Source organism: Streptomyces apricus (assembly GCF_008369065.1).
GTDB classification, from domain to species: domain Bacteria; phylum Actinomycetota; class Actinomycetes; order Streptomycetales; family Streptomycetaceae; genus Streptomyces; species Streptomyces apricus.
Genome location: NZ_VDFC01000003.1, coordinates 1 through 56,309, shown reverse-complemented (window position 1 = coordinate 56,309; position 56,309 = coordinate 1). Strand labels below are relative to the sequence as shown.

The window sequence follows — 56,309 nt, the reverse complement described above, 5'->3', positions numbered from 1 at the left end:
GCGTGCCACGGGGGGAGTGGGCGAACAAAGCCCCTACCGAGGACTGTCGGCGTTCACCGCACAGGACACGGAGTGGTTCTTCGGCAGGGAACGGACGAGCGCGGCCCTGCTGGACCGCGTCTTCGAACGCGTCGACCTCGGGCCGCTCATGCTGGTCGCACCCTCGGGCTCCGGGAAGTCCTCGCTCCTCAACGCCGGCTTGGTGCCCTTACTGCGCGGCGGATCCCTGCCCATGGCCGGTTCCGCCCAGTGGGCGGTGGTCGTGCTGACGCCCACCGCCCACCCGCTGCAGGAACTGCTGGACTGCGTGTCCAAAGTCCTCGGTACCGATCTCGGCATCACCACCGACGACCTGGCCCGCGATCCGCACCTCCTGTTCCGAGCCGTGGACTCGCTCACCGACGGGCCGCCGGCGGCGGACGGCGACCGGGGGCCGCGCAACCGCCTGGTCCTGCTGGTGGACCAGTTCGAAGAGGTCTTCACCCTGTGCGCCGACGAGTCGGAGCGGCGCACGTTCATCCGCGTGCTGTCCCTGTCAGCGGCCGCCGGCACGATCGGACGGCGCTCCACCGAGCAGGAGCCGCCGCCCGCGGCCGTCGTGGTCCTGGGCGTACGAGCCGACTTCTGCGGCCGGTGCCTCGAACATCCGGAGCTGGCCGCGGCCTTCGGTGACGGACTGTTCGTCCTGGGCCCGATGACGGTGGGGGAGTTGCGCACCGCGATCACGCGCCCGGCGGAGCGCGCCGGCCTCACGATGGAGAACGGCCTGGTCCAGCTCATCCTGCGCGACCTGGGCCCGTTGACCGAACCTGGCACCGGCCCGGCCGACTCCTCGCCGGCCCCGCGCGGCGCGCTCCCCCTCCTCTCCCACGCTCTGCTCGCCACCTGGCAGCAGCGTGAGGGCCGGACCCTCACGCTTGCCGGCTACGAGCGCACCGGCGGCATCCGCGGAGCCGTCGCCCGGACCGCGGAGGACGTGTTCGCGCGGCTCTATCCGGGCGAACAGAAGATGATCCGCCGCATGCTGGTGCGGCTGGTGCATGTCGACGAGAACGGCGGACAGACGAGGCGGCGGGTGGACCGCTCGGCGCTGCTGGAGCAGTCGGCCGAGGGGGAGGACGCCGCCAGGGCACTGGACGCGTTCGTTCGCGCGCGGCTGATCACCCTGGACAGCGACTCCGTCGAGATCACGCACGAGGCGCTGTTGCACGCCTGGCCGCGGCTGCGGCAATGGATCGAGACGGGCCGCGCCGGGATGCTGGTCCAGCAGCAGATCGCCGAAGCCGCCGCGGAATGGGAGCGCGAGGACCGGGACCCCTCGGTCCTCTACCGCGGCGGCCGGCTCGCCACCGTACGGCTGTGGGCGGCCGAGGACGTGGACGGCGCGGCGGGACTCAGCCCGCAGGAGACCCGGTTCCTCGCGGCGAGCGAGGCCGAGGAGCGGCGCGGGCTGGAGCAGGCCAGGCGGCACGGTCGTCAGCAGCGGAGGCTGCTCGCGATGCTGACCGGACTACTGGCACTGGCCCTGACCGCCGGTGTACTGGCCGTGCAGCAACGGTCCCTGGCCGTGCAGCAGCGGTCCGGCGCGGTGGACCAGGGGCGCATCGCCCGCTCGCAGGCTCTCGCCGTGGCCTCCACCTCCCTTGCGGCCGGACAGCCGGAGGAGTCCATGCTCATGGCCGCCCGGGCCTACCGCACGTCGCCTACCACCGAGGCCCGCGGCGCGCTGCTCAGCACGCAGGCCCAGTACTTCGCCGGCCGGCTCACCGGTCAGCGCGGACCGGTCAACGACGTGGCCTTCGACCCCGCGGGCAAGCGGCTGGCGACGGCCAGTTCGGACGGCACCGTCGCGGTGTGGCGGACCGCGGACCGACGCCGGACCGCGACCGTCACCGGGGCCGGCAAGGTACGGGCGGTCGCCTTCGGAGCCGATGGGCACCTGCTGGCGGCGGGCCGCACGGACGGCACGGTGCAGTTGTGGGACACGGTGCGCCGCCGGACCGTCGCGACAGTGCGGGCGCACCGCGGGCGGCTGGGAGACGTCGTGTTCGCGCCGCACGGCAAGCGCTGGGCGTCGGCGGGCGCCGATGGCCGGATCCGGCTGTGGGAGGGCCTGTCGAGCCGGCCGGTCGACACCCTTACCGGTCACAGCGGAGACATCGACGCGCTCTCCTGGTCCCCCGACGGCCGCACCCTGGCCTCCGCGGGCGCCGACGGCACCGTACGACTGTGGGACCTGACCGGACGCCGTAAGCCGGTCGTCCTCTCCGGACACACCGACGGAGTGCTGGGTGCCGCGTTCAGTCCCGACAGCCGCACCCTGGCCACCGGCGGCGCCGACCGCACCGTACGCCTGTGGGACGTGAACCGGCACAAACCGCTCGCCACGCTCACCGGTCACGGTGACGATGTGAACGCCGTGGCGTTCACGTCCGACGGCACCACCGTGGTCAGCGCCTGCGGCGACGGAGCCGTACGCCTGTGGGACGTGGACAGCCGCCGGCTGACGACAACGCTGTCCGGACACACGGACTACGTCATGGGCGTGGCGGTCAGCCCGTCCGGTTCCCTGCTGGCCACCGCCGGGTTCGACCAGTCCACCGTGGTCTGGGACCTGGACCGCTCGGTGCTGACCGCACGGCCCTTCACCGAGGTGTGGAAGGCGGCCTACCGTCCCGACGGGACCCTGCTGGCCACCGCCCACGCGGACCACACCGTTCGGTTGTGGGACGTGGCCCGGCACAGACAGGTGGCGGTGCTCCCAGGGCACCGGGGCTCGGTCTTCGCCGTCGCGTTCAGCCCGGACGGCCGCACTCTCGCCTCGGCCGACTCCGATGCCATCGTCCGTCTGTGGGATGTGGCGGAACGCAGACAACTGGCCGTCCTGCGAGGACATACCGGGTCCGTGTTCGCGGTGACGTTCTCCCCGGACGGCCGCACCCTGGCCTCGGCCGGCTCCGACCACACCGTCCGGCTGTGGGACACCCGGAGCCACCGTGAGCTGGACACGCTGCGGGGCCACACAGACTTTGCCAACGATGTCGCGTTCAGTGCGGACGGCCGGACGCTGGCCAGCGCCGGGGACGATCTGACGGTACGGCTGTGGGACGTGGCGCGACGACGCCCGCTGGGAGTACTGAAGGGGCACTCCGGCGCGGTGCGGGGCGTCGCGTTCAGCCCGGACGGCCGTACGCTGGCCAGCAGCGGCAACGACGGCACGGTGAGGCTGTGGCGCACCGCCGACCGGCGGCTCCTGAAGACTCTGACCGGGCACACCGGATCGGTGCGGGGCGTCGCGTTCAGCCCGGACGGCCGCATCCTGGCCAGCAGCGGCAACGACCGCTCCGTCCGGTTGTGGGACGTGCCCGGACGTCGGCTGTTCGCCGCGCTCACGGGCCACACCAACGCGGTCTGGGGTGTCGGATTCGCTCCCGACGGCCGGACGTTGGCCAGCGCCAGCAACGACGGCACGGTACGGCTGTGGGACTTCGACCTCGACGCCAGACTCGCGGCCGTGTGCCGGCTCGGCGGTGCAGCCGACTGGAAACGCGGACGAGAGGCGACCGTTCGACCCGATGCCGCCACGTCCTGCGACGGCTGAAGCTGTCATGCCACGTGTCGGCGGCGGCCGGGGTTTCCTCGGGGGTTTCCCGTTTCCCACCCGCACGGTCTACCTCGTGTGTCTGGACACGGCCGCCACGGCCGAACCAGCCTTGCGGCGAAGGCATCGCCACCGGACTGGCAGGACACCGGACGACGAGCCCCGACCACCGACCGACGGGGGAGACCACATGCGTACGCGCATCCGCGGCACACTGATCACCGTCCTCACCCTCTTCATGGCACTGCCGGCCATGGTCCTGCTCGGCCCTTCGAGCGGGACCGCAGCGGCGGCCGCGAAGACAGCGGCGTCTGCCGCGCAACCGGCCACGGCTGCCGACGACACCTGCGGCGTGCTCGCGCCGGGCGCCTCCGACGCCGCGGCCAGAGCGGTGGCGGCCGCCTGCAGCCAGGTCGCCGCCGGCACCTGGTACAGCTGGGGCGGCGGCCACGGAGCCCAACCCGGCGCCACCTACGGCCAGATCGACCCCACCGATCCCGCGAGCGAACACGACCCCGAGCGCAAAGGCTTCGACTGCTCCGGCCTGGTCCGCTACGCATACGCGCAGGCGGCCGGCTCCGACATCCTCAACGGCAGCGCGGAGACCCAGTACTACAGCGTCCGCGCCGCCGCACGCTTCACCGCCGGCCAGGGCCAGGCACCGCTGCTCCCCGGCGACCTGCTGGCCTACGGCCCTCCCGACCGGATCCATCACATCGCCATCTACCTCGGCGCGGGCAAGATGGTCGAGGCCCGGCAGTCCGGCACCCGCATCATGGTCAGTGATGTCCGCCTGGGCGGCGACTACTTGGGCGCGCTGCGGGTCAACACCGGGGCTGTGACCGGCCATGTCCACCGCACGTGGGGCACCGGGGTGTGGACCCATGCCGATGCTGCCCTCGGCAGCCGGCGTGTCTACGCCTTCCCCGACGCGACCACGATCCGCGTCGAGTGCCAGAAGCACGCCGAAACCGTCACCGCCGAGGGCTACACCAACGACGTCTGGTCCTACCTCCCCGACTACAAGGCGTGGGTCACCAACATCTACATCCAGGGCCCGGCCTGGCTGGAAGATGTACCCGCCTGCACCTGAACGCCTGGTGAGCAGCACGAAGCCCGGTACGGGTCCGGCACTTCCTGTGCCGGACCCGTACCGATGCACGTACCGGTGACGCCAGGGTGAGGACGGCCTTGCGCCTCTTCCGCAACCATCGGACACCGGGTCCCTGCGCCGCGTGCCCACGCGGCGCAGGGGTCAGCTGTCTCGTCTCGACGCCCGCTGATGCCACGGGCAGGTGTACGCGAGCCACTGGGCGGGTGCACGCGAGGCACCGGGTGAAGGCACGTGAAGGGCTACGACGCCACGCCCTGCGGCAGCCCATCGGTCTCTCGGGCCGGCTCGTCGTCACCGCCTGGCCGACGGCCTTTACCGGAGGCCGACGTACACACACGCCACGCTCGTCGCTCCCTGCGCGTCGGTCACCGCATGGCGCCGCCCGTCGGCCAACTCGACGTACCGCAAACGGTCCGCCCCCTCGTCGAATTGCGACACCTCTCCCGCGACTATCCGAACGTTTCTCGCAGCGAGCCGCGAGCCGCGGGCGTGCGGTGTCGTCGGACCGGCACCTCACGGTGTCGGGGCGCTGCTCGTCGAACTGTCGCTGATATGGGCCGGAACACGGTTGCCGGTACTGCGGTAGGTGACGGGCAGGCCGGCCATCTGCCCCGGCTGGAGGCAGTTCTTGCCATCGACGATCACCGCCGGGCCTGCGAGTTCCGTGGCCAGGCCGCCCCAGTCGGCTTCGATGATCTGTGGCCATTCGGTGAGTACAACGACTGCCCGGGCACCCCGCAGGGCGCTACGCATATCCGGGCATGCACGTACACCGGGGAAGAGCTGTTCAAGGCGGCCGCTGTCCATGGCCGGTTCCCAGACCCGCACGGCGGCCGTCTCGGTGACAAGCTCCGGGATGACGCTGAGGCTGGGAGCGGCACGCATGTCATCGCTCCACGGCTCGTAGCGCGCGCCGAGGACCGCGACCTCCGCCTGCGCCAGCTCGTCCCCGAGTTCCTCGCGCAGAGCCTCCAGGACGCGGCGGGGCTGGGCGCGATTGACGGCGATCACGGCATCGAGCACGGGAGTGGCGATGTCGCGGGCAGCGGCCCACCGCTGCAGCGCCGCGGTGTCCTTGGGCAGACAGGAATCGCCGAAGCCGAGACCCGGCTGCAAAAAGGCGCTGCCGATCCTCGGGTCGGCTCCGGCGGCGCACAGTACGTCGTCGATGTTCACCTCCGGCGTCGTGCACAGCCGGGCCACCTCGTTGGAGAAGCTGATCTTCACAGCGAGGAAGGTGTTGCTGACGTACTTCGCCATCTCCGCGGACGTGGGCGTGGTGACCACCCACGGGCAGGCCACGAGCCCGTACAGCTCGCGCAGCATGCCGATGACCGGTTCACTGCACACCCCGGCCACGATGCGGGAGGGGGCGGCCCAGTCGTCCAGGGCGCTGCCCTGGTTGAGGAACTCCGGGTTGTAGGCGTAGCGCGGACGCATCGTCGGGTGTTCGGCGAGCAGCATCTCGCTGGTGCCCGGCGGCACGGTCGACTTCAGCACCACATACAGCGCAGGCAGAAGGGTGGCGACTTCGCTGAGCACCGTGCGGACCTGGGACAGGTCAGCGGAGCCGTCCTCCTGCGGGGGTGTCCCGACAGCGATCACCACCACGTCGAACGGCTGTCGTGCGTGGGCGCAGGCCAGACTCTCGGTGAAGCGCAGCCGTCCGGTCTCCACAGCCAGGGCGAGCTCCTGCTGCAGCCCCGGTTCCTCCACCGGAGCCCGGCCGAGGGCCAGCGGGCGGAGCCTGTCCGCATCCTGCTCGATCCCGCACACCTGGTGGCCCTGCCGGGCAAAGGAGACCGCCCCGGTCACCCCCACGTACCCCTGTCCGACGACCGCCACGCGCATGAATGCTCTCCTCAGGTAGCGCACTGAGCGCAACCACCGCGCCTCCGGTCAGCCTGCTGCAGAGCGCGTCGTGGGGCGAGCCGAGGCATGCATACGGATGACAGGAGAAGCGAACACCGTCCAGGGTCTGGGGGCGGTGGTGGTTGCTCGTGCGGCGCTGTCAGGGCGGGATCAAGGTCCCGCTGGTCAGCCGTTGACGTACGGGCGCCCCTTGGCCCTGGTCGAGAAGATCACCTTCGGCCACTGACCGGCCGGCCGGGCCGTCCTGGGCACGAGGACGGCCCGGCACCCGCCGCCCTTCCTTAAATCTGCCGTGCCCGGGCCGGGGATCCGAGGGGGTGTCACCGGTCCGGAGGGCGGGGGATGCGCAGGGCCAGCAGCGCGATGTCGTCGTCCGCGTCGGCTCCGGCGACGGTGTCGGCGAGGGTGGTGAGCAGTTCGGGCAGCGGGGCGTGGCGGTGGGCGGCCAGTACGCGGCCGGTGGCGTCGATGTTCGTGTCGATGGTGCTCCCGCGCCGTTCGACCAGGCCGTCGGTGTAGAGGAGCAGCAGGCTGCCCGGCGACAGGTGCCGTTGGTGTTCCGTGCGCGCGGGTGCGCCCAGGCCGGGATGGAAGATGGCGTCGTGCTCGTGCAGACGCTCGGTCGCCGTGCCGGTGGGCCCGACGAGCAGCGGGGGAGGGTGGCCCGCGTTGGTCCACGTGAGCTCCCACCCCTCGCGGGCGGAAGTGCCCGGCCGCAGATGCGCGTGGACGAGACTGCCGCTGGCCTCTATGCCAAGGTGCGCGTTGGCCTGTTCGAAGGCGGACACGGCGCAGGCGGGGCCCCGGCCGAGATGGTCGAGGCCGGCCTGCCGGAGCATGCTGCGGGCCTGTCCCATCAAAGTGGCGGCCTGCATGTCGTGACCGGTGACGTCCCCGACCGACAGCACCGCGGTGCCGGCCGGGCACGTATCCGGCCTGCCCGAGGCGGCGGCCTTGGGCTTGCCTGCTTCGGCCGGGGTGGTGGCCGGCAGGAGGTAGGCGTCGTACCAGTCCCCGCCGACCAGGTCGCCCGCGGCCGCCGGCCGGTAGAGCGCGGCCAGTTCCAGGCCCGGCACGGTGGGCAGGTCGGTGAGGAGGGCCTCCTGCATCTGGCGGGCCGTGTTGATGCGGTTGTCGACGAACAGGGCCCGTTCCACGGCCCGGGCGGTGTATCCGGCCAGGGATGTCAGAATCGCCTGTTCCATGATGTCGATCTCGTGCGGGCGGTCCCACCCCAGCACGAGGGTGCCCAGCGGGATCACCGTGCCCGGCAGCGGAACGCACACCGCGCTGGACAGTCCCAGGCTGGTGAATGCCTCCACCGCCTCGGGGGCGTAGTCGCGTTCGAGCTGGGCCGGGCTGTCGACGGTGATGGTCCGGTTCTCCCTGGCTGCGCGTGCGGTGGGCCAGGCGTCGTCGAGTCCGTACCGCTCGTAGCTCTTTTCCATGGGTGCCGTGCCGGCGGTGTCGATCAGTCGGCGCATCCGGCCGCGCTCTTCGGCCAGGACCAGTCCTACGTAGGTGGGTTTGAGGTCGCCGGTGATGACGTTCCTGATCTGCTGCCGGACCTCGGCCAGGCCGGTGGTGTCGGCCAGGGCGTCCGCGGAGCGCAGCAGCAGCTGCGAGCGCTCCAGCGCCGTCTCCAGGCGGCGCGACAGTTCGGCGGCCCGCTCCCGGGCCTGTTCACGCTGCAGGGAGGCCACCCGCAGCTGAAGGTCCGCGGAGCACGCGGCCGCCAGGTCCTCCAGTACGCGCAATTCGCGCGCGCTCCACTGCCGCGGCCGGTTGTCGATCGCGCACAGCGACCCCAGGACGTGTCCGTCGGTGTCGGTCAGCGGCATCCCCGCATAGCCGATCACGTTCAGTTCCGGGATCGCCAGGCTTTCACGGGTGCGGGTGTCGGCCCGCGCGTCGCTGACGACCAGCGGTGCGCTGTCGGCGACCACGTGCCGGCACAGCGAGTGCGTCAGCGGGGTCTGCCGGGCCGACGCCCACGGGTCGTCCAGGCCGACCATGCCGGGGAAGAACTGCTCGCCGGAGTCGACCAGCGACACCAGCGCCACCGGAACGTCCAGCAGCTCCGCCACCAGCCGGGCGAACCGGTCCATTCCCGCGTCCGCCCGCGCCGACAGGCCGGTGTCCCGCAGCGCGGCGATCCGCGCAGGGTCCGTCACCGCCCCGCCGTCGGCTCCTGCCGGAACCGGTCCGGACTCATCCGGCGCTGCCACAATCCACTCCCGATCAGGACTTCCGCACACGCCAGAAAAATTGCCGCCCGGCAACAATAGCCGACCGTCGTGCGCGCCAGGTGGATCGTTCTGTGACACTACGGACATTTTGGTCAGCGCGGCAGCAGCGAAACCGTCCTGGCCCCCGTCCGTCCCCGGTCCGGTCCCACCGGCTGGAACAACGGCACTCCAGGGTTGCCTGCCCACGCGGCCGTTCCGCTCGCGGCGGCATCCACTCCCTGTCCAAGTCCCGCGGGTCGCCGTCGTACGGACCGGGGTCGAAAACGCTGTCCGGTGACGCACATCGGCGCCGACGCAGACGCGGGCGGAGGAACCTGTCTCCTTCCGTGCCCGGCCCGGGCTGCTGCGCCCAACGATCAAGCCGGCTTTCCGAGTGAGGGAGAAGCCGTACGGGCGCGTGAAGTGTGCAGTTCTGTACATGAGTGACACTGGGCCGATCGCCGAGGCCCGGGCGAAGTTCGGATCACTGGTCCGCCGCACCTCTCACGAGGTGCCCTGAGTGTTCTGCGCTACCGTCAGTACGATCTTGCCCCGGATGTGGCCGTGGGACGCCCGCTCGTGTGCCTCTCGGGCCTGAGCGAGCGGGAACGTGCTGTCGATCGCGACGCGGACCGTTCCCGCTTCGAGCAGGCGTCCCAGCTCGGCCAGTTGCGTGCCGTTCGAGCGGACCTGGGCGCTCGACACCGTGACGCCCAGCCGTGCGGTCTCCTCCGGGTCGAACTCGCCGGGGAGTACCAAGAATTGGGCGCCACCCCGCTTGAGCGTACGCAGGAAGCGGCGGCTGCCGGGTCCGCCGACGGCGTCGAGGACGAGGTCGGCGTCGTGCACGAGTTCCTCGGGGCGGCTCTTCGTGTAGTCGATGAACCGGTCGGCGCCGAGATTGCGCAGGAACGCCTCGTGGGCGCCCGACGCCACCGCGACGACATGCGCCCCCTGCCACTTCGCCAGCTGCAGGGCGAAGTGCCCCACGCCGCCCGCGGCGCCGTTGACCAGCACCGTCTTTCCGGGGCCGAGTGCCGTCGGCCGGTGCGGGTGCGGCTGGAAGGGTGACGGGTGGTCGTGCCCGGGATCGATCAGGAACTGCCACGCCGTCAGCCCCGCCATGGGCGCCCCGGCGGCGTGCACGTGGTCCAGGCCGGCCGGTTTACGCGCGAGGTGCGAGGCGGGCGCGGCCACGTACTCGGCGTACGCGCTGCCGCGGAAGCTGGGAAAGCGCAGGAGGCCGAAGACCTCGTCGCCGACGGCAAGGCCGTTCGCGTCCGGGGAGACCCCAGAGGGGACCTCCGGGCCCAGGGCCACCACGACGCCCGACACGTCCGTTCCCGGGATCACCGGCAGGCTGACGTCCGGCTCCGTCTCGCCGGGCATGGTCGTCAGTCCGCCGCGCAGGTACCAGTCGGGGGGATTGACGCCGACCGCGTGCACGCGGACGAGTACCTCGCCCGGTCCCGGCTCGGGGACGGGCACCTCGTCGAGACGCAGGACCTCGGGGCCGCCGTGCTCGTGCACGCGGACCGCCCTCATGGTGAGAGTCGACACTGTTCTCTCCTGATCGCGCCTGGTCGCGCCGCCGTGTAGCGTATTCGGATCAGCGGTCCACATAAATGGACCACTGATCCGAATATATGGACCACTGATCCGGATAGTCAAGGGGGACAGATGCGCGCCGACGCCAGGAAGAACCGCGACCACCTGCTCGCAGTGGCGGGCGCCGCCCTCACCGAGGAGGGCGTCGACGTGTCGCTGCGCGACATCGCGCGCAGGGCCGACGTCGGGCTCGCGACGCTGCTGCGTCACTTCCCGACGCGCGAGGCGCTGCTGGACGCCCTGCTCCGTACGAGCTTCGACGAGCTGACGGCGCGGGCGGCCGAGCTGGAGACGTCGGGCTCGCCCGAGGAGGCCCTCCTCGTGTGGCTGCGCGACTGCGTCGCCTGGACGACCGAGTACCGGGGCGTGACGGTCCTGATGGCGGCGGCGATCGAGGACACCGACTCCGCCCTCCACGCGTCGTGCGTCACCCTGCGGGCGGCGGGCGCGCGGCTCCTCGCCCGCGCCCAGGCCGCGGGTGCGGCGCGCGGCGACATCGACGGCACCGACCTGTTCGCGCTGATCGCGGCGCTGGCGTGGCTCGGCGACCAGCCCTCGCTGGCCCCGCGCGCCGATCACCTCTTCGACGTCGTCGCGAGCGCGGTCGTGTCGGGGGCGCGTACCGAGTGAGCGCAGGCCGTCTCAGGACCGTCTCAGGTGTGTCATCGGGTGACTGGGAGCGTGGGCGCGGTCCGTGTGGTGGGTGACGGACCGCGCAGGAGCCGCGGTCCCAGGACTCGAAAGGCCGTGACTGCCATGAACAGCAAGCGTTTTGGAATGATCGTCGTGTCCGCCGTCACCGGTGCGTTGCTGCTGACCGCCTGCAACGGCGAGGACGCGGCGACCGGCACCGGCACCGGCCCGGGCGCGAGTGCCGGTGGCGGCAGCCCGGCCGCCGGCGGGCACGCGTCGTCCGGCGCGGACCGCGCCGCGGAGGGTGCCGCCGCCGACGGCGCCGGCCGGTGGGACAAGAACAGGACGGGCGCCGCCTTCTTCGGATCGGTCCTCAGCGGCGCCGACGAGGTGCCGGTCGAGGGCGGACCGGCGGTGGGCGACGAGGACGGGCGCGCGCTCGCCCTGATGCGGATCCAGGGGGACCAGGTCTCCTACGCGTTCACCTTCACCGGAGTGGGGACGCCGACCCTGGCCCACCTCCACAAGGGCGTCAAGGGGGTCAACGGCGACGTGAAGATCCCGTTCTTCACGAAGAAACTGCCGGACGGCGAGAAGTTCGCCTACGGCACGGTCACCGTCAAGGACCGGGAGCTGCTGGAGGGCATCAAGGCCAATCCGCAGAACTGGTACTTCAACCTCCACACCGCCGAGTTCCCCGGCGGCGCCGTCCGCGGCCAGGCCTACAAGCTCCCCTCGGGCGTCGAGGTCCCCGACACGATGGACGAGGACACGCTCACCGCCGTCATCAAGGACGTCGAGTAGTCCGCCCTGCTCCGCCCCACTTCACACCCCGCGGCGGGCCTTCCGGCGCGACGCGGTTCGGATCATGGACGTTGCTCTCTGGTGGTCGGCCGTTCCACCGTGTAGCGTCATCCCCAGATGTCGTGGTTCGCAGTACCTGCCCGCGCTCCGGCGCGGGCATATTGCTGTGCAGTGCAGGACCAGGGCGATCACCTCCGGGCTCGCGCGGTGCGGGTCCGATATCGACTGGAAAGGCACCAGCATGGCCAAGGGAACTGTGAAGTGGTTCAACGCCGAGAAGGGCTTCGGCTTCATCGAGCAGGAGGGTGGCGGCCCCGACGTCTTCGCCCACTACTCGAACATCAACGCCTCCGGCTTCCGTGAGCTGCAGGAGGGCCAGGTCGTGAACTTCGACGTCACGCAGGGCCAGAAGGGCCCGCAGGCCGAGAACATCACGCCCGCCTGATCCCAGGATCGGACACCGCAAGGGCGCCGGAACGACTGTTCCGGCGCCCTTGCGCGTCTCACATCCCGTGCGCCTCAGGCCGTCCTGAGGCCCCTGAGGCCCCTGAGGTTCATCCCCGCCGTGCCTACGACGCGGAAGCCGACGCCGCCGCGGACGCCGACGGCACCCGGGACGCGGCCGGCTCCAGCCGGACTACGATCGCCTTCGACGTCGGCTGGTTGCTCTTGTCGGCCACGCTGTCCAGCGGCACCAGCACATTGGTCTCCGGGTAGTACGCGGCGGCGCAGCCCCGGGTGGTGGGGTAGGGCACCACGCGGAAGTCCTCTGCGCGGCGCTCGCTGCCGTCGGTCCACACGCTGACCAGGTCGACGTGCTGACCGTCGGTCAGGCCCAGTTCCGTCACGTCCTCCGGGTTGACGAGCACCACCCGGCGGCTGCCGTGGATGCCCCGGTAGCGGTCGTTGGACGTGTAGGGAACGGTGTTCCACTGGTCGTGGGAGCGCAGGGTCTGCAGCAGCAGGTACCCCTCCGGGGCCCGCAGCATCTCGAAGTCGTTGGCGGTGAACAGCGCCTTGCCGACGTCGGTGTGGTAGACGCCCTCGTTGACCGGGTTCGGCAGCTGGATGCCACCGGGCCGCGTCACGCGCCGGTTGAAGTCGTGCAGCCCCGGGACGATACGGGAGATGCTGTCGCGGATCGTGCCGTAGTCCTCCTCGAACTCCGCCCACGGGATGTTCGCCGCGTCCTGGTCCAGGGTGTGCCGGGCGAGCCGGCACAGGATGGAGATCTCGCTGAGCAGCAGCGGCGAGGACGGCTGCAGGCGCCCGCGCGAGGTGTGCACCTCGCTCATGGAGTTCTCGACGGTGACGAACTGCTCCCCGTCGGCCTGGAAGTCCCGTTCCGTGCGGCCGAGGGTCGGCAGGATGAGCGCCGTCTCGCCGCACACGGTGTGGGAGCGGTTGAGCTTGGTCGAGATGTGCGCCGTGAGACGGCAGTTGCGCATGGCCTCCTCGGTGATCTCGCTGTCCGGGGCGGCCCGCACGAAGTTGCCGGCCAGACCGAGGAAGAACTTGATGCGGCCCTCGCGCATCGCCCGGATCGCGTTCACCGAGTCCAGCCCGTGGGCGCGCGGCGGGTCGAAGCCGAACTCCTCCTGGAGCGCGTCCAGGAAATGGTCCGGCATCTGCTCCCAGATGCCCATCGTGCGGTCGCCCTGCACGTTGCTGTGCCCACGGACCGGGCAGGCGCCGGTGCCGGCCCGGCCCACGTTCCCGCGCAGCAGCAGGAAGTTCACGATCTCCCGGATGGTCGGGACGGCGTGCTTGTGCTGGGTGATGCCCATCGCCCAGCAGACGATGACGCGCTGGCTGCGCAGCACCTCGTCCCGTACCTGCTCGATCTCCTCGCGGGCCAGGCCGGTCGCGGCGAGGATGTCGTCCCAGCCGATGGTGCGGACGTGCGCGGCGAACTCCTCGAAGCCCTTGGTGTCGCTCTCGATGAAGTCGCGGGCGAGCACCTTGCCCGGCCGGGCGTCCTCCGCCTCAAGCAGCAGGCGGTTGAGGCCCTGGAACAGGGCCAGGTCGCCGCCGTTGCGGATGTGCAGGAACCGGTCCGCGATCTCGGTGCCCTGCCCGATCACCCCGCGGGGCTTCTGCGGGTTCTTGAACCGCAGCAGGCCGGCCTCCGGCAGCGGGTTCACCGCGATGATGCGGGCCCCGTTGCGTTTGGCCTCCTCCAGCGCGGACAGCTGGCGCGGGTGGTTGGTGCCGGGGTTCTGCCCCACCACGAAGATCAGGTCGGCGTGGTGCAGGTCGTCGAGGCTGACCGTGCCCTTGCCCGTGCCCAGCGTCTCGTGCAGGGCGAAGCCGCTGGACTCGTGGCACAGGTTGCTGCAGTCGGGCAGGTTGTTGGTGCCGAAGGCCCTGGCGAACAGCTGCAGGGTGAAGGCGGCCTCGTTGCTGGCCCGGCCCGAGGTGTAGAAGACGGCCTCGTCGGGGGAGTCGAGCGACTTCAGCTCCGACGCCAGCAGTTCGAAGGCGTCGTTCCAGCTGATCGGCTCGTAGGAGTCGGAGCCCGGCCGCTTGACCATCGGCTCGGTGAGCCGTCCGCGCTGGTTCAGCCACTTGTCGGACCGTTGGGCCAGGTCGGAGACGGTGTGCTCACGGAAGAAGTCGGCGCCGATGCGCCGCAGCGTCGCCTCGTCGTTGATGTGCTTGGCGCCGTTCTCGCAGTACTCGTTGCGGTGCCGGTGCCCCGGCGCCGGGTCCGCCCACGCGCATCCGGGGCAGTCGATGCCGCCCACCTGGTTCATGGTCAGCAGCGTCTCCCCGGTGCGCCGTGGAGAGGTCTCCTCCAGGGAGTACTCCAGGGCGTGCACCACCGCGGGCACGCCCGCGGCCCACTTCTTCGGCGGGGTCACGGTCAGAGCCTCGTTCGGCTCGTCGCCGGGCGCCTTCTTCATCGGGTTGCCTCTCGCTCACGCTGCTGCCGTTTGTGCTGCTGTCGTCCCGGGATCAGCCGACGGGCCACTGGGCCACCCGGCTCCTGTGCGGCCGCTCCTCCTGGGGCCGTACGCGTCCGCCGCGGATGACGCCGCGCCAGGCGCCGCTCTCGGCGCCGAGCCCCTCGACGTACGCCTTGAAGTGCGTCAGCTCCCGCTGCACGACCCGGCTCACCATGTGGGGCAGGCGGCCGAGGACACCGGCGGCGCCCCGGGAGTCGACCTCGATCCGGACGGTGACGGTCGTACCGCCCGTCTCGGCGGGCCGGAACGTCACCTCGCCCTGGTGGACGGCGTGCCGTTCGAGACTGCGCCAGGTCAGGTGGGAGTCGGGTTCCTGCTCCACGATCTCGGCCTGGAACTCGTGGCGCAGGGGGCCGATCCCGAGCGTCCACGTCAGCAGGGCGGGCCTGACCTGGTCGACCTTCTTCACCACCGTCATGAACCGGGGGAAGCTCTTGAACTGGGTCCACTGGTTGTAGGCGGTACGCACCGGAACCGCGACCTCGATCGTTTCCTCAACGGTAAACATGACCCACCCATCGTCAGGCGCCGTTCGCCCCAGTCTCACCGCACGTCCGGCCGGTCGCCACACGGCGGCCGGCCGGCAGCACGGAACAGGTCCCGGCCCTGCCCCGTCCGCTGCCGGGCGGCGAGTACCCATGATCGGGATCCCCTAACGCCCGGCGGGGCGGGGCGGGACGGGCGGACGCGTACGGGAGCGGTCAGCCGGCGACGGTCAGTCGGCGACGGTCAGGACGAGCTTGCCCCGGGTGCGGCCCGTCTCCCCGCGGGCGTGCGCCGTGCCGGCCTCTTCGAGCGGGTAGGTCTCCTCGACCTCCACGGCGACGTGCCCGGCGTCGATCAGACCGGCGACGGCCGTCAGCCCCGCGCCGTCCGGCTCGACCAGGAACGCCGAGGTCCGCACCCCGGCGGCCTCGGCTGCCCGGGCCAGTTCCGGGGAGACGCCGGACGGGACGGCGACCAGCAGGCCGCCCGGACGCAGGACCTCCAGGGAACGGGTGCTGGTCCGGTCGTGATCGTCGCCCACCAGGTCGACGACCACGTCGACGTCGGCGACCGCCTCCTCGAAGGGGGCGGCGGTGTAGTCGATGCTCTCGGCGGCGCCGAGCTCCTTGAGCCAGGCGTGACGGGCGGCGCTCGCGGTCGCGATCACGTGGGCGCCCAGGTGCCGGGCGAACTGGACCGCGAAGTGACCGACCCCGCCCGCCGCGGCGTGCACCAGGACCCGCTGCCCGGCCCGGACGTGCGCGGTGTCGACCAGGACCTGCCAGGCGGTCAGCGCGGCCAGGGGCACGGCGGCGGCCCGCACGTGGTCGAGGGTGGCGGGCTTACGGGCGAACTGGCGGGCCGGAGCGGTCACGTACTCGGCGTAGGCGTTGCCGGCCCGCGGGAACCACGGCATGCCGTACACCTCGTCGCCGGGCCGCAGCGTGGTCACGCCGAAGCCGACCTCCTCCACCACTCCGGACACGTCCCAGCCCACCGTGAAGGGCGGCTCGCCGAGCACGTGGGCCATGCCGGAGCCGGCGCGGGTCTTCCAGTCCACCGGGTTGACCCCGGCCGCGTGCACCCGTACGAGCACTTCCGTGGGCAGCGGGACCGGACGCGGGACCTGCTGGACCCGCAGCACCTCGGGACCGCCGAAAGCGTCCTGGACCACCGCGCGCATCGTGTCTGCGGACATGCTCATCTCCTGGGAAGGGAACGTGGGGAAGGCCGTCGGCAGCCTTCCCACCGACGCCGGTGACGCTAAACCCGGGGACGTGGTTACCATCAAGGACCAGTACTTCCCGTCGGGAAGTGACCTGGTGAGGAGAGCGAGCATGACGACCACCTGTCCCAGCGGCCAGCACGAGCACCACGACGTCTACGCGGCGCAGTGCCCCTGCCGCAGCCTGCTGGACCTGCTGGCCAACAAATGGGCCGCGCTGGCGATCGGCGCTCTCGAGGACGGGCCCCGGCGCTTCGGCGAGCTCCAGCGCAGGCTCCAGGGCGTCAGCCCGAAGGTGCTGACCCAGACGCTGCGCCGCCTGGAGGACCACGGCCTGCTCGACCGCACGGTCTACCCCGCTGTCCCCCTGCACGTCGAGTACGCCCTCACCCCCCTCGGCCGCAGCGCCGCGGTCCCGCTCAACGCGCTGCGCTCGTGGGTCGAGGAGAACGCCGACCAGGCGTTCCGGCCGGAACCGGTCACCTCGTGACGGGCACACCGGCGCGGAACCGCGCCGGCGCACCCGCGTACGGGTGAACGCACGGGCGCGCCGGACGGGCCGCGCCCCGGAATGAGGCGCGGGAGCAGGACGTTGTGGGAACAGCGTTGCGCGACGAGCGGGGCGGGTAGGGAGCGGAAGCGGTATGCACGGCGAATACAAGGTCCCCGGCGGGAAGCTCGTGGTCGTGGACCTCGACGAGAGGGACGGCGTCCTGCGTGACGTCCGGGTCGCGGGGGACTTCTTCCTCGAACCCGACGAGGCGATCCTCGCCATCGACGGCGCCCTCGAAGGACTTCCGGCCACCACGGACGCGGCCGAGCTCGCCGCCCGCGTCCAGGGCGGCCTCCCCGAGGGCACGGTCATGTACGGGGTCACGCCCGAGGGCGTCGCCGTCGCCGTCCGCCGGGCCCTCGCCCAGGCGACGGACTGGACCGACTACGACTGGCAGTTCATCCACGACGAACCCCAGTCGCCCGCACTGCACATGGCGCTCGACGAGGTCCTCACCGCGGAGGTCGCCGCGGGGCGGCGGCCACCGACCCTGCGGGTGTGGGAGTGGGGCGGACCGGCGGTGATCATCGGCAGCTTCCAGTCCCTGCGCAACGAGGTCGACGCGGAGGGCGCCCGCCGTCACGGGACGACCGTCGTACGGCGGATCTCGGGAGGCGGCGCGATGTTCGTGGAGCCCGGGAACACCATCACCTACTCGCTCTCGGTCCCGGCCTCGCTCGTCTCCGGCCTGTCGTTCGCCGACTCCTACGCCTACCTCGACGACTGGGTGCTCGAAGCACTCGGCGACATGGGGATCAAGGCCTGGTACCAGCCCCTCAACGACATCGCCACGGACGTCGGCAAGATCGCCGGAGCCGCGCAGAAGCGCGTCGTCGGCCCCGACGGCGGCCCGGGCGCGATCCTGCACCACGTGACGATGTCGTACGACATCGACGCGGACAAGATGCTCGACGTGCTCCGCATCGGCCGGGAGAAGCTGTCCGACAAGGGCACGGGCAGCGCCAAGAAGCGCGTCGACCCGCTCAGGCGGCAGACCGGCCTGTCCCGCGAAGCCGTCATCGACCGCATGGTCGCGTCCTTCCGCGCGCGCTACGGCCTCAGCGCCGGCGGCGTCACCGAGGAGGAGCGCCGGCGTGCGGAGGAACTGGCCGTGTCGAAGTTCAGCTCCGCCCAGTGGACCGCCCGCGTACCGTGACGGATGGCGGCCCCTGGCCCATGGCGCCGGACGCGTCCGGTGGGAGAATTCACCAGGGGTCCGGGCCGGCGGGAGCACGTGCCCGGCCCGCGCCCCGGAGGGACACGAGGACGGAGCACGAGCAGTGATCGAGTGGACGCGGCTGAGCACAGGAGCCAGGGCCGTTCCCCGGCCCGTCGCCACCCCGTTCGTCTGGCTGGGGGCCTTCACCGGCGCTCTGTTGCTGGTGGCGGTCACCAACCACCTCGGTGGGCACGGACAGCCCAGGGCGGCCCTGATCGCGCTGTCCCTCCTCGCCACCCTGCTCGGCGCCTGCGCCCGCTTCACGGCGGCGCCCGGCACCGCCGTCCTGTGCTGGCTGCTGCTCAACGGCTTCGCCATACCGCCCGCCGGACAGCTCACCTGGGCCGGACACCGCGACACGGTCTGGCTCGCCTGCCTGCTCGCCGCGACCGTCGCCGGAACCGCGTTCGCCCGCATCGTCCACGCCCGCGCCGCCTACCGGCGCGTCAACTGAACGGATCGCTCCTCCCCGCCACGGGGCGGCCGGAGCGGACGGGACCTCCGCGCGGGCCCACGGGCGCGCCGACGTCGTCCCGCACGGTCAGCTCCACCGAGGCGCCCGCGATGCGCAGCTCCAGCAGGGCGGGGCCGGGAGCGTGTTCGCGGGCGCCGGGCACCGGCTCGCCCGCCACCGGCCGCGTGCGGTCCATGGCGCTGGACATGCCCGTGGACGCGTCGGCCGGGCTCCGCTGTCGCCGTCGGCCGGCCGCACTTTTCCGTCCGCCCGCGCGATTGCCCGTCCGTCCCGGGCCCGCCACGGTCCGCACCGTGCGACTCTTGCTCTGCGGGCCCACCGTTCGAGCATGCACCCCGGCGCCCGCGCGTGGCAGACCCGCGGTACGTGCCCGGGTCCGAACCGCACCGGCGAACGCAGTGAGGACACGGTGACCCAGTCGCACCCGGCCCAACCAGGCCCCCTTTCCACCAGCTACACCACCGCCGACGGCGTACGCGTCGTCACCCTGTGCGGAGACCTGGACCATGACGCGCGCAACCGGGTCGGGGACCTGCTGACGCCACCGGTCGGCGACGGGCCGGCCCGGACCGTCGCCGATCTGACCGGTGTGACCTTCATGGACTCCAGCGGCATCAATCTGCTGATCATCGCCTACAAGGCCGCGGCGGCCAGCGAGGGCTGGGTGCGCGTGGCAGGCGCGCAGGCACCCGTACGGCGCGTGATGGACATGGTCGGCCTCGACGCGATCATCCGGTGCTACCCCACGGTGGACCAGGCCCTGGCGGGCTGAGGCCGGCGCCGGTGTCAGGTGCGCTGCGGCACCGTGTCCTCACCGGCCGGCGCGGGGGTTCCTCCCGTGGAGGAGGCGACCGTCTCGGAGCGGGGGCCGCCCCGGTCCATGAGGCCTCCCGTGAAGGCGAGGCCGAGTCCTGCCACCGCGAGCGCCCCACCGACCAGGCTGGGCGCGGCCCAGCCCCAGCCCGCCGAGATGACCAGCCCGCCGAGCCAGGCGCCGCCGGCGTTGGCCAGGTTGAAGGCGGAGTGGTTGGAGGCGGCCGCCATGGTCGGGGCGTTCTTGGCCTTGGCCATCAGGAGCATCTGGACCGGCGTGGTGATGAGGGACCCCATCGCGCCGAGGAAGGCGATCGTGACGAGGGCCGGCACGGTGCTGTGGACGGTGAAGTAGAACGTCACCAGTGCCGCCGCGAGCAGGACGAGCCCGCCGTACAGCGTCGGCCGCAGGGCGCGGTCCGTGAGCGGGCCCGCGAGCAGGGTGCCGGCGGTCATGCCGACGCCGTAGAGCGCGAGCACCAGGGTGGTCGAGGAGTCGGAGATGCCCGTCAGGTGGGTCAGCATGGGCACCAGGTAGCTGTAGACGGCGAAGAACCCGCCGAACCCGACGACCGCCGTGGCCAGGCCGATCGCGACCTGCCTGTTGCCCATCGCCCGCAGCTCGTGCCGGATGCCGGACTGCTGCGCACGCGGCTGGTGTGGGACGAAGACGGCCAGCGCCACGAGGGCCAGGAGGCCGATGGCGGCGACCGCCCAGTAGGCCGAGCGCCAGCCGAGCTGCTGCCCGAGGGCCGTGCTCGCCGGTACGCCGACGATGTTCGCGACGGTCAGCCCGAGGAACATCCGCGACACGGCGCGTGCCGCCCGGTCGGGGGCCACCAGCCGTGAGGCGACGACCGCGCCCACACCGAACAGCGCTCCGTGCGGCAGACCGGCCAGGAAGCGGGCGGCGAAGAGCAGGCCGTAGTCGGGGGCGAGCGCGGACGCGGCGTTGCCGACCACGAACAGCCCGGTCAGGAGCAGCAGCAGCCGCTTGTGGGGTATGCGCGCCCCGACGCCCGTCAGGACGGGGGCGCCGACGACGACGCCGAGCGCGTAGGCCGAGACGAGGTTCCCGGCGTGCGGTACGGACACCCCGACCCCGTCGGCGATCTGGGGCAGCAGCCCCATGGTGGCGAACTCGGTGGTGCCGATGCCGAACGCGACAACGGCCAGGGCCAGCAGGGCCAGCGGCATGGTGCGGGGAGCCTTTCGAAGACAGCGGTCCGGTCGTGGGAGGCGACCGGGTCCGGGGGACTTCCACTCCCCGTGACCCGTCGCGCTGAGCACCATTGCCCGGCGGCCCCAGAACGGACCAAGCCTATAAGGCGCGGCAACGGGGACAGAACGGCCGAACATTTCCGGTACCGGCCCCGGCCGCGTGCGGCTCGTACACCGTGCCGGGAGGACGCCGGCGGCCAGGGGAGGACACACCACGGGAGGCGCCGGATGGCCCGCTGCCGCAGGTACCGCCCGCTGCCGCAGGTACCACGGCCCACGCGGGTGGGGCCCCCCGTAGACGCCCGAGGAAAGTCAGGACCGCAGGAATGAACGACAGCACCACCGCGACCGCCCGCATGTTCAGCAGCGACAACGCCGCCGGCGCCTCGCCGGAGATAGTCGAGGCCGTGGTCCGGGCGGCCGCCGGACAGGCCCCGCCGTACGGGTCGGACGACGTCACGGCCGGCGTCCGCCGCAGGCTCGGCGAGATCTTCGAACGCGACGTCGACGTCCTGATCGTCTCCACCGGCTCCGCCGCGAACGCCCTGGGCCTCGCCGCCCTCACCCCGCCGTGGGGCAGCGTGCTGTGCCACCGCGACAGCCACATCAACAACGACGAGTGCGGGGCACCGGAGTTCTACACCGCGGGCGCCAAGCTGGTCGCGCTCGGCGGCGACGACGCGCGGATCGACCCGGACGAACTCCGCGCGGCCGTACGCCACAAGGCCGGGGACGTGCACAGCGTGGAGCCCTCCGTGGTGAGCGTCACCCAGGCCACCGAGACCGGCGCCGTCTACACCGCGGAGGAACTGCGCGCCCTCGGCTCCACGGTCAAGGAGGCGGGCCTGCGCCTGCACATGGACGGCGCCCGCTTCGCCGGGGCCGTCGCGGCCCTCGACGCCACGCCCGCCGACCTGACCTGGCGCGCCGGCGTCGACCTGCTGTCGTTCGGCGCCACCAAGAACGGCACGATGACGGCCGAGGCGATCGTCGTCTTCGACCGCTCGCTGACCGCCGAACTCTCCTTCCGCGCCAAGCGGGCGGGCCAGCTCGCCTCCAAGATGCGCTTCCACGCCGCCCAGCTGGAGGCCTACCTGACCGACGGCCTGTGGCTGCGCAACGCGGCCCACGCCAACGCGATGGCCGCCCGCCTCCAGGAGGGCCTCAAGGCCGTGCCCGGGGTCGACCTCCTCGGCTCCGCGGAGGCCAACATCCTCTTCTGCCGGCTGCCGCAGCAGGTCACCCAGGGCCTGCTGGCGGACGGGTACGTCTTCTACCACGACCGCTGGGAGCCGGGCGTGGTCCGCTTCGTGGCCTCGTTCGCGACGACGGCCCAGGACATCGACGGCCTGCTCGAAGCCGTCCGCAGGCACACCGCCTGACACCGCGCCGGCTCGCGCGTGCGATCATCTCCCGCCGGCGACGGCTGAATCCCCGGTGACCGGCAAGACGGTACGACGGGCCCGGCCGGGGCCCGGCCACCGGCGGCCGGGCCGGGCCGGACGGACGACACGAGGAGACGGACGCGATGGGTACCGCCGTGCACGTCCCGCAGACGCGGGACATGATCGGGGAGGAGCTCTCCGGCGACGAGGCACTCACCGCGCTGCGGCGCTACGGGGGCCGCCAGCTGCTGGTGGACGCGTTCTCCCGCTTCCGCTACGCCGACGGCTTCAGCCACGCGCGTTCCCTGGCCTTCCAGGTGGTCGTGGGCATGGTCCCCTTCACCATCGTCCTGGTCGGTGTCGCCACGACCGTCCACACCGAGAGCATCGGACGGATCATCGAACTCACCCTCGGCCACATCGTGCCGGGTGCCAGCGCCGACCTGGTCGAGGAGGCGCTGGACAAGACGGAGCGCAGTGCCGGGTCCGGGATCTGGAACGCCCTCGCGATGTGGCTGGGCCTCGGCTTCGCCGTGCTCAACCTGGCCTCGGCGATGGGCCAGGTCGAGCGGGGCGCCAACCGGATCTACGGCATCGAACGCGACCGCCCGTTCCTGACCAAGTACGCCCGCTCGCTGCTCCTCGCCCTCGCCGCGGGCATGCCTTTGGCCCTCGGGTTCCTCGTCCTCGTCGCCGGTGACGCGGTGGGGGAGTCGGTGGTCCAGGCTCTGCGCTGGTCCGAGGGCAGCCTCGACTGGTGGGGGCTGCTGCAGGTGCCGCTGGGCGTCGCGCTGGCCTGGGTGGCCTCCGCGGTGATCTTCCGCTGGGCGCCCCGCCGGGACCAGCCGGGCTACACCTGGCTGGCCTTCGGCTCGGCGGTCCACCTGGTGCTCTGGGTCGTCGCCACCTGGCTGCTGGCGCTCTACGTCGCGAAGAGCGGGTCGTTCGGCGCGGTCTACGGACCGCTCACCGCGTTCGTCGCGCTGCTGCTGTGGGCCAACCTGACCGGCATCGCGCTCTTCCTCGGCGTCGCCTTCGCCGCGCAACTGGAGGCCGCCCGGGCCGGCATCACCGACGCCGTGGAGCCGGATCCGGGCTCCGGCCCCTGAGCGCCGGCGCCCGTGACCCGGGCCCTGCTCACCGCCCGCCGGCCACCGGGTTCTCGGTGCGGTGGTCGTAGTAGGCCCACAGCCCGACCGCCGCGACGGCGACGACCGCGGTCGCCGCCACCCGCGGGACGCCCGAGGTGGACAGGGCGACCCCGGCGGTCGCCGCCGCGCCGCCCAGCATGATCGCGCGGCTCAGCAGGCGCTGGCGGGGCGACTGCGGCTCCTCCCGGTCCTTGAGGTCGTGCAGGGCGTCGTGGCCCGGATGCCGGGAGCCGCGCCGGGAGCGGGCCCGGTACGCCAGTGCGTAACTGATCAGTGCGTACAGGGCGACGGCGCCCAGGGCCCAGAGCCAGTTCTCGGGGTCGCCACCGCTTCCGCGTGCCAGATACATGACAGCTCTCCTCCCGTTCCGGATCCGGATTCCCCTGAAAACCCGGCGCACGCGAAAGATCCGTCACCGGGCGGGCGGTAGGGGAGGCGGAGGGAAAAGAACGACGCAGAACCCTAGGGACCGACTGGACGGTATGTCATTCTACGGGGCAGGACGAGACAGGTGCCGACCATGGCGGGGACCGCGGCCGACAGGTGGCCGCACCGGGACCGCCGCGGGCGCACCCCACGGAGCCGACGCCCCGGGAGAACGCGATGCATCAGGCAGTACGGTCACGGGTCGAGCTCGGCCACCGACCGCCCTCCGCCGCGCGGCCCCGTGCCGTGAAGGCGCGTTCACTGATCGACGCCGACGCCCTGCGGGTCCTGCACCGCTCGGCCCGGGTGCTGCTGAACAACCTCCCGGAGCTGACCGACCGGCTCGTGGCGGTGCTGCGGGAGCGGGAGCCCGCCTACCGGAGCACGCTGGAGAGCGACCCGGTGGCCACCTGGCAGGAGGTGCACCGCTCGCTGCGGCACAGTGTCGCCTCCCTGCTCGACCCGCGCGCCGCACGGGAGGCGGCGCTGCGCTGCTCGGGGAAGATCGGCGCGGCGCGCGCCGAACAGGGCCTGCCGCTCGACGCGCTCCTGCACGCCTTCCGGCTCGGCGGCTCCCTCATCTGGCAGTCGCTCGTCGAGGAGACCTCCCGGACCGCCCCCGAGGACGTCCGCCTGCTCGTCCACGTGGCGGCCGACGTGTGGAACTTCGTCGACGAGCACTGCACCCTCGTGGCCGACGTCTACCGCAAGGTCGAACGGCAGCACGCCTGGCGCCAGGAGCACCGGGTGCGCCTGCTGACCGCCGCCCTGCTCGACGGCACGAGCCGCATCGCCGACGTCGCCGAGACGGCGCAGGCCCTGGACCTGCCGGAGCAGGGCAGCTACGCCGTGGTCGCCGTCGCGGGCGGACGCCGGACGGGCCGCGCCCCCCTGCTCGCCGCGGTCGTCCCGCCCGGCACGCGCGTGTACTGGCACACCGGGGTGGACGTCGACCACGGCATCGTCCTGGCCGGTGACGCGGACCCGGCCGGAGCGCTGCCGGACCTGCGGGCCCCCGCGGGGGCGAGGATCGGGGTCGGGCCCGTCGTGGCGGGACTGGCCGCGGTGGGGGACGCCCGCAGACTGGCGGACCTGGCGCTGAGCCTGTGCGCGGCCGACGGCGACACCGTGCGGCTGACGGAGCACCTGCCCGCGGCTCTGGTGATGTCGTGCCCCGAACTGGGCACGGCGCTGGCCGAGGAGGTCCTGGGACCGCTGCTGCGCCTGGAGCCGTCCGACCGCGACATCCTGCTGGACACCCTGGCGGCGTGGCTGGAGTGCGACGGCAGCGCGCAGCGGGCGGGCGTGCGCCTGTACTGCCACCGCAACACCGTCCTGAACCGGCTGAAGCGGTGCGAGCAGCTGACCGGGCGCTCGCTCACCCGGCCCGCCGACATGGTGGAGCTGAGCCTGGCGCTGACCGCCCGCCGCCTGCTGCGCGCGTGATGCCCCGTTTGTGATCGTTCGAAAGTTACCTCAAGGTATGGCGTGACTTCTCACGGGCCTCCCAGTAGAACCCGTTTCACTCTATGGAGAGTGAGGAGCCGCGCATGAACGACCATTCCCCAGGCGGGGCGCGCCCCGGAGGTGTGTCCCGTAGAAGATTCATGACTGGAACAGGTTCTCTTCTTGGATCGGCGGCACTCGCCGGACAGGCGCTCCCGGCGCGCGCCGCGACCCCGGCCGCGGCCGCGGTGATCGAGCCGGGGGCGCACGTGCCCGCGCTCGTGATCGGCACCGGGTACGGCGGTTCCGTGGCCGCGCTGCGGCTGGCCCAGGCCGGGGTCGACGTCCACATGGTCGAGATGGGCATGGCCTGGGACACCCCCGGGCCCGACGGGAAGATCTTCGCCAACACCACGAGCCCCGACTATCGCTCCTACTGGCTGCGCACCAGGACGAAGCAGCCGCTCAGCAACTTCCTGGGCTTCCCCATCGACCGGGACGTCCCGCGCTACACCGGGGTCCTGGACGCCGAGGAGATGGGCGGCATCATCGTCTACCAGGGCCGCGGCGTCGGCGGCGGCTCGCTGGTCAACGGAGGCATGGCGGTCACGCCCAAGCGGGAGAACTTCGCCGCCGTCCTGCCCTCGGTCGACGCCGGCCCGATGTACTCCGTCTACTACCCGCGCGCCAACGCGGGGCTCGGCGTCGGCACGGTCGACCCGGCGTGGTTCGACACCACCGCCTGCTACCAGTACGCGCGGGTGGGCCGCAAGCACGCGGAGCGTTCGGGCTTCCCGTTCGTCTTCGTGCCCGACGTGTACGACTGGGACTACATGGAGCAGGAGGCCGCCGGGACCGTACCGAAGTCCGCCCTCGCGGGCGAGATCCTCTATGGCAACAACTACGGCAAGAAGTCCCTGCAGAAGACCTATCTGGCGAAGGCGCGGGCGACCGGACGGGTCGCCGTCTCGCCGCTGCACAAGGTCACCTCGGTCGCCCCGGCCACCGGCGGCGGCTACCGGGTCGTCGTCGACCAGCTCGACACCACCGGCGCCACCACGGCCACCAAGGCCGTCACCGCGGACCGCGTCGGCACCAGCAAGCTCCTGGTCGGGCTGAAGGCGACCGGCGCGCTGGCGAACCTCAACGGCGAGGTCGGCAGGGGCTGGGGCGACAACGGCAACGTGATGTGCGGCCGCGCCAACCACCTGTGGGACCCCACCGGCGCCCTGCAATCGTCCATCCCGTGCTCCGGCATCGACAACTGGGCGGCGGGCGGCGCGTTCGCCGAGGTGGCGCCCCTGCCCACCGGCATCGAGACCTACGCCTCGTTCTACCTGTCGATCACCAAAAACCCGCACCGCGCCCGCTTCACCTGGAACGCCTCCACCGGCAAGGTCGACCTCGACTGGCAGACCGCCTGGAAGCAGCCGTCCATCGACATGGCCAAGACGATCTTCGACAAGATCAACGCCAAGGAGGGCACGATCTACCGCACCGACCTCTTCGGCACGTACAAGATCTGGGGCGACCACCTCACGTACCACCCCTTGGGCGGCGCCGTCCTCAACAAGGCGACGGACAACTACGGCCGCTTGTACGGCTACACGGGCCTGTACGTCATCGACGGCGCGCTCGTCCCGGGCAACACCACCGTCAACCCGTTCGTCACCATCACGGCGCTCGCCGAGCGGAACATCGAGGCGATCATCGCCGCGGACCTGTAGCGGCGGCCGTACGGAACCGGGGCCGTACGGAACCGGGGCCGCCCGGACCGGACGGTCCCGGACCTCCGCGGGCCTATCCGTGCCCCGGCAGGACGCACAGGGCGTCGAGCCCCAGGACGCGGTTGAGGCGGCCGAACGCCAGCCAGGAACCGAGGCTCATGGTCAGCTCCACGATCTCGGCCTGGCTGTAGTGCGCGGTCATCCGCTCCCAGAACTCCTCGTCGAGACCGTGGTGGTCCAGGGCGTAGCGCTCCGCGTACTCGGCGGCCAGCCGCGCCCGCCCGTCCAGGGCGTCGGTCGTGCGCCATCGCGCCACCGCGTCGGCGAACCCCTCCTCGACCTTGTGCCCGTCCCGTTCGGTGCGCCAGTCGAGGCAGAAGAGGCACCCGTTGATCTGCGCGATCCGCAGCCGCGCGGCCTCGAACTCCCGCAGGGCGAGCGTCGTGTGGGCGTACACGGCCAGCGAGAAGTCGGCGGCGGCGGGGCCGATGCCGGGGACCATCTCGCCCCACACGTACGCGATCGGGTCCTTGCCGGCGGGGACGTCGACGTTCATCCGCTCCTCCTTCGCCCGCGGGGCGTCACTTCCTGCCGAGCCGTCCGGCCGCCGGCCGCAGCGGCACGTCGAGCGCGTCGTACAGTCCCGGTTCCGCGGCCACCAGCCACTCGACGGCGCCGATCAGCCGGCCGACGGCCGTGGCGTTGCCGCCCGCCGAGCGGTTCTCGCCCTCGTCGTCCGCCTCGACCGTGACGACGATGCGCGGACGGCCCTCGACGATCACGCGGTGCGCCCCGTCGCCGTCGGGCGGCACCGGCCAGTCCGGGGCGCAGGACGGGTGGATCCGGGTGACGTGCTCGATGACGAGGCGCGGTTCGCCCCCGACGAAGCCCTGCACCTCGAAGCGCACCGCGCCCTGGGTGCCGGCCTCGAACACCCCCATCGTCCGGGTCCGCACGGTGGTGTCGAGCGGACGTCGCTCCAGGGTCTCGCGGATCTCGTCGACCTCGGCCTCCAGGGCCCTGGCCAGCAGCCGGATCTGCCCGCCCCACACCATCGTCGGGACCGACGGGGCGAGCATCGGCGGCTCGTACTCCATGGGCTGCCCCATCCCGACCAGGAACCGCACCGACTCCTCCTGGTCGTACGTGGAGTAGTCGAAGACCTCCTGGCAGCGGATGCCGTCGACGACCGTGCCCAGCCCGCTCACCAGCAGCGGCAGCACGTCGTTGGCCCAGCCCGGGTCGACGCCGGAGACGAACAGCGACCCGCCGCCGGCCGCGACGGCGGCGAGCACGGGCTCGCGGAACTCGGGTGGGGCCCCGCGCCGGTCGTAGAGCGGGTACAGCGACGGCGTCACCACCACGGCGCCGCCGCGGACCGCCCTGCCGACGTCGGCCAGGGCCTCGTCGGGCCGCAGGTCGCCCGAGGCCGCGTACACGACGGCCCGGGGGCCGGCGGCCAGTACGGCGTCGACGTCGTCGGTCGCCGCGACGCCCAGGCCCCGGCCCAGACCGGCCAGGTCGCCCGCGTCGCGGCCCACCTTGCCGGGGCTGTGGACGAGCACCGCGGCGAGGTCGAGCGTCGGGTGCGCCTCGACCGCGCGGATCGCCGCGCGGCCCACGTTTCCGGTACCCCAGACCACCGTGGGAATCATGCGCGGAGCGTAACCTGACGAGCCGTCAGTTTCCATAGGCGTGCAGCACCCCCGAGGGCCGTGCGCGGGGGTTACCCGGGGTGTCGTCGTCCCGTTGCCGAACGGGCCCTGCGTGCTAGTCTTGATCCAGTTGCAGTTGTAGTTCCCGCACACTTCAAGTGCCGCAGGCGAATTCGTATTCGTCGGGCACTTTTGTATTTCCGGCATTTCATTCCGGACGGGGTCAATTGCGGCGTCACAGGGGTCCACACGGTGCGGGCCCCGGGTACTGCCCCGAAAGGGATAAAAAAATGGCTACTGGAACCGTCAAGTGGTTCAACTCGGAAAAGGGCTTCGGCTTCATCGAGCAGGACGGCGGCGGCCCGGACGTCTTCGCCCACTACTCGAACATCGCCACCTCGGGCTTCCGCGAGCTGCAGGAGGGCCAGAAGGTGACCTTCGACGTCACGCAGGGCCAGAAGGGCCCGCAGGCGGAGAACATCACTCCTGCCTGATGCCGTAGCGCACACAGCAGCTGGGGTCCCACCTGGAGGTGGGACCCCAGCTTGTTGCGTTCTCCGCGCCCCGGGCCCCGCGGCGGGAATGTCCGCCGCGGCCACGCTGTTGCGACCCGGTGTGCCGTGCCGGCCCGACCGGCCCGGTTCCGATTTTTATTCGGCTCGTTCTTGCAATTCGTCCGGCTTCGCCATCCGCCGGGAATTCCTCGATACGTGCCATATCGAGGAAGGTTCTCCATGAACCGATCAGCTCGCACGAACGACCGTTTCGCAAACAACCGCAAGGACGGATTCGGCTCCGACCGCGGCGGCCGCTCCCGCACGCCGGGACAGGGCCGTCCCGGCACCCGTCCGGGCGGCGGCGCACGGCGTCCCGCCGCCGTGCAGGGTGAGTTCGCGCCGCCCGCCACCGTCACCCCCGCGCTCCCGGCGGTCACCTCCTTCGCGGAGCTGGGCCTGCCCGCCGAGGTGCTGGAGACGCTCACCGGCCTCGGCGTGCGCGAGCCGTTCCCGATCCAGGCGGCCACCCTGCCGAACTCCCTCGCCGGCCGCGACGTGCTCGGCCGGGGCCGCACCGGCTCCGGCAAGACCCTCGCCTTCGGCCTCGCGCTCCTCGCCCGCACGGCCGGGCGGCGCGCCGAGCCGAAGCAGCCGCTGGCCCTGGTGCTCGTCCCCACCCGCGAGCTGGCCCAGCAGGTCACCGACGCGCTCACCCCGTACGCCAAGGCCCTGCGGCTGCGCATGGCCACCGTCGTCGGCGGCATGTCGATCGGCCGGCAGGCCGGCGCGCTGCGCTCCGGCGCCGAGGTCGTCGTCGCCACCCCGGGCCGCCTGGCGGACCTCGTCGAGCGCCGGGACTGCCGCCTCGACCGGGTCGCGATCACCGTCCTGGACGAGGCCGACCAGATGGCCGACATGGGCTTCATGCCCCAGGTCACCGCGCTCCTGGACCTGGTGAGGCCCGACGGGCAGCGCCTGCTGTTCTCCGCGACGCTGGACCGCAACATCGACCTCCTGGTGCGCCGCTACCTCCACGACCCGGTGGTCCACTCCGTCGACCCGTCGGCGGGCGCCGTCACCACGATGGAGCACCACGTGCTGTACGTGCACGGCGCGGACAAGTACGCCACCGCCACGGAGATCGCCGCCCGGGACGGGCGCGTGCTCATGTTCCTGGACACCAAGCACTCCGTCGACCAGTTCACCAAGCACCTGCTCGGCAGCGGGGTGCGGGCCGCGGCCCTGCACGGCGGCAAGTCGCAGCCCCAGCGCAACCGGACGCTCGCGCAGTTCAAGTCCGGCGCGGTCACCGTGCTGGTGGCGACCAACGTGGCGGCCCGTGGCATCCACGTCGACGACCTCGACCTCGTCGTGAACGTCGACCCGCCCGGCGACCACAAGGACTACCTGCACCGCGGCGGCCGCACCGCCCGGGCCGGCGAGTCCGGCAGCGTCGTCACGCTGGTCCTGCCCAACCAGCGCCGCGACATGACCCGCCTGCTGTCCGACGCCCGCATCCGGCCGCAGGTCACCCAGGTCCGCTCCGGCGAGGCCGAGCTGAGCCGCATCACCGGCGCCCAGGCACCGTCCGGCGTCCCCGTCGCCGGCAGCGCCCCGGTCACGGAGCGCCCGCAGCGCGGCGGCGCCCCCTTCCGCGGCATGGGCACCCGCCCGGGCCGCTCCGGCGGCGAGTCCCGCCGTACCGCGGAGGCCCGCCGCACGGCGGAGGCGCGAAAGGCGGCCCGCGTCCGCCGGGGGGCGTAACCCGGGCGGGCTCCGGGGCGCGCGGGAACGCCCGCCCCGGAGCCCGGCGGGACCGGCGGCGCTGCCGGGCGGCGCGGCGGCGGTGGATCCAGCATTCTGGGGACAGATGCGATCACATTGCCCACATCGGGGAAGTCGAGTCCCATGACCGAATCAGAATTTCCGCCCGAAGGCCGGCCCGTCGACCTCTACCTCGACCTGTTGCGGGTGCGGATGACCCCGTCCGACTACGCGCTCCTGCTCCGCATGGTCGAACCCGTGCTCGAAGCCATGCAGGAGCAACGGGCCGGACCGATCGAGCTCGATCTGGAGGGCGCGGACGGCGCCGGTGTCTCCCAGGAGATCCGCGACGAGGCGTCCCTCGTCGTGGCCGTCGCCGTCACGGGCCGCATGGACAACCAGATCGTCGAGATCGAGACGGAGGAGGGCGGCTCCGTCCGGGTCGTCACCGACTCCGGCACCGCGGCCGACCCCGCCCGCTGCCAGGAGATCGCCGAGTTCATCGGGGAGCGCCACCGTCAGGACGAGGAACTGCGGGGCATCGCCGAGGTCAGCGGGCTGCCCACCGACGTCTGACGGCCGCCGCCCTCTCCCGAAACCGCTGCCGGATGCGTCACACGGCGCGGGATCCCGCCCTGTCCGGGGCGCGGCCCTGCGATGCTGGCGCCCGTGCCGATCACCTCGTCCGCGCCGGAGCCGGTCACCCCGGACGCCCCGCACCCGCTGCACCGCCCGCTGCTGACGCAGGAGTGGCTGGACCTCGCCTTCGTGCACTGGGCCGTCGACCCGGCGGCCGTGGCGGGGCTGCTGCCCGCCGGCACCGTCCCCGACACCCTGGACGGCGCGACCTTCGTCGGCCTGGTCGCCTTCCGCATGCACCGGGTGGCCTGGTGGCGGACCCCGGGCGTGCCCTACTTCGGCTCGTTCCCGGAGACCAACGTACGGCTGTACTCGGTGGACGGGTACGGGCGGCGCGGCGTGGTCTTCCGCTCCATGGATGCCTCCCGGCTCGTACCGGTGCTCATGGGGCGCCTCGGCTTCCGGCTGCCGTACGTGTGGTCCCGCATGTCCGTGCGCACCGACGGCGACACCGTCGCCTACACCAGCACCCGCCGCCTGCCGGGCCCGCGGGGCGCGTACAGCCGTCTCGTCGTCCGGCCCGGGGAGCGGATAGCCGAGCCCACCGCGCTCGAACACTTCCTGACCGCCCGCTGGGGCATGCACAACCCCTTCTCCGGCGGTGCGCGCTTCCTGCCCAACGACCATCCGCGCTGGCCGCTGCACCGCGCGACGCTGGTCGCGTGCGAGGAGAACCTCGTCCGGTCCGCCGGACTGCCCGCGCCCGAGGGGGAGCCGGTGAGCGTGCTGTACTCGCCCGGCGTCCCGGTCCGCCTGGGCCGCGCGACGGCGGGCCCGCCACGCGGTGGTCCGGCCATGCCCTGAAGGGGCGCGGGGAACCGCGCGACCGGCCATGTCGGTGCCGCAGACGACCGACGGCCTGTCGCAACACCCCCTAGCGGTGCCCGCGCGGCTCGAAGCGGCGCGTGGCGAGCAGCAGCGCGATGTCGTCGGGCCGGTCGGCGACGTGCCGGGCCTTGGCGGTCAGCCGGTCGGCGACCCCCGACAGCGAACGGCCCCCGGGACGGGCGGCGGGCGCACCGGCCCGGGCCAGGGCGACGCGCAGCGCGGTGATCCCCTCGTCGATGTCGACACCGGGCCGCTCGACGAGTCCGTCGGTGTAGAGCGCGAGGACGGCCCCCGGGTCCAGCCGCAGCTCCGTCACCGGGTAGTGGGCCTGCGGGTCCACGCCGAGGACGACACCGCCGGGGATGTCCAGGACGTGCGTACGGCCGTCCGGGTACCGCAGGATCGGCGGCGGGTGCCCCGCCCGGGCCACCCGCGCCAGACCGGTGAGCGGGTCCAGCCGGATGTAGCAGCAGCTGGCGAACAGCCCGGGATCGAGGTCGATCAGCAGGTGGTTGGTGCCGCTCATGACCTCGTCGGGCGGCCGGTCGCCGAGCGCGAAGGCCCGTACGGCGCTGCGCAGCTGCCCCATCGTGGCGGCGGCCTGGACACCGTGCCCCTGGACGTCCCCGATGACGAGCGCCAGGCCGTGGCCCGACTCGACGACGTCGTACCAGTCGCCCCCGACGTCCATCCCCTGGGTGCCCGGCAGATAGCGCCCGACGGTCTCCAGCTGCGGGTGCGCGGACAGGCGGCGCGGCAGGAGCGCCTGCTGCAGGCCCCGGGCGAGCGCGGCCTCGCTGTCGTAGCGCTGCGCCTTCTCCATGGCGTGGGCGATCAGCCCGGCGAGGGCGGTCAGCACCGTGCGCTCCTCGGTGCTGAAGCTGCGGGAGCGGTCGAAGCCCAGGATGCAGGAGCCGACCGGGCGGCCGGAGGCGATCAGGGGCAGGAAGGCCCGGGAGCCCTCCGCCGCGTCGAGCGGCAAGCCCGGGTAGGCGGTCGCGAGCTGCTGCATCGACTCGAAGAAGAGCGGGCGGCCGCTGGTGAGGGTCTCCACGCCGGGGATGCGCGCGTCCAGGCCGACCCCTTCGAAGGGCGCGAGGAAGCCCTGCGGGAAGCCCGTCTCCCAGGCCAGGTAGAGGTGTCGTTCCTGCAGCAGGTAGATGGCGAGCCGGCCGCCGCCGAAGGCCGGCAGCAGCTCCTGCATCACGACCGCGGACACCTGCCGCGCGGTGACCGCCTCGTTCAGCGCGATCGCGAGGACGATCGGCCGGTACAGCGGCGCCATCGAGGTGATCCCGGCGGACGGACCCTCGGCCCGGGGCGCCCCGGCGGCCTGCGCCCCCTCGGATGCGGGCACCGGGTCGGGGGCGGGCTCGGCCACCCGGTTCGCGGGCACGATGGTGCAGGTCAGGATGTCGCGTCCGGGGTGGACGGAGACGGCCATCCAGTCACCGCCGCCGGGCTCCGGCGCGGGCGTCTGCGCGCCTTCGGAGTCACCGTCCAGCGGCCGTACGACGTGGAAGTGCACCGGTTCCGAGGACAGCAGGGCCTCCCGGAGGTGGTCCTCGTAGGCGGACCGCTCCAGCCACGGCACCTCCTCGCCCAGAGGTCTGCCCAGGAGCCGCTTGCGCGGGCACCCCAGCAGCTCGGCGGCCCGCTCGTTCGCGTAGACGATCAGGCCCAGCCGGTCGAGGCAGAAGACGCCCTCGGGGAGCAGGTCGGCCGCCCCGTCGCCCGCCGAGCCGATGTCCGGGTCCAGGACGAGGCCCCGGACGGTGTGCGGCCGCGACGACGGGGGCAGCTCCTCCGGGGTCCAGAGCTCCAGCAGCCGCAGTCCGCCGTCGGCCGCGTGCACCGGCAGGGGCAGCGGCGGCGGCCTGCCCACGGACGTCTCCCGCAGCGCGGACAGGATCTGCGGGGCGTCGGAGGCGGCCACCGCGTCCGCGAGGTCCTGCGGGGTGTCCGTGGACCGGCCCGGCGGCACCCCCAGCAGGGCGTGCAGGCGGCTGTCCGTGGTCACCACGCCGGACGCCGGATCCCAGGTGAACCGGCCCATGCGCCCGGCGGGCGGATGGCTGGCCAGCGGCCGCACGCAGAGCGGCTCGACGTCCCAGGCGATCTCGGGCCCGCCCTCCTCCTCCAGTTTCCGCAGCGTCTCGCCCAGGTCGTCGGCCAGCTGCGCCATGCGGTCGCGGTCGGGCAGCACCTCGGTGGCGTCCGACACCGACGGGCGCAGCAGCGTCAGGACGCCGTACGTCGTCGGCCCGCCCACGACCGGCACGTACAGCGAGCCGAACTGGAACGGCAGGCCCGCCGCGAACTGGGGATAGCGGCGCATCGTCTCCGTGGCGTCCGCGAGCACCACCTGGACGCCCAGCCGGTACGCGTCGGCCACCGGGAACCTGCGGTCCACGTGCACGCGCCACCAGGGGCGGAAGAGCGGTCCGGGCAGTCCCGACAGGACCGCCAGCCGTAACAGCCCCGGAGTGCCGGAGCGCAGGTACACGCCCCCCGCGAAGCCCCCGGCCGCGCTGATCGCCTCCGTCGTGACCCCGGTGAGCAGCGGGTCCAGGCGTCCGGGAGTCCGGGTCCCGTGCTCGGCTCTCCCAGTCATCGGCCCCACCTCGTCCGTCGCCGCCCGGGTGGCTGACACAGCAAGAATGCGCCACGACGCCCTCTGCCTGCACCCGGGAGGGACGGGGCGCGCATGGATCCGACGAGGCTACCGGGGTGCACGCGGAGCGTGGGCATCCGGTGACGGCCGCGTTTTCCCGTTCMCCGCCCCCACCGGGCCACGGCGCCGCGGGCGCGGCGGAAGGGGCAGGTCACGGGCGCGCACCGGCCGTCGTCGGGGCCGGTCCGCATTTCCGGGCGGAGGCGGGGAACGCGGAACGTGGATCACCTGCGAGCCGGCGAGGCGCCCGCGCGGGGGTCGCGGCCGGGAGGAGCGGAGCACGTGCGATCAGGACACCACGGGCCGCCGTCGCCCGTGCGCCGCCCGGTCCCGCCGCCGACGGGCCCCGGCCCGGCCGGCCCCCGGCTCGTACGGCCTTCGACCATCCGGTGTGTCCTCGTCCGTAAGGAGCTCGCATGACCACGTACGTCATCACCGTCCCCGGCACGTTCGTCAACGGCGTGGCGGACACCGCCCGGTCCGACATCGAGCGCAGGCTGCGCCCCCGGGATCCGCAGAACACGGAGCTGGGCGAGAGCGAGGAACTGAGCCTGCTGACGGTCGAGGACGGCGGCATGTTCTCCGCCAGGATCGAGGTGGAGGCCGCCGACCAGGCCGGGGCCGAGTCCGAGGCGGTCCGGCTGGTCTCCCAGGCGCTGCGCGACAGCGGCTTCACCGAGCAGGACGCCCCGCTGGGCCCGGCCTTCGTCACCGGCATCGACAGCGAGTTCTGAGGACCGCCGCACCGGCCGTACCGCCCCTCCCGCGCGCGCCTGCCCCTAGGCTCGGAACCCGGGCCCGGATCCGAATCCGGATCCGGAGCAGCGGGCCCTCGGCCTTCGGCCGTACACGCGCAGGAGGGGTGGATGGACCACACGGACTACTACGACCTCGGCCGTCACGGCCGCACCGTGACGACGTCGTCCCCGGCGGCCCAGCTCTGGTTCGACCGCGGCCTGGTCTGGTCCTACGGCTTCCACCACGAGGAGGCGGTCGCCTGCTTCGAGGCCGCCGCCGCGGCGGACCCCGGCTGCGCCATGGCCCACTGGGGCATCGCCTACGCCCTCGGGCCCAACTACAACAAGCCCTGGGAGTTCTTCGAGGGCGAGGAGCTGGCCCGTACCGTCGACCGCACGCACGCCGCCGTGGAGCTCGCGCATCGCAAGGCGGCCGGCGCCACTCCCGTGGAACGCGCCCTGATCGGCGCGCTGCGGGCCCGCTACCCGCAGGCCGGGGCCGTCGAGGACTGCTCGGTGTGGAACGAGGCTTACGCCGACAGCATGCGCGCCGTGTACGAACTCGCCCCGGACGACCCCGACGTGGCCGCGCTCTACGCCGACGCGCTGATGAACCTGACCCCCTGGCAGCTGTGGGACCTGCGCACGGGCGAGCCCGCCGACGGCTCGCGCACGACGGTGGCCCGGGCGGTGCTGGAGCGGGCCCTGGCCACCGACGCCGGGACCCGGCACCCGGGACTGCTGCACCTGTACATCCACCTGATGGAGATGTCCCCGGAACCCGAGACCGCGCTGCCCGCCGCCGACCGGCTGCGCGGCCTGGTCCCCGACGCCGGCCACCTCCAGCACATGCCCACCCACCTGGACGTGCTGTGCGGCGACTACCGGCGCGTCGTCGCCGACAACGGCGCGGCGGTCGCCGCCGACGAGAAGTACCTCGCGCGCTCCGGGGCGATGAACTTCTACACGCTGTACCGGGCGCACAACCACCACTTCAGGATCTACGGCGCGATGTTCCTCGGGCAGTCCCGCATCGCCCTGGAGAGCGCGGCCCAGCTGGAGGCCGCCGTCCCGGAGGAACTGCTGCGGGTGCAGAGCCCGCCCATGGCGGACTGGCTGGAGGGTTTCCTCGCCATGCGGGTGCACGTCCTGATCCGGTTCGGCCGCTGGGCGGACGTCCTGCGCCTGCCGCTGCCCGCCGACCCGCGGCTGTACTGCGTGACGACCGCGATGCTGCACTACGCCCGCGGTGTCGCCCACTCGGCCACCGGCCGGACCGAGGAGGCCGAGACCGAGCGCGTACTGTTCCGGGAGGCGGTCGCACGGGTCCCGGAGACCCGGATGCTGTTCAACAACACCTGCGCCGACCTCCTGGCGGTCGCCTCCGCGATGCTCGACGGCGAACTGGAGTACCGCAAGGGCGACTTCGAGGCCGCCTTCGCCGCGCTGGAGCGCTCCGTCGCCCTGGACGACGCCCTGCCCTACGACGAGCCCTGGGGATGGATGCAGCCCACCCGGCACGCGTACGGCGCCCTGCTCCTGGAACAGGGCCGCGTCGTGGAGGCGGAGGCCGTCTACCGGGCCGACCTCGGACTCGACGACACGCTTCCCCGCGCCCGGCACCATCCCGGCAACGTCTGGGCCCTGCACGGCTTCCACGAGTGCCTCGTGCGGCTCGGCAAGGAGGGGGAGGCGCGGATCGTGGCCCAGCAGCTGAAGCTCGCCGCGGCGGTGGCGGACGTGGCGGTCGAGGCGTCGTGCTTCTGCCGCCTCCACCTCGACGAGGTCGCCGGGCCGGCCGGCTCCGGCTGCTGCTGAGGACGGACAGCCGCGGCACGGTGTTGTTGCACGGAGAGCCGCCGTTGCCCCTTGTCCCGCTCGAACGGCTGACCGTACGCTGACAAGTCATAGAACTTCGGGCGTGATTGACTGGGGGAGCCGTCATGTCCTGGGACCACAACGACCCGCGCCCGGCGAACGACCCGGGCCGGGGATTCGTCGTACCGCCGATGCCGACCGCGCCGCCGCCCGCGCCCGCCGACGGCCTGCGGGCCGCCGCGGTGGGACTGCTGAACCTGTCCGGACTGGGACTGGGCTACGTGCTGCTGCGCCGCTGGTGGTGGGCGGCGGCCTGCTGGGCGGCGACCGCGGTCCTGCTCCTGGTGGCGCTGCCCGCGGACCCGGACGGCGTCTCCACCGGATTCCTCGCCGCCTACCTCGTCCTGCTCGCGCTCGCGGCCGTGCACGGCGCGGTCGTCGGGCTGCGCACCCGGCTCGGCTGGCCGCCGGCGGCCTGGACCGCCGCCGTCCTCGGCGTCGTGCTGCTGGCCGTGCCCGCCGGTGGTGCCGTCCTGTACGACGACGCACGCGACGAGGCCACCGAGCAGATGCTCCTCGACCGCCTGGAGCGGGCGGACGAGCTGGTCCGGGAGGCGGAGAAGCGGCCGTTCTCGACGGCCGAGCCCGACTACCGCCAGGCCCTGTCGGCCTACCGGGACCTGCGCGGCGCGCACCCCGGCTCGCGGGCGGCCGACCGGGTCCCGGGCCGGCTCAAGAGCTTCTACACCAGCGTCGCCTCCGCCTACGACGAGCGGAACTTCTGCGAGGCCGTGGCCCCCCTGAAGTACCTCCGCACGGTCCCGCGCACCATGGGCGAGGACGAGGTGGGGGACCTCAGGAGGTGGCCCGACGACCGGCTGGCCACCTCGCTCTACGAGTGCGGGGCGCAGTCGCTGTCCGGCGGGGTCGCCGACTGGACCACCCACTTCGGTGAGCTCCTGTCGACCTTCCCGCGCTCCGAGCAGGCCACCAAGGTGGCGTCCTCGGTCGGGACGGCGGTCGACAAGGCGGTCAAGGACGTGGGCGGCGACGACCCCTGCAAGGCGGTCGAGCGCCTCGGCACCCTGAACACCCAGGTCTCCTCGGTGCGCGGGGACAACGCCGAGGTGACCGAGGCGCTGGACGAGGACGCCGCCCGGGCCCGGAAGAACGCGGACTCCGGTGCGTACGCCTGCGGGGTGGACCAGTACAAGGAGAAGAGCTTCGCCGAGGCCGTCACCACCATGAACGACTTCGCCAAGAGCAATCCGCACCACAAGAACCGGGCCCGCGCCAAGAAGATCGCCATAGCCGCCGAGGTCGCCCAGACGGTGCCCGCGGCGGGCAGGCGCCTGCCGACCACGGCGTCCGGCGGCGGCATCTCCGTCACCGTCAAGAACGACAGCCCGGACGACATCACGGTGCTGTACACGGGACCGGTGACGGGCAGCTTCACGCTCAAGGCCTGCGGGAGCTGCACCTCGTACTCCCTCGCGAGCACGGTGACGCGGGGCTTCGAACCGTGCAGCGACAGCGGCAAGAACTACCCCCAGCGGACCATCAGCCTGCCCTCCGGAACGACCTACTTCGTGCACAAGTCCAAGGACGGCATCGGAAAGTCCCCGGCGTCGGACACGGCCAAGCTGTCCTCCGGGTACATATACACCGAGTGCGCCTATACGACGAGTTTCGGTTACTGAACCCATAGGAACGCATTTCTTTCCGCGCCGCGGCTTTCCCTGGCACCCGGTGCCTTCTTGAGGGGCCGGTAACAGGTGTGTGGATTCTGTGACCTCTTGATTCCCCAGGGATGAGCCGCTGGTCACCGGGCATGTGTCCAGTAAACTTATGGATCTTGGTTGGGCTTGCGGAAATATCAATTGCGCATCAGCTAGGTGAGTCATGAATCTTTTCAGCAGAGGTGCTTCTCCCCGGCGTGCGGACACGCTGGTCGAGCCGAGGCGGCCGGATGCCTCGCACGGCGTCCGGCCGGAGCCCGGTCTGGCGGGTCTGACCGGGAACTGGGTCATCGACCCGGCGCACAGCAGGATCGGCTTCTCCGTGCGGCACGCCATGGTGACGACGGTGCGGGGCTCCTTCACGGAGTACCGCAGCCGCCTCTTCTTCGACGGCCGCGACCCCTCGCGCTCGGGCGCCGAGATCCTGCTGTCCACGGCGAGCGTCGACACGGGGGTGGACCAGCGGGACAGCCATCTGACCGGCCGGGACTTCCTGGACTCCGCCACCTACCCGCACATGCGGTTCCTGAGCACGGCCGTGAAGCTCGCCGGCCCCGACGTCTACCGGATGACCGGCGACCTCACCATCAAGGACGTCACGCGCCCCGTCGTCCTCGAACTCACCTACATCGGCCACGTCACGGACCCGTTCGGCTACGAGCGCGTCGGCTTCGACGGCACCACGACCATCAACCGCTCGGAGTGGGGCCTGACCTACAACAGCAGGCTCGCCGAGGGCGGCGCCATGGTCAGCGAGAAGGTCCGCCTGCAGCTCGACATCGCCGCCATCCGCGACGACTCCTGACCGCGCGGGAAGGCGGCACGCCTGTTCACGCGGCTGCCGGGTACCCGGTCGGTGACCGACGGGGTACGAACGGCAGGGACGGGAGTGGACAGGTGGGGGTCAAGGCGATGGGCTGGGCGCATTCGTTTCCTGTGTCGGGCGGGGTGCGCGCCGGGCGGGACTGGACGCGCAAGCATCTGCAGTCCCTGCCGTGGACCGCGGACGAGCCCGACACGGTGGACGCCGTCGTACTGGCCGTGTCCGAGCTGATCACCAATGCCCATGTGCACGCGAACAGCGACGCGCACCTGGCGCTCACCTGGGACGGCGACTGCCTCCATGTGAGCGTCCACGACGAGGACACGACGCTGCCGCGGCGGCGCGAACCGGAGGCCGGCGAACCCTCCGGCCGCGGCGTCGGGATCGTCCAGATGCTCGCCGACGAGCTGGACACGCGCTGCCAGCGGCACGGCAAGGCGGTGACGGCCTGCTTCCGCCCGGCGACGGCCGATCAGCGGGCCGGGCGCTAGGTCCCCCGCGGGAGGCGAACGCCGCCTGTGAGGGCGGGCGTTCGGTGGCGGGCGTTCAGCGATGGGCTTTCAGCGATGGGCCGCGGGGCCGAACGCGCCGTCCGCAGCGAAGACCTGCTCGGCGAAGCGCTCGCCGATGCGGCGGTGCGTGGCGGCGTCCGGGTGGAGCTGGTCGGGCAGCGGCAGTTCCTCGTGGTCGGCCTCGCCGTACAGGCGCAGCCCGTCGAGGTAGTACAGGTGGGGGTCCTCCTTGGCCCGCTGCGCCACGACGCGGGCCAGTTCGTCGCGCACGACGCGCAGCGTCAGCTTCCCGGCCGCCGTCTCCGCCGGGTCGCCCATCGCCACGAACCGCAGCTGCCCGTCGCTCAGATGGTCGAGGTCCGGGGCGCTCGGGCCGGGCGTGTCCTCGTGGATGGGGCACAGGATCGGTGAGACGACCAGCAGCGGCACGTCCGGATGACCCTCGCGGATGGTGTCCAGGAAGCCGTGGACGGCAGGGGTGAAGGCGCGCACGCGCATCGCGTCGGCGTTGACCACATTGATGCCGATCTTGAGACTGATCAGGTCGGCGGGGGTGTCGCGCAGGGTGCGCGCGGTGAACGGGTCGAGCAGCGCGCTGCCGGCCAGCCCCAGGTTGACCAGCTCCACCCCGGCGAGGGAGGCGGCGACGGCGGGCCAGATGCCCGTGGGCCCGGCGGCGTCGGAGCCGTGGCTGATGGAGCTGCCGTGGTGCAGCCACACCCGGCGCCCCCGGTCCGGGGCGGGGTCGACGGGGGCGTCGGTGCGCAGGGCGACGAGCTCGGTGGTCTCGTTGTGCGGCAGCCAGATCTCGACGTCCTTGTCGTCGCCGGGCAGGCCGTCGAAGCGGACGGTGCCGGCCGGACCGGTGCGCAGTTCGGCGCTGCCGGTGGCCATGTCGATGGTCAGGGTGTTGCCGTCCTTGACGCTGCCGCGGCCGGCGAGCCGCCCGTCGACGAGCAGTTCGTACACACCGTCCGGGCGGGGCGGGGCGCCCGTGTACTCCCGCTTGGTGGGCCGGGTGTCCAGCTCGACGGCGGTGGCCCGGGTGCGGAACACGAGCCGTACGCCGGACGGCTGGGACTCGGCCATGGCGAGCTGGCCGTCGGGGTACTGGGCGCGGGCCCACGCGGGCAGCCGGTGCGGCAGCACGCCGTGCTCGGTGCGCTCCAGGTCGAGGGCGCCGCGCAGGAGGTCCGCGGTGAGGGGGGTGGTGATCCAGTGGTGCTGGGTGTGCATGGTGTCGACCTCGTCGGTTCGGTCGGTCGGATGAAGGGCCCGGGCCCGGTCTGCGCGACGGGGCGGTGCCCGGTCTGCGCGGCAGGGCGGCGGTGCCCGGCCTACGCGGCGGGCCAGTTGCGCAGGAGGGCGTCGAGGGAGTCGAGGATCCTGGTCCAGGACTCCTGGGAGTCGGGGGCGCTGTGGCTGAACCCGCCGGCCAGTTCCAGGCTGACGTAGCCGTGGAAGACGCTGCCCAGCAGCCGGACCGCGTGGGTCTGGTCGGGCTCGGTCAGGTCGTAGCCGCGCAGGACGGCCCGTGTCATGTGGGCGTGCCGCCCGCCCGCGCTCGCGGCCGCCGACTCGGGGTCGAGCCTGAACTGCGCGGCGGCGTAGCGGCCGGGGTGCTCCGCGGCGTAATCGCGGTAGACGTTCGCCAGCGCGGTCAGGGCGTCCTTGCCGGCGCGCCCGGCCAGGGCGGCCGCCGCCCGGTCGGCGAGCTCCTCAAGGGCGAGCAGGGCGATCCGCGTCCTGAGGTCCTGGGAGTTCTTCAGGTGCGAGTACAGGCTCGCGGTCTTGACGTCGAACTGCCGGGCCAGCGCCGAGACGGTCACCTGGTCGAAGCCGACCTCGTCGGCGAGCTCGGCGCCCGCCCGTACCAGCCGCTCCGTCGTCAGACCCGCGCGGACCATAGGCTTCCTCCCTCTCGGTCTGGGCACAACCGATTATGCATTTGCCTAAAGCGTTTAGGCAAATGGACATCAGGTGCAGGGAGGAGGGTGGTGCCGGGTCAGTGGTCGATGGAGTCGATCAGGTCCCGCGCGCCCTGGCGCAGCAGCGCGACGGCCACGGAGGTGCCGAGCGTGGCGGGGTCCAGGCGTCCGGCCCACTCGTGGGCGTCCAGTCTGGTCTTGCCGTCGGGGGTGAACACGCAGGCCCGCAAGGACAGTTCACCGCCCGGTGTCGCCGCCGCGTAACCGGCGATCGGCGAGTTGCAGTGGCCCTGGAGGACGTGCAGGAACATGCGCTCCGCGGTGGCCTCCCGGTGGGTGTCCGCGTGGCCGAGCGCACTGACGGCGTCGATGACCGCGGTGTCGCCCTCGCGGCACTGGAGGGCGAGGATGCCCGCGCCGATCGGCGGCATCATCGTCTCGGGGGAGAGGACCTCGGTGATCACGTCGGTGCGTCCGATGCGCTCCAGCCCTGAGGCGGCGAGCAGCAGCGCGTCCGCCTCGCCGGCCGCGAGCTTCTCCAGGCGCCGGTTGGCGTTGCCGCGGAACGGCACACATGTGAGATGCGGGTGCGAGACGGCGAGCTGCGCGACACGGCGTACCGAGGACGTCCCGATCCGGGTGCCGGGCGGCAGCTCGTCCAGGGAGAGCCCGCCGGGGTGGACCAGCGCGTCACGGATGTCGTCCCGCTCGAGGAAGGCCGCGAACAGGGTGCCCGCCGGGAGCGGCCGGTCGGCGGGCACGTCCTTGACGCAGTGCACCGCCAGGTCGGCCTCGCCGGCCAGCAGGGCGGCGTCGACCTCCTTGGTGAACGCCCCCTTGCCCTCCACCTGGGAGAGGTCGCCCATCCACCGGTCGCCGGTCGTCTTCACGGGGACGACCTCGGTACGCGTCCCGCGGTGGAGCGCGGCCAGCTCGGCGCGCACGCGCGCCACCTGGGCCAGGGCCATGGGCGAGTCGCGGGAGACGATGCGGATCAGTTCGGGAGCGGGCATGCGGCCCACCCTAGACCGTGGGGCCCGGACCTACCCGGAATCCGCCCGGGAGGGCGCCGCGTCCGGTGCCGACGCCAACCGGGCCCACCCGTGGAACAGTTGACCCGTCAGTGGTCCGCCGGCTGCCGTTCAGCGCCCCCTCGCCGGTGGCCGGGGTGGTCCGGGTCGTCCTCGGCCGACGGCAGGACGTTGGAGCCCTCCGACCAGTGGTTGACCCAGCCGCAGTAGGAACAGGCGTACCTGTTGTTGAGCCCGCTCACCTGGGCGCCGCACTGGCGGCAGTCCGTCGTGGTGATCTCCGCGCCGGCCGCGGTCGCGACGGCGTCCCCGGCTTCTCCCGCCCCCTCCTGCCTCATACAGGCAGCGTACCCGCGGACGTCCGTCCCACCGGGGGCCCGGCACAGGAGGTGGCCGGGGCTCCGAGCCCCGGCCACCTCCGTCTCCCTCCCCGTCGAGGGAGACCGGTCGCCGGGCCGCCGCCCCCTGACGGCGACCCGGCGTGGCACATCCCGTCAGCTGGTCGGCATCAGGACGGTGTCGATGATGTAGACGTTGGCGTTCGCGGTCTTCACGTTGCCGCAGACCACCTTGGCCGAGTCGTTGACCTTGTAGGACTCGCCCGAGCCGGAGGTCGTCAGCTTCGACTTCTCCAGCGTCGGGAAGGAGCCGTTCTCCAGGTCCTTCGGCGCGAGCTTCTGACCCACGACGTGGTACGTGAGGATCTTCGTCAGCGTGGCCTTGTCGGCGAGGACCTTGTCCAGGTCGGCCTTCGGGATCTTGGCGAAGGCGTCGTTGGTCGGCGCGAACACCGTGATGTCCTTGGCGTTGTTCAGGGTGTCGACCAGACCGGCCTTCTTCACCGCGGTCACCAGGGTGGACAGCGCCGGGTTGTTGGAGGCGGCCGTCGCGACCGGGTCCTTGGCCATGCCGTCGAAGGAGCCGGAACCGCTGGCCGGCACCGACGAACAGGCCGGGCCGAACGGCTCGTCCTTCGCGGCGGTGTCGCCGGAGCTGCCCATGCTGTCGTCGGACGCCGTGGCGGGGGCCGACGCCTTGCTGGAGGAGTCCGACTTCGCGGAGTCGCTGTCGCTGTCGGAGCAGGCGCTCAGGGACAGCGGCAGGACGGCGGCGGCGGTCACGGTGACGGCGATACGGCGGATACGGGTGTTCATGATCTCTCCTATGGTTCGACGCAACCGGGGCTGCGTCCGTTCGGGGGTGGGGAAAATGGCTCGTAGGGGATGGCTTACGGGTGGTGGTTCGGGGGATCAGTCGACGGTCACCACGACGGAGTGGCGTCCGCTCGCGCCGTCGGGGACGGTGCCGGTCCGTTCCGCGGTCTGCACCTCGCCCGTGCGGTCTGTGGCGCGCACGCTGAGGGTGTGACCGCCCTTGGCGGCCTGCCAGTCGTAGGACCACTGGCGCCAGGTGTCGCGCGAGTCCTCGGCGGCGAGCCGGGCCTCCCGCCAGGGCCCGTCGTCGATGCGCACCTCGACCTTGTCGATGCCGCGGTGCTGGGCCCAGGCGACCCCGGCGACCATGACCGAACCGGCCTTCGGGCGGGCGAACGGCTTGGGGGTGTCGATCCGCGACTGCGTCTTGATCGGCGCCCGGCGGGCCCACTTCCGCTTGACCCAGTAGGCGTCGTAGGAGTCGAACGAGGTGAGTTCGATGTCCTCGATCCACTTGCAGGCCGAGACGTAGCCGTACAGGCCGGGCACCACCATGCGGACCGGGAAGCCGTGCTCGAACGGCAGCGGGCTGCCGTTCATCCCCACGGCCAGGAGCGCGTCCCGGCCGTCCATGAGGTCCTCGACGGGGCTGCCGATCGTCATGCCGTCCACGGAGCGGGCCACCAACTGGTCGGCGCGTCCGCCCTTGGAGGGCGGCTTCACCCCGCACTCGGCCAGCACGTCGGCCAGGCGTACGCCGATCCAGCGCGCGGTGCCGGCGTAGGGGCCGCCGACCTCGTTGGACACGCAGGTGAGCGTGATGTCGCGCTCGACCAGCTCACGCCGCAGCAGGTCGTCGAAGGTGAGCGTGAGCGGCCGCCGGACGCCGTCGCCGTGGATGCGCAGCCTCCAGGAGGTCGCGTCCACCTTGGGCACCACCAGCGCGGTGTCCACGCGGTAGAAGTCCCCGTTCGGGGTCATGAAGGGACTGATGCCGGCGATGCGCAGCCCGGCGCCCTTCGGCACCGGCTGCGCCCGCGAATCCGGCACGGGCAGCACCACGTCGGCCCGTGAGGCCACGGCGTCGCGGCTCGCCGAGCCGCTCAGCGAACGGCCCAGCAGACCGGTGCCGGCGGAAGCCGCCGCCACGGCGGTCGCCGCCACGACGAACCCCCGGCGGTCCCAGCCGGGCTCCGGGGGGGAGCCGTCCTCGGGCCCCGCACCGGAATCCGCGGGAGCGGTGACCGGAGCGGTGGCAGGAGTCCGCAGCCTGCCGATCAGCAGGTAGAGGAGCCCCGCCGCCACCAGCGCGCCCACCACGGAGGGCAGCGCGTCGGTGAACCCGGCCGAGTCCGGCCGGCTGAGCGCCGCCGCGGCCCCGACGACACCGAAGAGCAGGACTCCCGCGGCCCCGGCGCGCCGGTACCGCAGGGCGACAACACCCAGGGCGATCGCGAACAGCACCAGTACGGCGAGAATCCCGAGTTGCAGGACCAATTTGTCGTCGGTGCCGAAATTCCGGATCGCCCAGTCCTTCACGGACGCGGGGGTGCGGTCGATCGCCGCGCCGCCGACCGCGACGACGGGACCGGCCTGCGGGCGCACCCACGCCGCCGTCAGTTCGGCGACGGCGAGCGCCGCGAAACCCGCGAGGAGGCCGCTCAGCGCAGCGAGCGCCGGCCGCACCCACCCGGGTGTCGTTCGCGTCTGCTTCTCTTCGTCCGTCACGTGGGGAATCCGGTTCCGGAAGCAGGGCGGATTGGTCGATCACCCGATCGGGGCGAATTCTTTTTCCGACCAATCCGCGGGCGCCGTGGCTACGGATCAAGCAATTCCGGCCCTTTTATTTCTGCTGCCGGCCGCTGTTGTATAACCGGACGATGATCTATCACGCCGTACCGCTCGCCGACTGGGCCGCACGCCCCGAAGCCCCCTACGCGCCCGCCTCCCTCGCCGAGGACGGCTTCGTCCACTGCTCTCCCGACGAGGCGACCACACTGGCCGTGGCCGACGCCTTCTACCGGGACGCGCCCAGGCCGCTGCTCGTCCTGCTCCTCGACGAGGAACGCCTCACCGCCAGGCTGGAGTACGAGGCGGCGGACCCCGTCCCGCCGCCCGGGGTGGCCGGGGACGTCCTGTTCCCCCACCTGTTCGGGCCCATAGACCGGGACGCGGTCGAGCGTGTCCTGGAGGTCCGGTGGGACGCCGCGGGCCGGGCGATCGGCCTGGAGCCGTCGGACACGGAGGCGACGGGGCACCGGTGACACGCGCTGCGGGACCGACGCGATGCCCGGTTTCGCGTTTCGTCCGGCGGATCGTGTCAACCGGTAATAAATGGCCCAGTCGACACGAGAGACAGAGCGAAAGTACGAGGTTCCCGCATCCGCCGATGAATCCTGGCTGTCCAAGCTGGATCGCGTGGACGGGGTCGCGGCGGTCGTCGACCGCGACCTCCAGGAGCTGGACGCGGTCTACTACGACACCGACGACCTGCGGCTGTCCCGCTCCTCGGCCACGCTGCGCCGCAGGACCGGCGGCGCCGACGCCGGGTGGCATCTGAAGCTGCCGCTGTCGGGCGACACCCGGGAGGAGATCAGGTCGCCCCTGACCGACACCGTTCCCGACGACCTGCTCGCCCTGGCCCTGTCCCGCACCCGGGGGGCCGCACTGGCTCCGGTGGTCCGCATCCGCTCGACGCGCGAGGTGCGCCACCTGGTCGACGCCGACGGCACCGTGCGCGCGGAGCTGTCCGTCGACACGGTCCGCGCGGACTCCCTGCGCGACGGGGGCGCGAGCGCCGCGTGGAACGAGCTGGAGGTGGAGCTGGCCGAGGACGCCGACCCCGCCCTCCTGGACGCCGTGGACAAGAAGCTCCGCAAGAAGGGCGTCGCCCGCGCGCAGTCCCCGTCCAAGCTGGCCCGGGCGCTCGACGAGACCGGGGCCGGGAGCACTCAAGCCGCGCCGCACGAGGAGTCCGGCGGGTCCGGCGGGTCCGGCGGACCCGCCCCGGACCGGGCGGGCGCACAGGTCCTCGCGTACGCGCGCGAGCAGGTCCGGGTCCTGACCGCGCTCGACCCGGCCGTGCGGCGCGACCTGCCCGACGCCGTGCACGGCATGCGGGTCGCCTGCCGCCGCCTGCGCAGCTGCCTGCGGTCCTACCGGTCCGTGCTCGACCGGGAGGCCATCGACCCGGTCCGGGGCGAACTGAAGTGGCTGGCCGGTGAGCTCGGCGCCGAGCGCGACCACGAAGTACTGCACGAGCGGCTCGGTGGGGAGATCGACGCCCTGCCGCAGGAACTGGTCCTCGGGCCCGTCGCCGCGCGGCTGCGGGTGTGGGACGTCACCGGCAGCGCCGCGTCCCACCGGCGCACGCTCGAGGCCCTCGGCTCGCCGCGCTACCTCGCCCTGCTCGACTCCCTCGCCGCGCTGCTGGAGCGGCCGCCCCTGGCCGCCGACGCCGGCAGGAGGGCCGACAAGGTCATGGCCAAGGCCGTCCGCAAGGAGTACGGGCGGCTCGCCGGACGCATGACGAAGGCCCTGGAGCTGCCGCCCGGCCCCGAGCGCGACGTGGCGCTGCACGAGGCGCGCAAGGAGGCGAAGAAGGTCAGGTACGCGACGGAGGTGGCGCGCCCGGCCCTCGGGAAGCCGGCCAAGGAGCTGGGCAAGCGGGTCAAGGCGGTGCAGAAGGTCCTCGGCGACCACCAGGACAGTGTGGTGGCCCGGACCGTACTGAGGGACCTCGCCGTGACCGCGCAGACCGCGGGCGAGGCCGGCTTCACCTGGGGCCTGCTCTACGGCGTCGAGCAGGCGCGCGCGGAGGCCCGGGAACGGGAGCTGCCCTCCGTGTGGGAGTTCGCCTCGGAGCCCGGGCCGCGCGAGCGCATCGGCCGGTGAACCCGGGTCGCACGGCCGCACCACGGGCCGTGCGACCCGGGCTCCGCCACGCATGCGACAGGCCCCTGCCCGGCCGCGCCGTCCGTCCGTACCGCCCGGCCGCCGCCGTGCGGCCACATGGTGGGGACGGCTGCGTGCCGACGGCTACGTGTCGTTCTCGCCGGACAGGAGCACGTCCAGGTCGGCGGCGAACAGGTCCGCGTCGAACAGCACGGCGTCCCGCGCGTCGTCCGGGCCCCCGTCCTGCCGGTCACCGCGGCCGCGCAGGACCTGCTCGGTCCAGATGCACTTGCCCGTCGGCGTGTAGCGCACCCCCCAGCGCTCCGAGAGGGACCTGACCAGCTGCAGTCCGCGGCCCCCCTCGTCGCTCTCCTTCGCGCGGCGGATGCGGGGCATGGTCAGACTGCCGTCGTAGACCTCGCAGATCAGCCCGGAGTCGTAGAGCAGGCGCAGCCGCACGGGCCCCCTGGCATGGCGTACGACATTGCCCACCAGCTCGCTGACCAGCAGTTCCGTGGTGGGTACGAGGTCGTCCAGACCCCAGTCGGCCAGTTGCCCGCGGACGTGGCGGCGGGCCTGGCCGGCGGCCTTCGGGTCCCTGGGCAGCGGCCAGGCGGCCATCCGGTCGGCGGGCAGCGCGTGCAGCCGGGCGACGAGGAACGCCGCGTCGTCGGCCGCCTGCTGCTCGGCGGGCAGCAGAGCGGCCGTCAGGGTGTCGCACAGGCGCTCCAGGTCCGCGCTGGTGCCGTCCTCGTGGGTACGGCGCAGGAGCCGGCCCAGCTCCGCCATGCCCGTGTCGATGTCCCGCTTCGCCGACTCGACCAGCCCGTCCGTGTAGAGCACGAGCAGGCTCCCCTCGGGCACCGCCATCTCCAGCGTCTCGAACGGCGGCCTGGCCGCCCCGAGCGGCGGGTCGGCGGACGGCTCCGGGAAGTGCACGGAACCGTCGGGGTGCAGCAGGGCCGGCGGGGGGTGCCCCGCGCGGGCGATGGAGCAGGTCCGGGTGGTGGAGTCGTAGAGCGCGTACAGACAGGTTGCGTACGACTCCTCGTTCAGGCTGCCGACGACGTCGTTCAGGTGGCTCATGATCTCGTCGGGGGGCAGTTCGAGGTCGGCCAGCGTGTGGACCGCGGTGCGCAGCCGGCCCATGGTGGCCGCCTCGGGCATGCCGTGGCCCATCACGTCGCCGACGACCAGCGCGACCTGGCCGCCGGACAGCGGGATGATGTCGTACCAGTCGCCGCCCACGTCCATGCCCTGGCCCGCGGGGAGGTAGCGCGCGGCGGCCGAGCAGGCGGCCAGGCGGGGCAGACCCTGGGGGAGCAGACTGCGCTGCAGCTCGCGGGAGCGGGCGTGCTCGGCGTCGTAGAGCCGGGCCCGCTCCAGGGCCTGCGCCACGAGGGCGCTGATGGTCGTCAGCAGGGTGCGTTCCTCGTCGCTCAGCAGGCGCGGCCGGTCGAAGGAGACGACGCACACGCCGAACGTCTGGCCGGACGCGGCCAGCGGCAGGAACGCCCACGCCTGTTTGCCCGCCAGGGCGGGCACGTCGGCCAGCGCCGGCGAGTGCGCGACGAACTCCTCCACGGACGACAGGAACAACGGGGTGCCCGAGGTGATCGGGTCCCAGGCGGGGTCGCCGAAGCCCCTGGTGCGGACCTCGCCCGCCTCCAGGAACTCCTGCGCGTAGCCGACGGCGCCGACCCGGTGCAGCCGGTCGCCCTCGACCACCTGCATCAGCAGCCCGGTGGCGTCGAACGGCGGCAGCACCCGCCGGGCCACGGCCTCCACCACGTCCTGCGAGGTCGTCGCCCTGGCGAGGTCCGTGGTCAGCTCCGTGATCCGGGCCGCCCGTTCGGCCGCGGCCCGCTCGGCCGTGCGCCGTTCCACGGCCAGGCGCCGCTTGGTGGTCACGTCGGTGAAGTAGAGCGTGCGGCCGTCGGGTCCCGGGACCAGCCGTACGTGGAAGACCCGCCCGCTCCTGGGCACGCGGACGTCGAAGCCGACGGGCTCCCCCTGCCGGGCCGCCGCCCGGCAGCGTGCCTCCAGGCCGGGCACCTTCGTCGCGGAGGCCAGGTCCCACAGGCAGCGCCCGAACAGCTCCTCCTCGGAGTGGCCCAGGGTGCGCTCCGCCTCCAGGTTGGCGAAGGTGATCCGCCAGTGGTCGTCCACCGCCAGGAAGCCGTCGCTCATGTGGCGCAGGGCCCGGCCGAGGGCGTCGCGGGCGGAGCGCGGCTCGTCGGTCTCCCAGCCGACGCCGACCATCCGCAGGGCCTCACCGCGTTCGTCGTAGGTGGTCCGGGCGCGGGCCCGGATCCAGCCGTACGAGCCGTCGGGGCGCCGCACCCGGTAGTCGGCCTCGTACACGCCCCGGTCCCGGATGGCCCGCTGCGCCGCCGCCAGGGTCGGGGCGAGGTCGTCGGGGTGGACGATCCGCATCCAGTCCTCGATCCGGCCGGAGAACTCGGCGGGGCGGATGCCGTAGAGCTCCAGCGCCGCCTCGTCCCAGGTCAGCGCGCCGGTGCGGATGTCCCAGTCCCAGGCCCCGACGCCGACCTCCTTCAGCGTCCGCCGCCGGCGCTCGCCGTCCGGCCGGGCGGGCACGGGGGCGGACGGCGACGGTGCCTGGAGGATGCGCTCCTCGGTCCAGGCGACGACCGCCCGCAGGAAGTCCCACTGCCGCGGGGCGGGCTCGCCCCGGTCGCCCGTCAGGACGGTGAGCGCGCCGATGCGGCGGTCCCCGCTGGACAGGGGCAGGGCGGCGAGACCGGAACCGGGCCAGGCGGGGCCGTCGGGCCGGACGGGKGAATTGCCGGGCTCCAGCGGGACCCACACACCGCTGCCCCGCTGGAGGGCGAGCGCCGGGGCCGAGGGCCCCTCCTGGTCGACGATCTCCCAGGAACGGACGAGGGCGGACGGCAGGCCGGCCGCGGACACCAGGCGCAGCGCGGACGTGGGGCCGCGGAGGTGGACCGCCGCGCCGAGCGCGCCCAGCTCTCCCACCGCGTGCTGCAGCGCCAGCCGGAAGACTTCGCTCTCCGGGGCACCGGGGGCCACCGTGGCGAGCAGATCCAGCCGTGCGTTCATGTCGGGAACCCTATCGCTCCACCTGGGCCGGAACCGTACTTCGTGAGGGCTGTCCGGCGGCACCCGCGCCGGTGCGCGGTGGGGGAATACCACCCGGGGGGCGTGGGTTGTACCGCATGTGAATGACATGGCCCCCTCAAGCCAGAGGGGTGTCCGGGGGTGTGAAAGGAGACGTTCATGGCTGCCAGAGACACGCGTCCGGTGGTGACGCTGAGGTCCACGGCCGGAACCGGCGCGACCTACGTGACCCGGAAGAGCCGTCTGAACGACCCCGACCGGCTGGTCCTGCGCAAGTACGACCGGGTGGCGGGGGAGCACGTCCTCTTCCGCGAGGAGCGATGAACCAGGCCGTGGCGCCCCGGCGTACGGCTGCGAGGAAGGAAACCCCATGAAGTCCGGAATTCATCCCGTCTCCCGCCCGGTCGTCTTCCGCGACCGCGCCTCGGACACCGCGTTCCTCACCCGTTCGACCGCGGACTCGTCCGCGACGATCGAGTGGGAGGACGGTGCCACCTATCCGGTGATCGACGTCGAGGTCTCCTCGGCCAGTCACCCCTTCCACACGGGCAGCGCGCGGGTCATGGACAGCGCGGGCCGGGTGGAGAAGTTCGAGCGGCGCTACGGCCGTTCGGCGTCGGCGACCCGCTGACGCCGGGCCGGCGCCGGAGCAGGAGGAGGAGCCATGAAGGTGCGCAAGTCGTTGCGCTCGCTGAAGGCCAGGCCGGGCGCGCAGGTGGTGCGCCGGCGCGGCACGGTCTTCGTGATCAACAAGAAGGACCCGCGCTTCAAGGCCCGCCAGGGCTGACGCGCTAGGCGGTAGGTTGTGGGGCCCGGTCCCGGGTGGGGCCGGGCCCTGTTGTGCGTTCGGGTCGTTCCCGCTCGGCTCGGCTCGGCTCGGCTCGGCTCGGCTCGGCCCGTTCGGCTGGTCCGTCCGTTCCGTGCCGCTCGTGCGTCCGTCTGGCCGATCGACGGATTGGCGGCCGCCCTTGCCGGGCAGGGAGCCAGGGTGTTATGTCATGTGCACGACTACCTTCCCCCCACAAGGAGGTCGACCATGCACGTCCGGAAGCTGACCGGCTCGTTCGCCGCGGTCCTGGCGGTGACCCTCTCCCTGATGGGCGGTCAGGCCGCGGCCGCCCCGGCCCCGGTCGCGGACCGCGCCGCCGCCCGGGTCGTCACCTACGACGCGAGCGCCTCCGCGGAGTTCAAGTCCGCGGTCGACCGGGGCGCCGCGATCTGGAACGAGAGCGTCGACGCCGTCGAACTGCGGCCCGTCGCGTCCGGGCAGCGCGCCAACATCCGCATCCTCGCGGACAACGGCTGGCCCCGCGCGCTGACCACCTCACTGGGCAACGGCACCGTCTACATCGGACGGCAGGCGGTCGACCAGGGCTACAACACGATCCGCATCTCGTCCCACGAACTGGGGCACATCCTCGGGCTGCCGGATCGCAAGCCCGGCCCGTGCACGAGCCTGATGTCCGGTTCCAGCGCGGGCACCGCCTGCACGAATCCGTATCCGAACGCGGCCGAGAAGTTCGAGGTCGAGGGCAACTTCGGCGGCGCGCTCGCGCGCACGGGCGGGGTCGCGGTGCCGCTGGGCGCGGTGGTCGTGGACTGACCCGTATCCGCTGAAGTGGTCCCGGCAACCAGGCGCCGGGACCACGTCAGCGGGCGGCCGGACCGAGGTCGGACAGGAGGGCGATCCGGGCCGTGATGTGCTTGCCGACCGGCTCCCGCTGCACCTCGAAGCCCTCGCAGACGGCCATGACGATCTCCAGACCGTGCTGGCCCACCCGCCCGGGGTCCGCGGCTCTGGCGATCGGCAGCACCGGGTCGCTGTCCCAGACCGACACTTCGAGCGTTCCGCCGACGATGCGCAGGTCGAGCAGGACCGGTCCCGGCGCGTACTTCATGGCGTTGGTGACCAGCTCGCTCACCACCAGCTGCGTCAGGTCCATCGCACGGGCCGTCACCGGCAGACCGTGCTCGGCCTGCGCCTCCGTGAGGAAGCCGGCCGCGAGATGACGCGCCTCGGCGATGCAGTACGAATCGCCTTCCAGGGCGACGGCGGTCTCCATACGCCCGCGTTGCGGCGCCATCCGGCCTCCGCCCTTGATCAATGAATTCATGCAGTCCGCCTTCACCAGATGCTCGCCCGCATGTACCCCCTCCTGCGCCGCATACGCACCTGGCGTCCGAGAAACCGGGCCGGCGCGAAGATCGGTGGAGTAACGGCGGGAAGCGGGGGTAGTGGCCCCATGTCGCGGGAAAGCGGGACGTGGAGCCTGGGGAGGTCGCACGTCCCGCTTCCCCGTGTCCGAAACCCTTCGCACCTCGTGTCCCGGAGGCCTTCCGGAGCCCCGGACGCGAGTGGTTTCCGGATCCGTTGAACACGGGACAGGGCCCTCTGCGTACTCCTGGTGACCGATGACCGGGAGCACGGCTTCAGCGAGGGATGGGCATGGCCGACACGGGTCCCACTGCGAACGAGCTGGTCGCCGGCAGATACCGGCTGCACGAGGTGGTCCACCGTGAGGTCAACCGCGTCTGCTGGTACGGCGAGGACACCCAGTACGCGCGTCCGCGGCTGCTGACGCAGACACAACTGCCGCCCGGCGCGCCGCGGGACGCGGCCGGACACGCCCTGGCGGGGATCACCTACGCGTCCGAGGTCATGGGGGTGCGCTGTCCGAGCGGGGTCGCGAACGTCATCGACGTCGTCGACGTGACCGAGGAGTTCGGCAGCCTGTGGACGGTCGTCGAGTGGATCGACGGCGTACCGCTGGGCGAGTTCCTCGAACAGCACGGCCTGCTCGATCCCGTACGGGCCGCCCGTATCGGGCTCGACCTCCTCGACGTCCTGGAGGCCGCGCACGAGGAAGGGATCGTCCACGGCGAGCTGAGCCCCGGCCAGGTGTTCGTACGCGACCACGGCGGGGTGGTCGTGGCCGGCTACGGCCTGGCGGGGGCCGGGACCGCGGCGCGGATCGGCGCACCGGCGTACGCGTCCCCGGAGCAGGCACGGGGCGAACCGTACGGCGAACCGGCGGACCTGTGGGGGCTGGGCGCGCTGCTCCACACCATGACCGAGGGACGCCCGCCCTTCCGGGACCGGGGCCGGCCGGAGGCGACGTACAAGGCGATCGTGCGGCTGCCGCTGCGGACTCCCCGGCGGGCCGGACCGCTGGCCGAGGCCGTGCAGGGGCTGCTCCACAAGGACCCGTACGAACGGCTCACCGGGCCGGAGGCCCGTGCGGCGCTCGGCCGCGTCCTCGGCGAGGACGTCGCGGACCTGCCGCCGGCACCCCCGCGGGCGGCGCCCTCCGGGCATGCCTCCATGGACCCGGTGGAGGGAGGGCGGAACCTCAACCGGGCGGCGCTCGCCGGGGTCGCGGCGGTCGCCGCCGTCGCCGTGGCGGTCACGGCCCTGGCCCTGACCGGCGACGACTCAGGCACCGGCTCCTCGGCGGTCGCCGACGCCACGGCCTCCCGGCCCGCGGGCGTGCTCCCGAGCGCCGGCGACGGGAACGGGCCGGGCGCACCGGGTTCCGGCCCGGCCACGGCGTCCCCCGCGCCGTCCGACTCACGCTCCGGCTCCGGCTCCGGTTCCGGCTCCGCTCCCGCCACGTCGCCGCCGCGGCCCTCGCCGTCGCCCTCCCGCACCGGCGGGGCCCTTCCGGACGGCTTCCGCGTCCACACGGCGCCGGAGGGGTTCGCCGTCGCGCTGCCGGAGGGCTGGCAGCGGCTCGACACCGGGCGCGCGAAGGACGGTTCGTACCGCGTCGTCTTCGGCGACGGGGGCGACCCGCGGAACCTGGCCGTCACCTACAGCACGCGGGTCGGCTCCGACCCGGTCGCGGTGTGGCGGGACACCGTCGAGCCGGCGCTCCGGCGGGGGCCCGGCTACGACAGGGTGGGCGCGATCCGCGCGACGACCTACCAGGGGCGCGAGGCCGCCGACATGGAGTGGGTCGACGAGACCGACGGCACACGGGTACGCACGTTCGGGCGGGGCTTCCTCCTCGGTGGCGGCGAGGGCTTCTCCCTGCGCTGGACCACCCCGGACGCGGACTGGGACACGAAGGCCAACCAGCGCGCGCTGAAGACGTTCCTGGCTACCTTCCGCGGCTCGCGGAGCTGACCGGAGCCCGGCGCACGTGCGGGGACCGGGCACGGCGCCGCAGGACGAGGCAGCCGGCCGCGCCGAGCAGGGCGCCGGCACCCAGCGCGGTGCCGAGGGCGACGTCCCGGTCCGAGGGGCCGGAGGCGGAGGCGCCGCCGACGCCGGCGCGTACGCCGAGCGTGGGCCGGACGGTGGCGGGGGAACCGGTGGCCGAAGGGCTGGCGGCCGAGGTGGCGGTGGCGGACGGACCGACGGCCGGTGTGCTGAGGCCCGGAGCGGTGGCGGCCGCGCTGGCGGGGACGGGGCGCCGGGGCAGGACCTCGCAGGCTATGCCGTCGTCCGCGCCCTGGTCCTCGTCGAGCCGGTTCGGGTCGGTGGGGTCCTGGTCGTACACCGACTGCGCCTCCTCCTGGTAGGTGAAGTCGCGGCAGTCGACGTCCTGGGCGTGGG

Annotated in this window: 50 protein-coding genes (1 of these 50 running past the window's edge); 29 read left to right on the top strand and 21 right to left on the bottom strand. The window is 72.8% G+C overall.

Annotated features, from left to right (window positions below):
- A protein-coding gene (locus FGF04_RS00645) for an nSTAND1 domain-containing NTPase (RefSeq protein WP_235882112.1) crosses the window boundary here: on the top strand, positions 1-3,601 show its 3' portion. It extends 212 nt beyond the left edge of the window; 3,601 of the gene's 3,813 nt are visible here — the last part of the coding sequence; its start codon lies beyond the left edge, outside the window; its stop codon occupies positions 3,599-3,601.
- A 190-nt stretch (positions 3,602-3,791) separates the two neighbouring features.
- Complete coding sequence (locus FGF04_RS00640) at positions 3,792-4,694, top strand: C40 family peptidase (RefSeq protein ID WP_235882111.1); 903 nt, start codon at positions 3,792-3,794, stop codon at positions 4,692-4,694.
- Positions 4,695-5,228: 534 nt separating this feature from the next.
- On the opposite strand, the gene FGF04_RS00635 is transcribed toward FGF04_RS00640, so the two are convergent.
- From FGF04_RS00635 to FGF04_RS00625, 3 genes are all read right to left on the bottom strand, one after another.
- Positions 5,229-6,566: a UDP-glucose dehydrogenase family protein gene (locus FGF04_RS00635; protein ID WP_149509187.1), complete on the bottom strand. Its 1,338-nt coding sequence runs from the start codon at positions 6,564-6,566 to the stop codon at positions 5,229-5,231.
- 341 nt (positions 6,567-6,907) lie between these two features.
- A complete protein-coding gene (locus FGF04_RS00630; RefSeq protein WP_149509186.1) occupies positions 6,908-8,761 on the bottom strand; it encodes a GAF domain-containing SpoIIE family protein phosphatase in 1,854 nt (617 codons plus the stop codon).
- 558 nt (positions 8,762-9,319) lie between these two features.
- Positions 9,320-10,375 (bottom strand): NADP-dependent oxidoreductase, encoded by a 1,056-nt coding sequence (locus tag FGF04_RS00625; protein WP_235882109.1) that lies wholly within the window; start codon positions 10,373-10,375, stop codon positions 9,320-9,322.
- Positions 10,376-10,495: 120 nt separating this feature from the next.
- Between FGF04_RS00625 and FGF04_RS00620 the strand changes: the two genes are divergently transcribed.
- The 3 genes from FGF04_RS00620 (at position 10,496) to FGF04_RS00610 (ending at position 12,305) form a co-directional block, all read left to right on the top strand.
- Positions 10,496-11,053, top strand: a complete 558-nt coding sequence (locus FGF04_RS00620; protein WP_149509185.1) for a TetR/AcrR family transcriptional regulator — start codon at positions 10,496-10,498, stop codon at positions 11,051-11,053.
- Positions 11,054-11,179: 126 nt separating this feature from the next.
- Positions 11,180-11,860, top strand: coding sequence for a CHRD domain-containing protein (locus FGF04_RS00615; protein ID WP_149509184.1), 681 nt, complete (start codon positions 11,180-11,182; stop codon positions 11,858-11,860).
- A gap of 241 nt (positions 11,861-12,101) precedes the next feature.
- On the top strand, positions 12,102-12,305 hold the full coding sequence (locus tag FGF04_RS00610; protein WP_107014587.1) for a cold-shock protein: 204 nt from the start codon (positions 12,102-12,104) through the stop codon (positions 12,303-12,305).
- A gap of 124 nt (positions 12,306-12,429) precedes the next feature.
- Here FGF04_RS00610 and FGF04_RS00605 read toward each other — a convergent pair whose 3' ends face one another.
- The 3 genes from FGF04_RS00605 to FGF04_RS00595 all read right to left on the bottom strand — a co-directional run bounded on the left by FGF04_RS00605 (position 12,430) and on the right by FGF04_RS00595 (position 16,513).
- Complete coding sequence (locus tag FGF04_RS00605) at positions 12,430-14,766, bottom strand: FdhF/YdeP family oxidoreductase (RefSeq protein ID WP_149509183.1); 2,337 nt, start codon at positions 14,764-14,766, stop codon at positions 12,430-12,432.
- Positions 14,767-14,818: 52 nt separating this feature from the next.
- Positions 14,819-15,337 carry an SRPBCC family protein gene (locus FGF04_RS00600; protein ID WP_149509182.1) on the bottom strand — a complete coding sequence of 173 codons (519 nt, stop codon included), beginning with the start codon at positions 15,335-15,337 and terminating at the stop codon, positions 14,819-14,821.
- 207 nt (positions 15,338-15,544) lie between these two features.
- Positions 15,545-16,513 carry an NADP-dependent oxidoreductase gene (locus tag FGF04_RS00595; RefSeq protein WP_149509181.1) on the bottom strand — a complete coding sequence of 323 codons (969 nt, stop codon included), beginning with the start codon at positions 16,511-16,513 and terminating at the stop codon, positions 15,545-15,547.
- 139 nt (positions 16,514-16,652) lie between these two features.
- Between FGF04_RS00595 and FGF04_RS00590 the strand changes: the two genes are divergently transcribed.
- From FGF04_RS00590 to FGF04_RS00580, 3 genes are all read left to right on the top strand, one after another.
- A complete protein-coding gene (locus tag FGF04_RS00590) occupies positions 16,653-17,030 on the top strand; it encodes a winged helix-turn-helix transcriptional regulator (RefSeq protein ID WP_149509180.1) in 378 nt (125 codons plus the stop codon).
- Positions 17,031-17,184: 154 nt separating this feature from the next.
- Positions 17,185-18,249, top strand: coding sequence for a lipoate--protein ligase family protein (locus FGF04_RS00585; RefSeq protein ID WP_149509179.1), 1,065 nt, complete (start codon positions 17,185-17,187; stop codon positions 18,247-18,249).
- A gap of 124 nt (positions 18,250-18,373) precedes the next feature.
- Complete coding sequence (locus FGF04_RS00580; RefSeq protein ID WP_149509178.1) at positions 18,374-18,766, top strand: hypothetical protein; 393 nt, start codon at positions 18,374-18,376, stop codon at positions 18,764-18,766.
- On the opposite strand, the gene FGF04_RS00575 is transcribed toward FGF04_RS00580, so the two are convergent.
- Positions 18,759-18,962 (bottom strand): hypothetical protein, encoded by a 204-nt coding sequence (locus tag FGF04_RS00575; protein WP_149509177.1) that lies wholly within the window; start codon positions 18,960-18,962, stop codon positions 18,759-18,761. The two genes, FGF04_RS00580 and FGF04_RS00575, sit on opposite strands and share 8 nt — an antisense overlap.
- A gap of 153 nt (positions 18,963-19,115) precedes the next feature.
- On the opposite strand from FGF04_RS00575, the gene FGF04_RS00570 reads away from it, so the two are divergent.
- Entirely contained in the window at positions 19,116-19,559 is a 444-nt protein-coding gene (locus tag FGF04_RS00570; protein ID WP_149509176.1) for an STAS domain-containing protein, read from the top strand.
- A gap of 14 nt (positions 19,560-19,573) precedes the next feature.
- Here FGF04_RS00570 and FGF04_RS00565 read toward each other — a convergent pair whose 3' ends face one another.
- Complete coding sequence (locus FGF04_RS00565; RefSeq protein WP_149509175.1) at positions 19,574-20,797, bottom strand: MFS transporter; 1,224 nt, start codon at positions 20,795-20,797, stop codon at positions 19,574-19,576.
- Positions 20,798-21,147: 350 nt separating this feature from the next.
- Between FGF04_RS00565 and FGF04_RS00560 the strand changes: the two genes are divergently transcribed.
- Entirely contained in the window at positions 21,148-22,203 is a 1,056-nt protein-coding gene (locus FGF04_RS00560; protein WP_149509174.1) for a threonine aldolase family protein, read from the top strand.
- A 146-nt stretch (positions 22,204-22,349) separates the two neighbouring features.
- Positions 22,350-23,315 (top strand): YihY/virulence factor BrkB family protein, encoded by a 966-nt coding sequence (locus FGF04_RS00555; protein ID WP_149509173.1) that lies wholly within the window; start codon positions 22,350-22,352, stop codon positions 23,313-23,315.
- 28 nt (positions 23,316-23,343) lie between these two features.
- Here FGF04_RS00555 and FGF04_RS00550 read toward each other — a convergent pair whose 3' ends face one another.
- Positions 23,344-23,706: a hypothetical protein gene (locus FGF04_RS00550; RefSeq protein WP_149509172.1), complete on the bottom strand. Its 363-nt coding sequence runs from the start codon at positions 23,704-23,706 to the stop codon at positions 23,344-23,346.
- Positions 23,707-23,960: 254 nt separating this feature from the next.
- Between FGF04_RS00550 and FGF04_RS00545 the strand changes: the two genes are divergently transcribed.
- Positions 23,961-25,229, top strand: a complete 1,269-nt coding sequence (locus FGF04_RS00545) for a PucR family transcriptional regulator (RefSeq protein ID WP_149509171.1) — start codon at positions 23,961-23,963, stop codon at positions 25,227-25,229.
- 161 nt (positions 25,230-25,390) lie between these two features.
- Positions 25,391-26,956: a GMC oxidoreductase gene (locus FGF04_RS00540; protein WP_223146327.1), complete on the top strand. Its 1,566-nt coding sequence runs from the start codon at positions 25,391-25,393 to the stop codon at positions 26,954-26,956.
- Between the two features lie 73 nt (positions 26,957-27,029).
- Here the strand turns inward: FGF04_RS00540 and FGF04_RS00535 are convergent, their stop codons facing one another.
- Together FGF04_RS00535 and FGF04_RS00530 are read right to left on the bottom strand one after the other, a co-directional pair.
- Positions 27,030-27,512, bottom strand: a complete 483-nt coding sequence (locus FGF04_RS00535) for a carboxymuconolactone decarboxylase family protein (RefSeq protein ID WP_149509169.1) — start codon at positions 27,510-27,512, stop codon at positions 27,030-27,032.
- A 25-nt stretch (positions 27,513-27,537) separates the two neighbouring features.
- A complete protein-coding gene (locus FGF04_RS00530; RefSeq protein WP_149509168.1) occupies positions 27,538-28,611 on the bottom strand; it encodes an NAD(P)H-dependent amine dehydrogenase family protein in 1,074 nt (357 codons plus the stop codon).
- A 290-nt stretch (positions 28,612-28,901) separates the two neighbouring features.
- On the opposite strand from FGF04_RS00530, the gene FGF04_RS00525 reads away from it, so the two are divergent.
- From FGF04_RS00525 to FGF04_RS00510, 4 genes are all read left to right on the top strand, one after another.
- Positions 28,902-29,105 (top strand): cold-shock protein, encoded by a 204-nt coding sequence (locus FGF04_RS00525; protein WP_149509167.1) that lies wholly within the window; start codon positions 28,902-28,904, stop codon positions 29,103-29,105.
- A 240-nt stretch (positions 29,106-29,345) separates the two neighbouring features.
- Positions 29,346-30,872 carry a DEAD/DEAH box helicase gene (locus tag FGF04_RS00520; RefSeq protein WP_149509166.1) on the top strand — a complete coding sequence of 509 codons (1,527 nt, stop codon included), beginning with the start codon at positions 29,346-29,348 and terminating at the stop codon, positions 30,870-30,872.
- Positions 30,873-31,016: 144 nt separating this feature from the next.
- A complete protein-coding gene (locus FGF04_RS00515) occupies positions 31,017-31,448 on the top strand; it encodes a hypothetical protein (protein WP_149509165.1) in 432 nt (143 codons plus the stop codon).
- An 81-nt stretch (positions 31,449-31,529) separates the two neighbouring features.
- Entirely contained in the window at positions 31,530-32,315 is a 786-nt protein-coding gene (locus tag FGF04_RS00510; RefSeq protein ID WP_149509164.1) for a YqjF family protein, read from the top strand.
- 70 nt (positions 32,316-32,385) lie between these two features.
- On the opposite strand, the gene FGF04_RS00505 is transcribed toward FGF04_RS00510, so the two are convergent.
- Entirely contained in the window at positions 32,386-34,953 is a 2,568-nt protein-coding gene (locus FGF04_RS00505) for a SpoIIE family protein phosphatase (RefSeq protein WP_149509163.1), read from the bottom strand.
- A gap of 476 nt (positions 34,954-35,429) precedes the next feature.
- Between FGF04_RS00505 and FGF04_RS00500 the strand changes: the two genes are divergently transcribed.
- The 5 genes from FGF04_RS00500 to FGF04_RS00480 all read left to right on the top strand — a co-directional run bounded on the left by FGF04_RS00500 (position 35,430) and on the right by FGF04_RS00480 (position 40,621).
- A complete protein-coding gene (locus tag FGF04_RS00500) occupies positions 35,430-35,747 on the top strand; it encodes a hypothetical protein (RefSeq protein WP_149509162.1) in 318 nt (105 codons plus the stop codon).
- 132 nt (positions 35,748-35,879) lie between these two features.
- Complete coding sequence (locus FGF04_RS00495; RefSeq protein WP_149509161.1) at positions 35,880-37,568, top strand: tetratricopeptide repeat protein; 1,689 nt, start codon at positions 35,880-35,882, stop codon at positions 37,566-37,568.
- A gap of 125 nt (positions 37,569-37,693) precedes the next feature.
- Positions 37,694-39,268 carry a hypothetical protein gene (locus tag FGF04_RS00490; RefSeq protein ID WP_235882107.1) on the top strand — a complete coding sequence of 525 codons (1,575 nt, stop codon included), beginning with the start codon at positions 37,694-37,696 and terminating at the stop codon, positions 39,266-39,268.
- 202 nt (positions 39,269-39,470) lie between these two features.
- Positions 39,471-40,112, top strand: a complete 642-nt coding sequence (locus FGF04_RS00485; protein ID WP_149509160.1) for a YceI family protein — start codon at positions 39,471-39,473, stop codon at positions 40,110-40,112.
- Between the two features lie 92 nt (positions 40,113-40,204).
- The gene (locus tag FGF04_RS00480) at positions 40,205-40,621 is read left to right on the top strand and encodes an ATP-binding protein (protein WP_188113906.1); all 417 of its coding nucleotides are present in this window, start codon (positions 40,205-40,207) and stop codon (positions 40,619-40,621) included.
- Positions 40,622-40,690: 69 nt separating this feature from the next.
- On the opposite strand, the gene FGF04_RS00475 is transcribed toward FGF04_RS00480, so the two are convergent.
- The 6 genes from FGF04_RS00475 to FGF04_RS00450 form a co-directional block, all read right to left on the bottom strand.
- Complete coding sequence (locus tag FGF04_RS00475; RefSeq protein ID WP_149509159.1) at positions 40,691-41,878, bottom strand: GDSL-type esterase/lipase family protein; 1,188 nt, start codon at positions 41,876-41,878, stop codon at positions 40,691-40,693.
- 101 nt (positions 41,879-41,979) lie between these two features.
- Complete coding sequence (locus FGF04_RS00470; RefSeq protein WP_149509158.1) at positions 41,980-42,549, bottom strand: TetR/AcrR family transcriptional regulator; 570 nt, start codon at positions 42,547-42,549, stop codon at positions 41,980-41,982.
- Between the two features lie 98 nt (positions 42,550-42,647).
- Positions 42,648-43,583 (bottom strand): hydroxymethylbilane synthase, encoded by a 936-nt coding sequence (hemC, locus tag FGF04_RS00465; RefSeq protein ID WP_149509157.1) that lies wholly within the window; start codon positions 43,581-43,583, stop codon positions 42,648-42,650.
- 107 nt (positions 43,584-43,690) lie between these two features.
- Positions 43,691-43,939 carry a hypothetical protein gene (locus FGF04_RS00460; protein WP_149509156.1) on the bottom strand — a complete coding sequence of 83 codons (249 nt, stop codon included), beginning with the start codon at positions 43,937-43,939 and terminating at the stop codon, positions 43,691-43,693.
- Between the two features lie 156 nt (positions 43,940-44,095).
- Positions 44,096-44,755, bottom strand: coding sequence for a fasciclin domain-containing protein (locus tag FGF04_RS00455; protein WP_149509155.1), 660 nt, complete (start codon positions 44,753-44,755; stop codon positions 44,096-44,098).
- 96 nt (positions 44,756-44,851) lie between these two features.
- Positions 44,852-46,483: a sulfite oxidase gene (locus FGF04_RS00450; RefSeq protein WP_149509154.1), complete on the bottom strand. Its 1,632-nt coding sequence runs from the start codon at positions 46,481-46,483 to the stop codon at positions 44,852-44,854.
- Positions 46,484-46,635: 152 nt separating this feature from the next.
- Here FGF04_RS00450 and FGF04_RS00445 point away from each other — a divergent pair, with 152 nt between their 5' ends.
- Both FGF04_RS00445 and FGF04_RS00440 read left to right on the top strand, forming a co-directional pair.
- Positions 46,636-47,019 carry a DUF952 domain-containing protein gene (locus FGF04_RS00445; protein ID WP_149509153.1) on the top strand — a complete coding sequence of 128 codons (384 nt, stop codon included), beginning with the start codon at positions 46,636-46,638 and terminating at the stop codon, positions 47,017-47,019.
- 70 nt (positions 47,020-47,089) lie between these two features.
- On the top strand, positions 47,090-48,649 hold the full coding sequence (locus FGF04_RS00440; protein WP_149509152.1) for a CYTH and CHAD domain-containing protein: 1,560 nt from the start codon (positions 47,090-47,092) through the stop codon (positions 48,647-48,649).
- A 144-nt stretch (positions 48,650-48,793) separates the two neighbouring features.
- On the opposite strand, the gene FGF04_RS00435 is transcribed toward FGF04_RS00440, so the two are convergent.
- Positions 48,794-51,733 carry a SpoIIE family protein phosphatase gene (locus FGF04_RS00435; RefSeq protein WP_149509151.1) on the bottom strand — a complete coding sequence of 980 codons (2,940 nt, stop codon included), beginning with the start codon at positions 51,731-51,733 and terminating at the stop codon, positions 48,794-48,796.
- Between the two features lie 177 nt (positions 51,734-51,910).
- On the opposite strand from FGF04_RS00435, the gene rpmG reads away from it, so the two are divergent.
- From rpmG to FGF04_RS00415, 4 genes are all read left to right on the top strand, one after another.
- Positions 51,911-52,075 (top strand): 50S ribosomal protein L33, encoded by a 165-nt coding sequence (rpmG, locus tag FGF04_RS00430; protein WP_149509150.1) that lies wholly within the window; start codon positions 51,911-51,913, stop codon positions 52,073-52,075.
- Positions 52,076-52,121: 46 nt separating this feature from the next.
- Positions 52,122-52,382, top strand: coding sequence for a type B 50S ribosomal protein L31 (locus FGF04_RS00425; RefSeq protein WP_149509149.1), 261 nt, complete (start codon positions 52,122-52,124; stop codon positions 52,380-52,382).
- A gap of 33 nt (positions 52,383-52,415) precedes the next feature.
- Positions 52,416-52,538: a type B 50S ribosomal protein L36 gene (ykgO, locus tag FGF04_RS00420; RefSeq protein WP_058921773.1), complete on the top strand. Its 123-nt coding sequence runs from the start codon at positions 52,416-52,418 to the stop codon at positions 52,536-52,538.
- Positions 52,539-52,787: 249 nt separating this feature from the next.
- Positions 52,788-53,354, top strand: coding sequence for a snapalysin family zinc-dependent metalloprotease (locus FGF04_RS00415; protein WP_149509148.1), 567 nt, complete (start codon positions 52,788-52,790; stop codon positions 53,352-53,354).
- Positions 53,355-53,400: 46 nt separating this feature from the next.
- On the opposite strand, the gene FGF04_RS00410 is transcribed toward FGF04_RS00415, so the two are convergent.
- Entirely contained in the window at positions 53,401-53,865 is a 465-nt protein-coding gene (locus FGF04_RS00410; RefSeq protein WP_149509147.1) for an ATP-binding protein, read from the bottom strand.
- 332 nt (positions 53,866-54,197) lie between these two features.
- Between FGF04_RS00410 and FGF04_RS00405 the strand changes: the two genes are divergently transcribed.
- Positions 54,198-55,877, top strand: coding sequence for a serine/threonine-protein kinase (locus FGF04_RS00405; RefSeq protein ID WP_328596265.1), 1,680 nt, complete (start codon positions 54,198-54,200; stop codon positions 55,875-55,877).
- Here the strand turns inward: FGF04_RS00405 and FGF04_RS39850 are convergent.
- The coding region (locus FGF04_RS39850) for a hypothetical protein (RefSeq protein WP_188113905.1) at positions 55,852-56,309 on the bottom strand (458 nt) is incomplete at its 5' end. The genes FGF04_RS00405 and FGF04_RS39850 overlap by 26 nt on opposite strands.

What these genes read in the sequence shown, in the direction of transcription:
- FGF04_RS00475 (WP_149509159.1), bottom strand. Translation starts at nt 41,878, where the DNA reads ATGCACACCCAGCACCACTGGATCACCACCCCCCTCACCGCGGACCTC.
- FGF04_RS00515 (WP_149509165.1), top strand. Translation starts at nt 31,017, where the DNA reads ATGACCGAATCAGAATTTCCGCCCGAAGGCCGGCCCGTCGACCTCTAC.
- FGF04_RS00555 (WP_149509173.1), top strand. Translation starts at nt 22,350, where the DNA reads ATGGGTACCGCCGTGCACGTCCCGCAGACGCGGGACATGATCGGGGAG.
- FGF04_RS00500 (WP_149509162.1), top strand. Translation starts at nt 35,430, where the DNA reads ATGACCACGTACGTCATCACCGTCCCCGGCACGTTCGTCAACGGCGTG.
- FGF04_RS00485 (WP_149509160.1), top strand. Translation starts at nt 39,471, where the DNA reads ATGAATCTTTTCAGCAGAGGTGCTTCTCCCCGGCGTGCGGACACGCTG.
- FGF04_RS00470 (WP_149509158.1), bottom strand. Translation starts at nt 42,549, where the DNA reads ATGGTCCGCGCGGGTCTGACGACGGAGCGGCTGGTACGGGCGGGCGCC.
- ykgO (WP_058921773.1), top strand. Translation starts at nt 52,416, where the DNA reads ATGAAGGTGCGCAAGTCGTTGCGCTCGCTGAAGGCCAGGCCGGGCGCG.
- FGF04_RS00455 (WP_149509155.1), bottom strand. Translation starts at nt 44,755, where the DNA reads ATGAACACCCGTATCCGCCGTATCGCCGTCACCGTGACCGCCGCCGCC.
- rpmG (WP_149509150.1), top strand. Translation starts at nt 51,911, where the DNA reads ATGGCTGCCAGAGACACGCGTCCGGTGGTGACGCTGAGGTCCACGGCC.
- FGF04_RS00640 (WP_235882111.1), top strand. Translation starts at nt 3,792, where the DNA reads ATGCGTACGCGCATCCGCGGCACACTGATCACCGTCCTCACCCTCTTC.
- FGF04_RS00615 (WP_149509184.1), top strand. Translation starts at nt 11,180, where the DNA reads ATGAACAGCAAGCGTTTTGGAATGATCGTCGTGTCCGCCGTCACCGGT.
- FGF04_RS00605 (WP_149509183.1), bottom strand. Translation starts at nt 14,766, where the DNA reads ATGAAGAAGGCGCCCGGCGACGAGCCGAACGAGGCTCTGACCGTGACC.
- FGF04_RS00425 (WP_149509149.1), top strand. Translation starts at nt 52,122, where the DNA reads ATGAAGTCCGGAATTCATCCCGTCTCCCGCCCGGTCGTCTTCCGCGAC.
- FGF04_RS00590 (WP_149509180.1), top strand. Translation starts at nt 16,653, where the DNA reads ATGACGACCACCTGTCCCAGCGGCCAGCACGAGCACCACGACGTCTAC.
- FGF04_RS00570 (WP_149509176.1), top strand. Translation starts at nt 19,116, where the DNA reads ATGCACCCCGGCGCCCGCGCGTGGCAGACCCGCGGTACGTGCCCGGGT.
- FGF04_RS00540 (WP_223146327.1), top strand. Translation starts at nt 25,391, where the DNA reads ATGACTGGAACAGGTTCTCTTCTTGGATCGGCGGCACTCGCCGGACAG.
- FGF04_RS00445 (WP_149509153.1), top strand. Translation starts at nt 46,636, where the DNA reads ATGATCTATCACGCCGTACCGCTCGCCGACTGGGCCGCACGCCCCGAA.
- FGF04_RS00610 (WP_107014587.1), top strand. Translation starts at nt 12,102, where the DNA reads ATGGCCAAGGGAACTGTGAAGTGGTTCAACGCCGAGAAGGGCTTCGGC.
- FGF04_RS00545 (WP_149509171.1), top strand. Translation starts at nt 23,961, where the DNA reads ATGCATCAGGCAGTACGGTCACGGGTCGAGCTCGGCCACCGACCGCCC.
- FGF04_RS00410 (WP_149509147.1), bottom strand. Translation starts at nt 53,865, where the DNA reads ATGAATTCATTGATCAAGGGCGGAGGCCGGATGGCGCCGCAACGCGGG.
- FGF04_RS00495 (WP_149509161.1), top strand. Translation starts at nt 35,880, where the DNA reads ATGGACCACACGGACTACTACGACCTCGGCCGTCACGGCCGCACCGTG.
- FGF04_RS00565 (WP_149509175.1), bottom strand. Translation starts at nt 20,797, where the DNA reads ATGCCGCTGGCCCTGCTGGCCCTGGCCGTTGTCGCGTTCGGCATCGGC.
- FGF04_RS00550 (WP_149509172.1), bottom strand. Translation starts at nt 23,706, where the DNA reads ATGTATCTGGCACGCGGAAGCGGTGGCGACCCCGAGAACTGGCTCTGG.
- FGF04_RS00510 (WP_149509164.1), top strand. Translation starts at nt 31,530, where the DNA reads ATGCTGGCGCCCGTGCCGATCACCTCGTCCGCGCCGGAGCCGGTCACC.
- FGF04_RS00620 (WP_149509185.1), top strand. Translation starts at nt 10,496, where the DNA reads ATGCGCGCCGACGCCAGGAAGAACCGCGACCACCTGCTCGCAGTGGCG.
- FGF04_RS00505 (WP_149509163.1), bottom strand. Translation starts at nt 34,953, where the DNA reads ATGACTGGGAGAGCCGAGCACGGGACCCGGACTCCCGGACGCCTGGAC.
- FGF04_RS00635 (WP_149509187.1), bottom strand. Translation starts at nt 6,566, where the DNA reads ATGCGCGTGGCGGTCGTCGGACAGGGGTACGTGGGGGTGACCGGGGCG.
- FGF04_RS00535 (WP_149509169.1), bottom strand. Translation starts at nt 27,512, where the DNA reads ATGAACGTCGACGTCCCCGCCGGCAAGGACCCGATCGCGTACGTGTGG.
- FGF04_RS00415 (WP_149509148.1), top strand. Translation starts at nt 52,788, where the DNA reads ATGCACGTCCGGAAGCTGACCGGCTCGTTCGCCGCGGTCCTGGCGGTG.
- FGF04_RS00440 (WP_149509152.1), top strand. Translation starts at nt 47,090, where the DNA reads ATGGCCCAGTCGACACGAGAGACAGAGCGAAAGTACGAGGTTCCCGCA.
- FGF04_RS00560 (WP_149509174.1), top strand. Translation starts at nt 21,148, where the DNA reads ATGAACGACAGCACCACCGCGACCGCCCGCATGTTCAGCAGCGACAAC.
- FGF04_RS00530 (WP_149509168.1), bottom strand. Translation starts at nt 28,611, where the DNA reads ATGATTCCCACGGTGGTCTGGGGTACCGGAAACGTGGGCCGCGCGGCG.
- FGF04_RS00600 (WP_149509182.1), bottom strand. Translation starts at nt 15,337, where the DNA reads ATGTTTACCGTTGAGGAAACGATCGAGGTCGCGGTTCCGGTGCGTACC.
- FGF04_RS00575 (WP_149509177.1), bottom strand. Translation starts at nt 18,962, where the DNA reads ATGGACCGCACGCGGCCGGTGGCGGGCGAGCCGGTGCCCGGCGCCCGC.
- FGF04_RS00460 (WP_149509156.1), bottom strand. Translation starts at nt 43,939, where the DNA reads ATGAGGCAGGAGGGGGCGGGAGAAGCCGGGGACGCCGTCGCGACCGCG.
- FGF04_RS00405 (WP_328596265.1), top strand. Translation starts at nt 54,198, where the DNA reads ATGGCCGACACGGGTCCCACTGCGAACGAGCTGGTCGCCGGCAGATAC.
- FGF04_RS00585 (WP_149509179.1), top strand. Translation starts at nt 17,185, where the DNA reads ATGCACGGCGAATACAAGGTCCCCGGCGGGAAGCTCGTGGTCGTGGAC.
- hemC (WP_149509157.1), bottom strand. Translation starts at nt 43,583, where the DNA reads ATGCCCGCTCCCGAACTGATCCGCATCGTCTCCCGCGACTCGCCCATG.
- FGF04_RS00525 (WP_149509167.1), top strand. Translation starts at nt 28,902, where the DNA reads ATGGCTACTGGAACCGTCAAGTGGTTCAACTCGGAAAAGGGCTTCGGC.
- FGF04_RS00490 (WP_235882107.1), top strand. Translation starts at nt 37,694, where the DNA reads ATGTCCTGGGACCACAACGACCCGCGCCCGGCGAACGACCCGGGCCGG.
- FGF04_RS00595 (WP_149509181.1), bottom strand. Translation starts at nt 16,513, where the DNA reads ATGTCCGCAGACACGATGCGCGCGGTGGTCCAGGACGCTTTCGGCGGT.
- FGF04_RS00520 (WP_149509166.1), top strand. Translation starts at nt 29,346, where the DNA reads ATGAACCGATCAGCTCGCACGAACGACCGTTTCGCAAACAACCGCAAG.